The organism is Streptomyces sp. NPDC042102 (assembly GCF_055582305.1).
This window is the reverse complement of record NZ_JBVJDL010000003.1, coordinates 909,383-964,893: the sequence shown is the minus strand read 5'-3', so window position 1 is coordinate 964,893 and position 55,511 is coordinate 909,383. Positions and strand designations below refer to the sequence as shown.

Here is a 55,511-nt window from a genome sequence, read left to right as displayed (position 1 = left end):
GGCATGGGCCTGGACTCCCCCGAACTGGCGGCGGTGGGCCACCGGGTGGTGCACGGCGGGACCCGTTTCACCCGGCCGACCGTGATCGACGACGAGGTGCTCGCCGAGATCCGCGCGCTGGTGCCGCTGGCGCCGCTGCACAATCCGGCGAACATCACCGGGATCGAGGTGGCCCGCGCGCTGCGCGCGGACCTGCCGCAGGTGGCGGTCTTCGACACCGCCTTCCACGCGACGATCCCGGACTACGCCGCCCAGTACGCGATCGACGCGGAGACCGCCGCCCGGTACGCCATCCGGCGGTACGGCTTCCACGGCACCTCGCACGCGTACGTCTCCCGGGCGGCCGCGGAGCTGCTGGGCAAGGCGCCCGAGGACGTCAACGTGATCGTGCTGCACCTGGGCAACGGCGCGTCGGCCTCGGCGGTGCGCGGCGGGGTGTGCGTGGACACCTCGATGGGCCTGACCCCGCTGGAGGGCCTGGTCATGGGCACCCGCTCGGGCGACCTGGACCCGGCGGTCGTCTTCCACCTGGCGCGGGTGGGCGGCATGTCGGTGGACGAGATCGACTCGCTGCTGAACAAGAAGAGCGGTCTGCTGGGGCTGTGCGGCGACAACGACATGCGCGAGGTGCTGCGCCGGGCGGGCGAGGGCGACGAGGCGGCGCGGAACGCCTTCGCGACGTACGTCCACCGGCTGAAGAAGTACATCGGCGCGTACGCGGCGGTGCTCGGCCGGGTGGACGCGGTGGTGTTCACGGCCGGGGTGGGGGAGAACGCGGCCGCGGTGCGGGAGGCTGCGGTGGCGGGTCTGGAGGAGCTCGGTCTCGCGCTCGACCTGGAGGCGAACGCGGAGCGCTCGTCGCGGCCGCGGCTGATCTCGGCGGAGTACGCACGGGTGGCGGTGGCCGTGATCCCGACGGACGAGGAGCTGGAGATCGCCACCCAGGCCTACGAGCTCGTTACTCAGTAGTCACTTGGACTTTCCACCAGACGGAATATTCCGCTACGAAACAAACCGATAGGATCCGTCCATGCGCCGTTCCAAAATCGTCTGCACGCTGGGCCCCGCCGTCGACTCGCTCGAGCAGCTGAAAGCTCTCATCGAGGCCGGTATGAACGTGGCCCGATTCAACTTCAGCCACGGATCCCAGGCAGAACACCAGGAGCGGTACGACCGCGTCCGCCAGGCCTGCGAGGAGACCGGCCGCGCGGTCGGCGTCCTCGCCGACCTCCAGGGGCCGAAGATCCGCCTGGAGACCTTCGCCGAGGGTCCGGTCGAGCTGGTGCGCGGTGACGAGTTCACCATCACCGTCGAGGACGTCCCGGGCGACAAGTCCATCTGCGGCACCACCTACAAGGGCCTGCCGGGCGACGTCGCCGTGGGCGACCCGGTCCTGATCAACGACGGCAACGTCGAGCTGCGGGTCGTCGAGGTCGACGGCACCCGGGTCAAGACGGTCGTCGTCGAGGGCGGTGTCATCTCCGACCACAAGGGCATCAACCTGCCCGGCGCGGCGGTGAACGTCCCGGCCCTGTCCGAGAAGGACGTCGACGACCTCCGCTTCGCGCTCCGCATGGGCTGCGACATGGTCGCGCTGTCCTTCGTCCGCGACGCCAACGACGTCAAGGACGTCCACAAGGTCATGGACGAGGAGGGCCGCCGGGTCCCCGTCATCGCCAAGGTGGAGAAGCCGCAGGCCGTGGAGAACATGGCGGCCGTGGTCGACGCGTTCGACGCGGTCATGGTGGCCCGCGGCGACCTGGCCGTCGAGTACCCGCTCGAGAAGGTCCCGATGGTCCAGAAGCGGCTCATCGAGATGTGCCGCCGCAACGCCAAGCCGGTGATCGTCGCGACCCAGATGATGGAGTCGATGATCACCAACTCCCGGCCGACCCGCGCCGAGGCCTCCGACGTCGCCAACGCCATCCTGGACGGCGCGGACGCGGTCATGCTGTCGGCCGAGTCCTCGGTGGGCGCGTACCCGATCGAGACCGTGAAGACGATGTCGAAGATCGTCACCGCGGCCGAGGAGGAACTGCTCTCCAAGGGCCTGCAGCCGCTGGTCCCGGGCAAGAAGCCGCGCACCCAGGGCGGTTCCGTCGCGCGTGCGGCCTGCGAGATCGCCGACTTCCTGGGCGGCAAGGCGCTCATCGCCTTCACCCAGTCCGGCGACACCGCCCGCCGCCTCTCGCGCTACCGCGCGATCCAGCCGATCCTGGCCTTCACCACCGACCACAACACCCGCAACCAGCTCACGCTGAGCTGGGGCGTGGAGTCGTACATCGTCCCGCACGTGGACACCACCGACGCGATGGTCGACCTGGTGGACGGCGAGCTGCTGAAGCTCGGCCGCTACAACGACAACGACATCATGGTCATCACCGCCGGCTCGCCCCCCGGCGTCCCGGGCACGACCAACATGGTCCGCGTCCACCACCTCGGCGGCGGCGACCGCGACTGACGCCCCACACGCACCACCTGCCGCACAGCAGCGAGGGCGGTGTCCCGGCCCCCCGGAAGGGGACCGGGACACCGCCCTCGGGCGTTTCCCCTGCCGCGCCGGTCAGTTCTCCGGCGGACCGATGTAGTTCTTCAGGCCCGGGACGGTGAGTGTGCCGCCGAACTGGCCGGCCTGGACGACCTTGACGTCCGTGAAGAACGCGAAGGGGACGTTCAGGGGCGGCGGGCTGGTCGGGCTGAACTCGATGGGGATGATCCCGAAGAGGTTGCCCTTGAGCGACTCGGTGTACATCGTCACCGTGCCGCCGCGAATCTTGGACGTGGAGCCCGGGCGCGACTTCAGGTGGGCGATGTTCGAGCCCTTGCCGACGGTCTGGTAGAGGTCCTTGATGTCGAGCGAGTCCGCCGTGAACTTCAGGACCTTCTTGGTCTTGCCGCTACCCGTCTTCACCTCGACGATGCCCTCGTAGTCGAGGCCGTAGAGGGTCAGCAGGGAGCTGTCGAGGTACCAGGGCTCGTCCGGCAGGAGCGGGATGCCGGGTTCGAGCTGGGCGTCGGCGAGGGCCTGGGCGTCCAGGGTCGGGCACGGGAACGGCTGCTTGCCGTCGGTGGCCTTGTCCTTGTCCTTGTCCGCCTCGTCCGCCTTGTCGTCGGCGTCCTTGTCGTCCTTGGTGCCCGTCTCGTCCTTCGGGTTCTTGGCCGTGTCCTTGACGTCCTCGGACAGCTCCTCGACCTCGACGCCGGCCTTCTTGGCCGCCTCGCGGATGGCCTCGGCCGCCGGGTCCTTGGCCGCCGGCTTGGCCGGGTCCGCGGGCGTCGGCGGCTTGGCCGGCGGGGTCGCGGTGGACGTCGGCGCCGGGGTGGCCGGAGTCGTCGCGTCCTTCGGCTTGCCGAGATCGTCGAAGAAGTCCTTGATCTTGTCGCCGACACCCAGCGGGTCCAGCGGGTTCGCGGTCTTCGTCGGGGAGGGGCTCGTGGACGGAGCGGTCGTCGGGGTGCCCTGCTTCGCGGCGGCCGGCGGACCGGTCGGCTTGCTGCCGGGTGCCGTGGCCGACGGGGACACGCCGGGCTTCGGCGTGTTCGACGCGCCGGGCGAGGCACCCGGCGACGGCTTCGCATCCGGCGTCTTCGTCGGGGACGCCGACGCGGACGCGGACGGCGAGGGCGACGCCGACTGCGTGGGCTCGTCGGACCGCGTCACGCACGGTCCCGGCGCGAACGGGATCTCCTTGTCGTCCGCGACGGCCAGCTTGGGGGCCATGCCCATCCCGACGAACACCGCCGTCGGCATCGCGGCCAGCGCCATGGTCCTGCCGACGGGTATCTGGAACTTCGTCAGCAGCGACTTCCTGGGCGCCGCGTGGCGCGGGCCCCTCTTCTCACGGGACTCTCCGTCACGGGCCGCGGCCCGCTGCGTCTCGTCACCCCGCACTGTTCCTCCCGCCGTCGGCGTGGGCAGTCTTCTCTGTCGCGTAGCCGGTCTCCGTCTCCCGCGGTGCGGGAACGGCAGCGGTGGTCGCGAGGGGCTGTACGTCGGGCTCGGATGCCGCTTCGGGCACACCCGGCACCCAGGCCAGGGCGAGGCTGCCGCCGACCAGTGCGAAGATCAGGCCCAGGAACCAGCCGCCGAGGTTGGACAGCGGCAGGGAGACCAGGCCGAGCAGGATCGCGGCGACGCCGGCGAAGACCCGGACCCCCTGCTGGAACCAGAGCGTGAGCCCCAGGGTGATGAGCAGGATCCCGATGATCAGCGAGCCGGAGCCGGTCGTGGTGGCCAGCGTCACCGAGACGTTCGCCAGCCGGGTGTCGCCGAACGGGAAGTAGATGATCGGCGCGCCGGCCAGCATGGTGAACAGCCCGGCCCAGAACGGCCGCTTGCCCGTCCAGGTGTGGAAGCGGTAGTACACCACGGTGAGCCAGTGGTCGTCAGCGGCGTTGACCGGGGCCTGGGGGTTCATGGACAACAGCTCCCTGAAACGGTGGTACGAAGACTTCGGTGTCGCGCCCGGACGGGCGGACGGGACGACAGTGCCGCCCGCCCGGCCGGTCAAGCAACACGAGGACGGACTACTTCTCGTCCTGGTAGCACGGCTGGTCGCCGCTGAGCAGACGCAGCTTGAGGTCGGGCAGCGTGAAGGTGCCCGCCGTCGTCGCCCACGCCTTCTGGCGCACGTTCGTCAGCGTCGCCGTCTTGGCGCGCTGCGAGAACGCGAACGGGCTGGAGACCGTGCCCGGCTGCGGCTTGGTGGGGTTGGTCTGGTCGCCCACCGCGACACCGATGTCGAGCTGCTCGAACTTGGCGTCCGCGTCCAGCTCGGCGACGTCCAGGTAGATGTTCTGGGCGACCGCCGGACGGCCCTTGTGGCCCGTCTGCAGCTTCAGGGTGATGTTGCCGAGGCCGGGCACCGGGGTGACCAGCGACTGGCACATGTTGGTGATCTTGGCCTCGCGGAAGCCGGAGATGGTGACCGGGTGGTGCTGCGGGTCACCCTTGAGGCTGTGGCCCTCGGCGATGCCGCCGTACTGGATCAGGTCCTGACCGACGAGTTCGTCGGCGCGCACCTTGAAGTCCTGTCCGGAGACGCTGAAGGACGCCGCGAGAGCGCCCTGCGCCAGACCCACACCGACCGCGGCGGTGGCCGCGATGCTCGGGACCATGACGAGCGCGAAGCGCTTCCATCTGGTCCCGCCACGAACCTGGGAATTCATGTTGTTCCTCCTTCTCGGACGTACATCTCCGGTCCGGGCCCTGCCCGTTCCTGGGATGGGAGAAGTGCTACGTCCTCGGGAAGGAGCGCAGGCGCGCCGTGCCGCGGATCCGCGTCAGGTACACCGGCGATCACCCCCGAGCGACAACCACTGGGCCACGCGTCCGCGCAACCTGGAGGACAGGCCCTGCCGGGTACGGCAAGGACCCCCCTGTCCTTCGGCCGGTGCACTGCCACCGGCCGGCCCGGTGGGGACCCGTCTCCGCGGCTCCGGGTGAGCGGCTCTGCGGGACGGACCGAGCGTGGCCGATCGTGGTCCATTCGCGGCCGGGGCACAAGGGGGTTCGTTACTGGCGGGTAACGGCTGGATAACCGGGGTACGACCCAATGCGGTCCACCCGCGACGCTGGGTGCCACCGAGGGCCATGACAGATGCCCTGAATCGCGGAGGAACCGGGCAGATCCAGGGGTTCGATTTACTGCGAGTAACAGCGGCCGCGATTGCCAAGTTTTGGCAAAGTGCGGCCGCTGTTTGTCTCCGTGTCAACAAATCGCCGGGTGCCGGACGCCCTCACGGGGCCGGGCCGGCACCGGCCGGCGCGGCGCTAGAAGAGCACCCGCGCGAGCGCCGCACGGGCCGCCGTGACCCGGGGGTCGTCCGCCCCGATGACTTCGAACAGCTCCAGCAGCCGCACGCGCACGGCGTCCCGGTCCTCGCCCGCGGTGACGCGGACGGTGTCCACCAGCCGCCCGAAGGCGTCCTCGACGTGACCGCCGACCAGGTCCAGGTCCGCGGCGGCGATCTGGGCGGCCGGGTCCTTGGGGTCGGCGGCGGCCGCGGCCCGCACCTCCTGCGGGTTCATGCCCTGCACACGGCTCAGCAGCTCGGCCTGCGCGAGCCCCAGCCTGGCCTCCGGGTGACCCGGGTCCTCGGCGAGCACGTTCTTGTACGCCTGGACGGCTCCGCCCAGGTCACCGGCGTCGAGCGCGGACATCGCCGCTTCCAGCAGCGCGTCGTACGGGCCGGCCTGTACGGCCGCCGGCTCGCCCGGCGCACCCCCCTCGGCGGCGGGGTCGACGGTGATGCCGGTGAGCCCGAAGCGCTCCTCGGCGACCTGGATCAGCTGGGCGAGGGTCTCGCGGACCTGCGCTTCGGGCGCCGCGCCCTGGAACAGGGGCAGTGCCTGGCCGGCGACGACGGCGAAGACCGCCGGGATGCCCTGGATGCCGAACTGCTGCACGAGCATCTGGCTGGCGTCCACGTCGACCCGGGCCAGCACGAAGCGGCCGGCCGCCTCGGCGGCGAGCCGCTCCAGGAGCGCGCCGAGCTGCTGGGAGGCCTCGGAACGCTCCGCGCGGAAGTCGATGACCACCGCGACCTCGGTGGAGCGCTGGAGCACGTCGCGCTCGAAGCCGGCCTCGTCTACGTCGAAGACGAGCGCCGACGGCGGTACGGCACCGCCGCCACCGTGCCGGGCGGCCTCGGCGCGCGCCTGCTCGGCCTTGGCCTTGGCCTCGCCGGCCGCCTTCACCGCGGCGAGGTCGACGACGCCGCTCATGGACATGTTTCTGGGCTGCATGCGTACATCCTCCCCCGTGTGCGCGCGCCGACGAAAAAGATCGCCTGAAATGAACCGCCCGGAATGAACGGGGCGCCGGGTCCCCACCTGGCGCCGGTAGCTGGGCGTGGTTGTCGCTCTTACGCTACGAGCCGTAGCGTAACTCTCCCGGGCGTCCGGCGCCCCGTGATCTCAGACACAGCGTCAGGGGCCGGAACGGTTCCCCTACCGACCGGTATGGTCTCGGCCATGCGACACCCACGTTCCGGAACGACAGGTTCCGTCTCCGGGGGACGGACCGGACGGCCCCGCAGCGCCGAGGCGGACGCCGCGATCCTCGGGGCGACCCGGGACGCACTGTGCGAACTGGGCTGGTCCAAGCTGACGATGGGGGACGTCTCGGCGCGGGCCGGGGTCGCCAAGACCACCCTGTACCGGCGCTGGGCGGGCAAGAACGAGCTGGTCGTGGACGCCGTCGCGGAACTCTTCGACACCCTCGAGCTCCCCGACCGCGGCTCGCTGGAGGCCGACATCGAGTACGTCGTCCTGCAGTTCGCCGCGCTGCTGCGGCGGCCGGAGGCCCGTACCGCCCTGATGGCGGTCGTCGCCGAGTCCACCCGGGACGAGGCCCTGCGCGACCGGATCCGGTCGGCGATCGTGGACCGGCAGAAGCGCCTGGTCGTCCTGGGCCGCGAACGTGCCCAGGCCCGCGGTGAACTCCCCTACGAGGAGGACACCGCGCTCGCCGGGCGCACCACGGACCTGATCTTCGACGTGATCGCCGGAACCGTGGTCCACCGCGCCCTGGTCAGCTCCGAACCGGTGGACGAGCTGTGGGTGGCCACCTTCACGGCCCTGCTGATGCACGGCCTCCAGGGCGCCGCGGGCACCCCCTGACCCGCGCCGGGCCGCGCCGCGCCGTGCCGGGCCGCGCCGTGCCGTGCCGGAAAGGAAAATGCCGGCCGCGGCGCCACGGCAGGTGGCGCCACGGCAGGTGGCGCCACGACCGGCGGGGAAGAACCGCCCCGGCCCGGCCGGAAGCCGGGCCGGAAGCCCGGTCAGAAGCCCGGCGGCTCGGTGTAGGTGCCCCACTCCTCGCGCAGCACGTTGCAGATCTCGCCCAGGGTCGCCTCGGCCCGTACGGCGTCCAGCATGGCCGGGATCATGTTCGAGCCGTCGCGCGCGGCGGCCAGCATGGCGTCGAGCGAGGCCTTCACCTGCGCGTCGTCCCGCCGCTCCTTGCGCGCGCCCAGCAGGCGGACCTGCTCCCACTCCACCTCGTGGCTGACCCGCAGGATCTCCAGGTCGCCGGTGACCGAGCCGTGGTGCACGTTGACCCCGACGACCCGCTTGTCGCCCTTCTCCAGCGCCCGCTGGTACTGGAACGCTGACTCGGCGATCTCGCCGGTGAACCAGCCGTCCTCGATACCGCGCAGGATGCCCGAGGTGATCGGCCCGATCGGGTGCTTGCCGTCCGGGTGGGCGCGCAGGCCGCGCTCCTTGATCTGTTCGAAGATCTTCTCGGCGTCGGCCTCGATGCGGTCCGTGAGCTGCTCGACGTACCAGGAGCCGCCCAGCGGGTCGGCCACGTTGGCCACCCCGGTCTCCTCCATGAGCACCTGCTGGGTGCGCAGGGCGATCTCGGCGGCCTGCTCGCTGGGCAGGGCGAGGGTCTCGTCGAGGGCGTTGGTGTGCAGCGAGTTGGTCCCGCCGAGCACGGCGGCCAGCGCCTCCACGGCGGTGCGCACGACGTTGTTGTACGGCTGCTGCGCGGTCAGCGAGACACCGGCGGTCTGCGTGTGGAAGCGCAGCCACAGGGACTTCTCGTTCTGCGCCCCGTAGACCTCCTTCATCCAGCGCGCCCAGATCCGGCGGGCGGCGCGGAACTTGGCGATCTCCTCGAAGAAGTCGACGTGCGCGTCGAAGAAGAAGGACAGGCCGGAGGCGAAGTGGTCCACGTCCAGGCCGCGGGAGAGCCCGAGCTCCACGTACCCGAAGCCGTCGGCGAGGGTGTAGGCGAGCTCCTGCGCGGCCGTGGCCCCGGCCTCGCGGATGTGGTAGCCGGAGACGGACAGCGGCTTGTAGGCCGGGATGCCCTTCGCGCAGTACTCCATGAGGTCGCCGATGAGGCGCAGGTGCGGCTCGGGCTCGAAGAGCCACTCCTTCTGCGCGATGTACTCCTTGAAGATGTCGGTCTGGAGCGTGCCGTTGAGCACGGCCGGGTCGACCCCCTGGCGCTCGGCGGCGACCAGGTACATGCAGAAGGCGGGCACGGCGGGCCCGGAGATGGTCATGGAGGTGGTGACGTCGCCGAGCGGGATGTCCTTGAACAGGACCTCCATGTCGGCGGCGGAGTCGATGGCGACACCGCAGTGCCCGACCTCGCCGAGCGAGCGCGGGTCGTCGGAGTCCCGGCCCATGAGGGTCGGCATGTCGAAGGCGACGGAGAGCCCGCCGCCGCCGGCGGCCAGGATCATCTTGTAGCGCTCGTTGGTCTGCTCGGCGTTGCCGAACCCGGCGAACTGCCGGATGGTCCAGGTCCGGCCGCGGTAGCCGGTGGCGTGCAGGCCGCGGGTGTACGGGTACTCCCCCGGCCAGCCGATCCGCTCGAAGCCCTCGTACGTGTCGCCGGGCCGGGGTCCGTAGACCGGATCGACGGCATCGCCGGAGAGCGTGGTGAAGTCGGCGTCGCGCGTGCGAGCCCTGTCATAACGGGCCTGCCAGCGGCGGCGGCCCTCCTCGATGGCGTCAGCGTCCATACCCACGAATTTACTAGGACGTCCTAGTAAATGTCGATGGCCCACCCCGGGGAGTCCTCCCCTGGGTGGGCCGGAAAGCCCGGACGGACTACGCGTCCGCGGTCGCCAGACGGTCCGTGATCAGCGGCTCGACCTCGGAGCGGACCGTGCGCTCGACGAAGAAGGCGGCCAGCGGAATGGTGCCCGACAGCATGACCCAGATCATCTTCCCGAACGGCCACTTGGCCTTGGAGCTCAGGTCGAGGGCGAAGACCAGGTAGATCATGAACAGGACGCCGTGGACCTGGGAGACCACGAGCGTCAGGTCGGCACCCTTGTCGAAGCCGTACTTGAAGACCATGCACGTGCACAGCACGAGGAGCATGACGGCGGTGGCGAAGGCCATCACCCGGTACCGGGTCAGCACGCTGCGTTTCATGCCCTTGAGCGTAGCCGTCCGTTTTGCTCGATCTTGACGGGGGCTACCTCTCGTCGAAGTCCTCGGCGGCCACGCGCAGCGGCCGCAGCATCGCGAAGATCTCCGCGCACTCCTCCGCGTCGTACACGCCCAGCCCGAACTCCATCGCCATCAGCTCCCGGGTCGCCGCCTCCACCACCTCGCGGCCCTTGTCGGTGATCGAGGCGAGGGTGCCGCGCCCGTCGTTGGGATTGGGCCGCTTGGCCACCAGGCCGGACTTCACCAGGCGGTCCACCGTGTTCGTCACGGAAGTCGGGTGGACCATCAGCCGCTCGCCGATCTTCGACATGGGCAGCTCGCCGGCCTTCGAGAAGGTCAGCAGCACCAAAGCCTCGTAGCGCGCGAAGGTCAGGCCGTACGGCTTGACGACGGCGTCCACCTCGGCGAGGAGGATCTGGTGCGCCCGCATGATCGAGGTGATGGCGGCCATCGACGGCACGGGACCCCAGCGCTGCTGCCAGAGTTCGTCGGCGCGGGCGATGGGGTCGAAGGGAAGGCTGAGCGGCTTGGGCACGCCTCAGACCTTACCGGCCGGTCATTTGGTGGCCAGGCCCGTCTCATCCTTCGATCGCGCCGGCGCGGGCGCGGCCCCGGGAGCGGTGGCGCGCAGCTCACCGAGGAGCCACAGGACGCAGACCGTACCGAGGGCGCCCGCCCCGGCCACGACCACGTGCAGCGGCAGGAACTCGGCGGCCAGGCCGGCCAGCGCCATCCCGGCCCCCTGAAGGGTCATCAGCCCGGTGCTCAGCAGGGTCATGGCCCGGCCGCGCGCCTCCTCGGGGACCGTCTCGACGTACCACTGGTCGAGGCCGAGGGTGTACGCGTGGGCCAGACCCGCCAGCACCAGGACGGCGAGCAGGACCGGTACGCCCGGCCGCGCGAGGTAGCCGAGCAGCGGCAGCAGGCCCACGGCCGCCAGCGGGAAGACGATGCGGGAGCGGGTCCGGGCACTGAGCCGGGAGCCGGCCCACAGCTCGCCCGCGATCGTCCCGACGGGCAGCGCGCACATCAGCAGCCCGAGCGCGACGGTGCCCGCGCCCAGCCCGTCGACGTACGGGGCCATGAGGGCCTCGGGCACCACGACGAAGAACGAGGGCACCCAGAACATCAGGGTCAGCGCCCGCGTACGGCGCGCGCCCAGGACGGCGCGCACTCCGGCGAGCGGAGAGGTACGGGCGGCCCGGCCGGCGCGGGCGGGGCGGGCCCGGGTCCCGAACCGCAGCAGCAGCGCGGAGCCGGCGAAGCCGGCGGCGGTCAGGGCGATGGCGGCGCGCGGGGCGACGACGGCGAGGAGCAGGCCGCCCAGGCCGAAGCCGACGAGCTGCGCGCTCTGGGCGACCATGCGCAGCAGCGAGCGGCCGAGGACGAAGGCGTCGCCGGGCCCGAGGATGTCGGCGAGCGAGGCGTTGCGGGTGCCCTGGAAGAGGGGCGCGACGACGGCCATCGCGCACCGCAGCGCGAGCAGCACGGCGACGGGCGTCCCGGGCACCACCATCGCGGCGGCGCAGCCGGCGCACACGAGGTCGCAGACCACGAGCACCCGGCGGGCCGGGTACCGGTCGGCCACGGGGGCGAGCAGGGTGCCGCCGATCACGTAGGGCAGGAACCCGAGCGCGAAGGTCAGCGCACTCATGAGGGGCGACCCGGTGAGCCGGTAGACGAGGACGGTGAGCGAGATCTCGGCGACGACGACGCCGAGCACGCTGAGCAGATGGGCGGCGAAGACGGCCCGGAACTCGCGGACGCGGAAGACGGACCGGTATCCGGTGGAAGGGGAGGAGGTGGGCATGTCCCGAGCGTGGGGCGTGGGGTGCGCGGGACCGAGAGATTCGGCGGTGACCGAATGTCGGGGCGCACGGCCCCTTGTCCCCGGCCCGGCGCGCGGGGACAGTGAGAGCGACGCGACGACCCCGGTACCCCTCGGGCCCGACGGCCGGGGGGACGACCCCCTTTCGAGGACCATGCCGCTCCACCACCGCTTCACCCCCGCCGACCTGCTGCGGTGCCGGTTCGCCATCTCGCCGCTCTGGGAGACCCAGGAGGCCGTCCGCACTCTGCTGCGGCCCCATCGCCAGGCCTATCACCTGCCGTGGCTGCGCCGGATCCGGGCCGCCGCCGACCAGCTCGACCTCTCACCCCTGTGGCTGCTGATGCCCCGCAGCGGCCACAGCCCCGATCTGCTCAGCCCTCCCCCGCTCGGCCCCACCACCGCCTTCGAGGACGAGCTGGACCGGGTCCGCGCCACCGACCCCGCCCTGGCCCGCGAAGACCTCCGCAGGGCCCTCGCCTCGACGCCCGGCGCGCTGGACACCCCCACCGGCCGTCGGTTCCTCGCCGATCCCGCCCGGGCCGTGGAGACCATCGCCGACCTCATGGCCCGGGCCTGGTACGGCCTCATCGAGCCCCACTGGCCGCGCCTGCGGGCCCTGCTGGAGGCGGACATCCTCTTCCACTCGCGCCGGCTGGCGGAGGGCGGCCTGGAGGAGCTGTTCGACGGCCTGCACCCCGAAGTGCGCTGGCACGGCCCGACGAACACCCTCACCCTCGACCGCCGCTCCCACCACGACCGCGAACTCGGCGGTCAGGGCCTGCTCCTGATGCCCAGCGCCTTCATCTGGCCCAATGTCGCCGGCGGCTTCGACCCGCCCTGGCAGCCGACCGTCGTCTACCCCGCGCGCGGGATCGGCGCGCTGTGGACGCGGACGGCCGAGCGGACCCCCGACGCGCTGGCGCGGCTGCTGGGCCGCGCACGGGCCGACGTCCTGTGCGCGCTGCACGAGCCGGCGTCCACCACCGCCCTCGCCCACCGGCTGCGGCTCGCGCCCTCCACGGTGTCCGCGCACCTGAAGGCCCTGCACGGGGCCGGGCTGCTCCAGCCGCACCGCCGGGGTCACCAGGTGCTGTACGAGCGCACGCCGCTCGGCATCGCCCTGGCGGCCGGAGCCGCCCCGGGAGCCGACGCCCCCGTGGTGTCGTGAGGCTCCGTCACCTGTCCCCCATGTCACGATATGCGGGTGCCGGACCCCGCTCGCGGGCGCCTCGCGCCCCTCGCCCCGCTCCTGGCCCTGCTCCTGGCGGCCCTGACCGCCGCCTGTTCGTCGTCCTCCGGCCGGTCCGCCCCGCCCGCCCCCGCTCCCCCGGCCGGACCGGCCGCGTCCGCGCCGTCGGCCGACGCGGACGGGGACACGGACGCGGACACCGACGCCTCCCCCTTCTGGGTCGACCCCCGCAGCGCCGCCGCCCGTCAGGTGGCCGCGTGGGACGCCCGGGGGCGCAGTGGTGACGCCCAGGTGCTGCGCCGGATCTCCGAGCAGCCGATGGCCCTGTGGGGCGCGCCCCGTGATCCGGGCCGGGAGATCAGGCGGGCGGCGGGTCAGGCCCGGGCGGACGGGCGGACGCTGGTCCTCACGGCGCACCACCTGCCGTACCGTGCCTGCGGCTCGCGGGCGGCCGGTGGCGCCGCGCACGCACCGGCGTACCGGAAGTGGCTCGACGCCTTCGCCGCCGCCATCGGTGACGCGAAGGCGGTCGTCGTCCTGGAGCCGGACGCGGTGGTGCACCTGGTGGACGGCTGCACCGAGGGCGCGCGCCACGAGGAGCGCTACCGGCTGCTGTCGGAGGCCGTCGGCCGGCTCAAGAAGCAGCGCCACACGCGGGTGTACCTGGACGCGGGCGGACCGGCCTCGGTGCCCGACGCCGGCCGGCTCGCCCGGCCGCTCCTGAAGGCGGGCCTGGCGCGGGCGGACGGCTTCGCGGTGAACGTCGCGGGGTTCGGGTCCGTCACGGCCGCCCGGGCGTACGGCGCGCGGATCTCCGAGGAGACGGGCGGCGAGCACTTCGTGATCGACACCGGCCGGGCCGGTGACGGGCCGCCGCCCGGTGAGGGCCCCCGCGCGTGGTGCAACCCGCCCGGGCGCTCGCTGGGCCCGGCGCCGACCGACCGGACGGGCGACCCGCTGGTCGACGCGTACCTGTGGGTCAGGCGGCCCGGGGAGTCGGACGGCCCCTGCCGGGGCGGCCCGCCGGAGGGTGCGTGGTGGCCGGACTACGCGCTGGGCCTGGCCCGGCGCGCCCGCTGACGCCGGCGCCGGCCGCACCCGGTGACGGCGGCTCCGGCCACGCCCGCGCGCGAGGTGATCAGCCGGCGGCCAGGTGCCGTTCGACCGTCTCGACCTTGGAGTCGAGGCCGCCCGTCACGCCGGGGCGGATGTCGGCCTTCATGACGACGGAGACCCGGGGCGCCCGCTCCTCGACGGCGGCGACGGCGCGCTTGACCACGTCCATGACCTCGTCCCAGTCACCCTCGATGGAGGTGAACATGGCGTCGGTGCGGTGGGGCAGGCCGGACTCGCGCACGACGCGGACGGCGTCGGCGACGTACTCGCCGACCTCTTCGCCGACGCCCAGCGGGGTCACGGAGAAGGCGACGATCACGCGGTGGCGCCTTCCTTGCCGGCGGCGTCGCGGGCGCGGGCCGCGATCACGCTGTCGGCCTCGTCGCGCTTGAGCAGCTTGTCGCCGTAGAGCCCGCCGAAGGGGATCAGGGCGAGGACGAAGAAGAGGGCGACCTTCTTCACCGGCCACTTGGCGCGGTTCCACACGTCCAGCAGGAAGAGCGCGTAGAGGACGAACAGGATGCCGTGGATGATGCCGAGCGGCATCATCAGGAAGTCGATGTCGGAGACCCGGCTCAGCAGCGAGCCGAAGATCAGCAGGGCCGGGAACGACAGTGCCTCGGGCACGGAGATGAGGCGCAGCCGGTGCAGGGCGGAAGCGGTCTTGATGTCCACGGGGAACCTTCGGGAGGGCGGCCTGGGTCGGTTCCAGTGTGTCAGCCCTTTTTGCTGGATCTTGACCGGGGGCCCCGGCCCCGGCCCGGGCGCCCGGACCCGCTCCCGCCCACCGGCTCCGACGCGTGGCGATCGCGCCGGATGTCGGGCCATGGGGCCCTGTTCGGGTCCGCCCGCTGCCGATAACGTCTTCCCGTGGCTCAGTTCCGACTCCAAGGCAGCAAAGTGCTTGCCGTAGACCTCTCCGGCGATACCGTCAAGGCCAAGAACGGCTCGATGGTCGCCTACGACGGCCAGATGGCCTTCAAGAAGATGACCGGTGGTGGTGAGGGCCTGCGCGGCATGGTCACCCGCCGCCTGACCGGTGAACAGATGACCGTGATGGAGGTACAGGGGCACGGCACCTGCTACTTCGCCGACCGCGCCAGTGAGATCAATCTGGTCGCTCTCCGCGGCGAGAAGCTGTACGTCGAGTCCAGCAACCTGCTGTGCACGGACGGGGGGCTGCGCACCGGCACGACCTTCACCGGCCTGCGCGGCGCGACCTCGGGCAACGGCCTGTTCACCACGACCGTCGAGGGCACCGGCCAGGCGGCGATCATGTCGCACGGGCCGGCGGTGGTGATGCGCGTCAGCGCCCAGTACCCGCTCTCGGTCGACCCGGGGGCGTACATCGCGCACACCGGCAACCTCCAGCAGCACTTCCAGTCCGGGGTGAACTTCCGCACCTTCATCGGGGAGGGTTCGGGCGAGGCCTTCCAGATCCGCTTCGAGGGCGAGGGACTCGTCTACGTGCAGCCCAGCGAGCGCAACACCATCGGGGGCGACGTCTGATGCCGTTCCGCGAGATCAATTCGAAGATGGTCGAGGCCCAGGTCGTTCCGGGGCAGCGCATGTACAGCCAGCGCGGCGCGATGCTCGCCTACCGCGGCGACGTCTCCTTCACCCCGGACATCACCGGCGGCCAGGGCGGCGTCATGGGCATGATCGGGCGCCGGGTGGCGAACGAGCAGACCCCGCTGATGACGGTCGAGGGCAGCGGCACGGTGATGTTCGGCCACGGCGGCCACCACATCCAGGTGATCAACCTGACCGGCGAGACCCTCTACGTCGAGGCGGACCGGCTGCTGGCCTTCGACGGCACGCTCCAGCAGGGCACGATGTTCATGGGCTCGCAAGGCGGTGTCATGGGCATGGTGCGCGGCCAGGTGACCGGGCAGGGCCTGTTCACGACCACGCTCAAGGGCCACGGCGCGGCGGCGGTCATGGCGCACGGCGGGGTCATCGAGCTCCCGATCACGCCGAACCGCCCGGTCCACGTGGACCCGCAGGCGTACGTCGCCCACCATGGCGAGGTGCGCAACAAGCTCTCGGCGGCGCTGGGCTGGCGGGACATGGTGGGGCGCGGTTCGGGCGAGGCGTTCCAGCTGGAGCTGTCCGGCCAGGGCGCGGTGTACGTACAGGCCTCGGAGGAGAAGCTGTGAATTTCGGTCCCGTGATGGCCGGCCCCGGCGGCCCGACGGTCTTCGACCCGTACACCCTTCCTTCCGACGACAACGTCAACGCCTACACCTTCTGCGTGGAGCTCAAGGGGAGCCAGTGGTTCCTGCAGAAGGGCAAGATGATCGCCTACTACGGGCAGATCGAGTTCAACGGCATCGGCCACGGCCGCTTCGAGCGGCTGCTGCGCACGAGCTTCCACTCGCCGCTGCACGCGAGCGACTGGGTGGTGGCGGAGGGGCAGGGCAAGATGCTGCTGGCCGACCGCGCCTTCGACGTGAACTCCTTCGACCTGGACAACGGGAACCTGACGATCCGGTCGGGCAACCTGCTGGCGTACCAGCCGTCCCTGGCGCTCAAGCAGTCGATCGTCCCCGGTTTCCTGACCCTGATCGGAACCGGGAAGTTCGTGGCGGCGTCCAACGGTCCGGTGGTGTTCATGGAGCCGCCGCTGCGCGTGGACCCGCAGGCCCTGGTCGGCTGGGCGGACTGCCCGTCGCCGTGCCACCACTACGACCACGGCTACATGTCCGGGGTGATGGGCGGGCTGCGCCAGCTCACCGGGATCGGCGGCACGTCGGGCGAGGAGCACCAGTTCGAGTTCATGGGGGCGGGCACGGTCCTGCTCCAGTCCACGGAGCTGCTGATGGCCGAGCAGCCGGTGGGGGCGGTCGGCGCGGAGCCGGGCATCCCCGGCCAGGGCCACGGGCACGGCCAGCAGGGTCCCCTGGGGCAGCTGGGCGTCCCGCGGATGCCGGGCCAGCTGGGTGATCTCCAACGCCGCTTCGGCCTGTAATGTTTGTACGAAATTCAACTTTTTAGGTAGAGTTCATTCATGGAGACCATGGAGACCGAGACGGCCACCCTCCCCCAGACTCCGTCGGGAGGGACCCCTTGGCTGACCGACGCCGAGCAGTGCGCCTGGCGCACCCACCTGGACGTCAGCAGACTGCTGATGCACCAGCTGGAAAAGGATCTCCAGCCCTTCGGCCTCACCAACAACGACTACGAGATCCTCGTGAACCTCTCGGAGTCGCCGGAGCACCGGATGCGGATGAGCGACCTCGCGACCGCGACGCTGCAGTCCAAGAGCCGGCTGTCCCACCAGATCACCCGGATGGAGACCGCGGGCCTGGTGACCCGCGTGAACTGCGAGTCCGACCGGCGCGGGCTGTACGCCGTGCTGACGGACGAGGGCATGGAGACGATGCGCAAGGTCGCACCGCACCACGTGGCGTCGGTGCGCCGCCACTTCATCGACCTGCTGCCGCCGGAGGCGCTGGCGGCCCTGCACGCCTCGCTGCTCCCGGTCGCGGAGCACCTGCGCGACCACCGCGGCAAGCCGTAGGGGCCGGGGCTTCCCGGCGGGCGGCGGCCCGGGGCCGACCCTAGACTGGCCGTGCCACGAATGTCCCCCGACGAGGGAGATGCGCACGATGTCCAAGCGAGGGAACAAGCGCCGGGCCCGCAAGAAGAAGAGCGCGAACCACGGCAAGCGCCCCAACGCCTGACCGCCCGGCCGGGGCCGTACGGTCCCGGCCGCGCATGGAGGAAGGCCGGGCGGACCGCATCGAGCGGCCCGCCCGGCCTTCCGTCGTCCCGCGCGGGACGCGGGAGCCGTACGGAGCCGGACTAGGGCGTGTCCGTCAGCGTGGCCAGCAGGGCGTCCGAGGCCGCGTACGGGTCCAGCTCGCCGGCCGCGACCCGCGCCGCGAGCGCGCCGAGGTGGACGTCGCCGTGCAGGTCCGCGATCCGCGCCCGCAGGGCCGTGACGGCGATCGTCTCGACCTCGCGCGCCGCCCGCGCCGTACGCCGCTCGGCGAGCACCCCGTGCTCGTCCATCCACGCCCGGTGCTTCTCCAGCGCCTCGACCACCTCGTCGACGCCCTGGGCCCGCGCGGCGACCGTCTTGACGATCGGCGGCCGCCAGTCCCCCGGTCCCCGGGACTCCCCCAGGCCCAGCATGTGGTTCAGCTCCCGGGCCGTCGCGTCGGCGCCGTCCCGGTCGGCCTTGTTGACCACGTACACGTCGCCGATCTCCAGGATGCCCGCCTTGGCGGCCTGGATCCCGTCCCCCATGCCGGGGGCCAGCAGCACCACGCAGGTGTCCGCCTGGGCGGCGATCTCCACCTCCGACTGGCCGACGCCGACGGTCTCCACCAGGATCACGTCGCACCCCGCCGCGTCCAGCACGCGGATGGCCTGCGGAGCCGCCCACGACAGGCCGCCCAGGTGGCCGCGGGTGGCCATCGAGCGGATGTAGACGCCGGGATCGGAGGCGTGGTCGGACATCCGGACGCGGTCGCCGAGCAGCGCCCCGCCCGAGAAGGGCGAGGAGGGGTCCACGGCCAGGACCCCGACCCGCTTGCCGGCCCGCCGGTACGCCGACACCAGCGCCGACGTCGACGTCGACTTGCCGACGCCGGGCGAGCCGGTCAGGCCCACGACGTAGGCTCCGCCGGTCAGCGGGGCCAGCGCCGCCATCACCTCGCGCAGCTGCGGGGACGCCCCCTCCACCAGTGAGATCAGCCGGGCCACGGCCCGCGGCCTGCCCTCACGGGCCTGGGCCACCAGCGAGGGGACGTCCACCGTCGTCACGAGCAGCCCCTTACGCCTTCGCGGACGGGACGCGCACGATCAGGGCGTCGCCCTGGCCGCCGCCACCGCACAGCGCGGCCGCGCCGACCCCGCCGCCCCGGCGCTTGAGCTCCAGCGCCAGGTGCAGCACCAGGCGGGCGCCGGACATGCCGATCGGGTGGCCCAGGGCGATCGCGCCACCGTTGACGTTCACCTTTTCCGGGGTCACGCCCAGGTCCTTCATTGACTGGACGGCCACTGCGGCGAAGGCCTCGTTGATCTCGATGAGGTCCAGGTCGGAGACGGCCAGGCCCTCCTTGGTCAGGGCGTGGGCGATGGCGTTGGACGGCTGCGACTGCAGCGAGTTGTCCGGGCCGGCCACGTTGCCGTGCGCGCCGATCTCGGCGAGCCACTCCAGACCCAGCTCCTCGGCCTTGGCCCGGCTCATGACGACCACCGCGGCGGCGCCGTCGGAGATCTGCGAGGAGGTGCCGGCGGTGATGGTGCCGTCCTTGCTGAACGCGGGGCGCAGCTTGCCCAGCGACTCCACCGTGGTCTCGGGGCGGATGCCCTCGTCGGCGGCGAAGACGACCGGCTCGCCCTTGCGCTGCGGGATCTCCACGGGGGTGATCTCGGCCTCGAAGACACCGTTCTTCTGCGCGGCGGCGGCCCGCTGGTGCGACAGGGCGGCGAACTCGTCCTGCGGCGCGCGCTCGATGCCCAGGCGTCCGTTGTGCTTCTCGGTCGACTCGCCCATCGCGATGTTCTCGAAGGCGTCGGTCAGGCCGTCGTACGCCATCGCGTCGAGCATCTCGATCGCGCCGTACTTGTGGCCCTCACGGGACTTCGGCAGCAGGTGCGGGGCGTTGGTCATGGACTCCTGGCCGCCCGCGACCACGATGTCGAACTCGCCGGCGCGGATCAGCTGGTCGGCCAGCGCGATCGCGTCCAGACCGGACAGGCACACCTTGTTGATGGTCAGGGCGGGCACGCTCATGGGGATGCCGGCCTTGACCGCGGCCTGGCGTGCGGGGATCTGGCCGGCGCCGGCCTGGAGCACCTGCCCCATGATCACGTACTGCACCTGGTCGCCGGAGATCCCGGCCCGGTCCAGCGCGGACTTGATCGCGAAACCGCCGAGGTCGGCGCCCGAGAAGGACTTCAGCGAGCCCAGCAGCCGCCCCATGGGCGTGCGGGCACCAGCGACGATCACGGAAGTGGTGTTGTTCGTTCCGGACATGAGGCACAGCCCCTTGGATGAGGAGTGAACGAGGGTTTACGTCAATGTACTGAGCGGTACGGCGGCGGTCACCGGGCTGTCGGTGTGATCGCGCGCACGTTGCGTAACCACCCTCCTTGGCAGTGCACTGGACCCATGCTGACAAGAATCGACCACATCGGGATCGCCTGCTTCGACCTCGACAAGACTGTCGAGTTCTACCGTGCCACGTACGGCTTCGAGGTGTTCCACAGCGAGGTGAACGAGGAGCAGGGTGTCCGGGAGGCCATGCTCAAGATCAACGAGACCTCCGACGGCGGTGCCTCCTACCTCCAGCTGCTGGAGCCCACCCGCGAGGACTCCGCGGTCGGCAAGTGGCTGGCCAAGAACGGCGAGGGCGTCCACCACATCGCCTTCGGCACCGCCGACGTCGACGGCGACGCCGACGCCATCCGCGGCAAGGGCGTACGCGTCCTGTACGACGAGCCGCGACGGGGTTCGATGGGTTCGCGGATCACGTTCCTGCACCCCAAGGACTGCCACGGCGTCCTCACCGAACTGGTCACCTCCGCCCCCGCGGACCACGAGCACCCCGAGCACTGACCCCACCTATATCCCCGGCCGGTAGAGTGGCGTCTGGCTCGGCCGGGGTTCGGTGCGGAACGGGGTCGGGGCCTGTGACCCACGCCCCGGCGTCTGACACCATTCCCCGGGGGCGTCGTTCAGCGGGCGGACGGTGCTCATTTGGGAGTGAGCTTGCGACCAGGGGACGGATGGGACCGCGCTGTGCGGGGCTACGAAAGCCAGGAGACTCATCAGGCTGAGGCCGACCATCTCTCGCGCTTCGAGGCCGAGATGGAGCGGCTGAAGAAGGAGCGCGAGAAGGCCGTCCAGCACGCGGAAGACCTGGGATACCAGGTCGAGGTGCTGCGTGCCAAGCTCCACGAGGTGCGTCGCGCGCTCGCGTCCCGCCCTGCCTACGACAGCCAGGACCTCGGCTACCAGGCCGAGCAGCTGCTGCGCAATGCCCAGATCCAGGCCGACCAGATGCGTTCGGACGCCGAGCGCGAGCTGCGCGAGGCCCGGGCCCAGACCCAGCGCATCCTCCAGGAGCACGCCGAGCACCAGGCGCGCCTGCAGGCCGAGCTGCACGGCGAGGCCGTCAACCGCCGCCAGCGGCTGGACCAGGAGCTCAACGAGCGCCGCCAGACCGTCGAGGCGCACGTCAACGAGAACGTGGCGTGGGCCGAGCAGCTGCGGGCCCGTACGGAGGCCCAGGCCCGCCGGCTCATGGAGGAGTCCCGCGCCGAGGCCGAGCAGTCCCTGAACGCGGCGCGTGCCGAGGCCGCCCGGGTCGCCGAGGAGACCCGGCGCCGGATGGCCGCCGACGCGGAGACCGCCCGCAGCGAGGCCGAGGCGACGCTGCTGCGCGCCCGCAAGGAGGCCGAGCGGCTGCTGACCGCCGCCTCGTCGCAGGCCCAGGAGGCCACCGATCACGCGGAGCGGCTGCGTTCGACGACGTCCGCCGAGGCCGAGCAGACCCGGCAGCAGACCCTGGACCTCGGCCGGGTGGCCGAGCAGCGGGTGCAGGAGGCCGACGGGGCGCTGCGCGAGGCCCGCGCGGAGGCCGAGCGGCTGCTGGCGGACGCCAAGGAGAGCGCCGCCCGGCAGCTCGCCTCGGCCGAGTCGGTCAACGAGCAGCGCACCCGCACGGCCAAGGAGCAGGTCGCGCGGCTGGTCGGGGAGGCCACGAAGGAGGCCGAGTCCCTCAAGGCGGAGGCCGAGCAGCAGCTGGCCGATGCCCGTGCCGAGGCCGATCGGCTGAAGACCGAGGCCGGCGAGGTGGCCCGGACGGCGGCCGCCGAGGACACGGCCGCGCAGCTGGCGAAGGCCGCGCGGACCGCCGAGGAGGTGCTGAACAAGGCCTCCGAGGACGCCCGCGCCACCACCCGGGCCGCCTCCGAGGAGGCGGAGCGGATCCGCCGCGAGGCGGAGGCCGAGGCGGAACGGCTGCGGGCGCAGGCGGCGGACACCGCCGAGGAGCTCAAGGGCGCGGCGAAGGACGACACCGAGGAGTACCGGGCCCGGACCGTCGAACTCCAGGAGGAGGCGCGGCGGCTGCGCGGCGAGGCCGAGCAGCTGCGTGCGGAGGCCGTCGCCGAGGGCGAGCGGATCCGCGGCGAGGCACGCCGCGAGGCCGTCACGCAGATCGAGGAGGCGGCCAAGACCGCCGAGGAGCTGCTGAGCAAGGCCAAGGCGGACGCGGACGAACTGCGCGGCGGGGCGAGCGCCGAGAGCGAGCGGGTCCGGGCCGAGGCCATCGAGCGGGCCACGACCCTGCGCACCCAGGCCGAGGAGACGCTGGAACGCACCCGCGCCGAGGCCGAGCGGCTGCGCACGGAGGCCGAGGAGCGGGTGCAGGCCCTGCAGGCCGGGGCCGAGGCGGCCGTGCGCGAGCGGCGCGAGGAGACCGAGCGGGCGCTGACCGCGAAGCGGGCCGAGGCGGACACGGAGCTGACCCGGCTGCACCAGGAGGCCGAGACCCGGCTGACCACGGCCGAGCAGACGCTGCGCGACGCCCGCCTCGCGGCGGAGACCATCCGCCGCGAGGCGTCCGAGGAGGGCGACCGGCTGCGCGCCGGGTCGGCCGAGCGGATCCGTACCCTCCAGGCGCAGGCGGAGGCCGAGGCCGACCAGCTGCGCACCGACGCGGCCGAGGACGCCGGCCGCGCCCGGGCGGAGGCCGAGCAGGTCGCCGTACGGCTGACCGGCGAGGCGGAGGCGGAGGCCGAGCGGCTGCGCGTGGAGGCGCAGGAGACCGCGGACCGGCTGCGCGCGGAGGCGAAGGCGGCGGCCGAGCGGGTCGCGGCCGAGGCCGCCGAGGCACTGGCCGCCGCCCAGGAGGAGGCCGCGCGGCGCCGCCGGGAGGCGGACGAGACGCTGGCGTCGGCCCGTACGGACGCCGACAGCGAGCGGGCGCAGGCCCGTGAGCAGTCCGAGGAGCTGCTGGCCTCGGCCCGCAAGCGGTCGGAGGAGGCGCAGGCCGAGGCGGCGCGGCTGACCGAGGAGGCCGAGCGGCGGGCCGGCGAGCTGGTCGCGGCGGCCGAGGCGACGGCGCAGGCGGTGCGCGACTCCGTGTCCGGGCTGCGCGAGGAGGCCGAGGAGGAGATCTCCGGCCTGCGCAGCGCGGCCGAGCACGCGGCGGAGCGCACCCGCTCCGAGGCGCAGGAGGAGGCGGACCGGGTCCGCGCCGACGCGTACGCCGAGCGGGAGCGGGCCACCGAGGACGCCAACCGCATCCGCGGCGAGGCGCGCGAGGAGACGGACGCGGCGAAGGCGCTGGCGGAGCGCACGGTCGCGGAGGCGCTCGCCGAGTCCGAGCAGCTGCGCACCGACACGGCCGAGTACGCGCAGCGGGTACGGACCGAGGCGACGGACGCGCTGGCGGCGGCCGAGCGGGACGCTGCCCGGACCCGGGCGGACGCCCGCGGCGACGCCAACCGCATCCGCAGCGAGGCCGGCGAGACCCTGGAGGCGGCGCGCGCCGAGGGCGCGACGATCGTCGCGGACGCGACGGCGGAGGCGGAGCGGCACACGGCGCAGACCGAGCGGGCCGCGGACGCGGTGCGCGCGCGGGCCGAGGCGGACGCGGAGGCCACCCGCGCGGAGGCGGCCGGCACCCTGGACGAGGCGCGTGCCGAGGCCAACCGGATGCGGACCGAGGCCGCCGAGCAGGCGGACGCGCTGACCACGAAGGCGATCGCCGAGGCGGAGCGGCTCACCGAGGAGACCCGCGCGGCGAACGCGGCCACGGTCGGCGAGGCCGCCGAGGAGGCCGAGCGGCTGCGCACCGAGGCGGCGCGGACCCTGGACGACGCCCGCGCGGAGGGCGGCCGGATCATCGGCGAGGCCACGGCGGAGGCGGAGCGGGTCACGGCCGCGGCGAACGAGACGCTGGCGACCGCGGAGCGGGACGCCGAGCGGACGCTGGACGAGGCGCGCGCCGAGGGCAACCGGATGCGCAGCGAGGCCGCCGAGCAGGCGGACCGGTTGATCACGGAGACGGTGGCCGAGTCGGAGAAGCTCACCGAGCAGACCCGCAAGGACAACGAGCGCACGGTGGGCGAGGCGGCGGCGGACGCCGAGCGGCTGCGCGCGGAGGCGACCGAGGCACTGTCCACGGCGCAGGAGCGCGCCACCCGTACCCGTTCGGAGGCCGAGCGGGTCGAGGCGGAGGCGCAGGCAGAGGCCGAGCGCACCCGTACGCAGGCGCGCGAGGAGTCCGAGCGGCTCCTGGACGAGGCCCGCGAGAGCGCCAACAAGCGCCGTACGGAGGCCGCCGAGCAGGTCGACCGGCTCATCACCGAGGCCGCCGCGGAGTCGGAGAAGCTGACCGCCGACGCGCAGAAGCAGGCGCTGGCCGCCACCACCAAGGCGGAGGAGCAGGCCGACGCGATGGTCGACGCGGCGCGCAAGGAGGCCGCGCGGATCGCGTCGGAGGCGACCGTCGAGGGCAACTCGCTGGTCGAGAAGGCGCGTACGGACGCGAACGAGCTGCTGGTGGGGGCGCGTACGGACGCGGCCGCCATAAGGGAGCGGGCCGAGGAGCTGCGTGGCCGGGTCGAGTCCGAGGTGGAGGAGCTGCACGAGCGGGCCCGCCGGGAGTCGGCGGAGCAGATGAAGTCGGCCGGCGAGCGCGTGGACAAGCTGGTGAAGGCGGCGACCGAGCAGAGCACGGAGGCCGAGGCGAAGGCCAAGGCGCTGGTGTCCGATGCCAGCAGCGAGGCGTCCAAGGTCCGGATCGCGGCGGTCCGCAAGGCCGAGCAGCTGCTCAAGGAGGCCGAGCAGAAGAAGGCGGACCTGTCCCGGCAGGCCGAGAGCGTGCTGGCGGAGGCGAAGGCGGAGGCGGAGCGGCTGGTCGAGGAGGGCCGTCGTGAGCTGGAGGTTCTGGTGCGCAGGCGCGAGGACATCCAGGCGGAGATCTCCCGTGTCCAGGACGTTCTCGAGGCGTTGGAATCATTCGAGGCGCCGTCGGGTGGCGGAAAGCCGACGGTCGGCGGTCAGGGCGCGGGGGGCGTCAAGGCCGGTGCGACGGCGGGTTCCACCCGATCGGGTGGCAAGGCGTCAGAGGGGTAGTGGGGGCACCGGATGTGTGCTCCTGATGAAGGTTCAGGCGAACGAGTGACAAGCATTCCGTAGCCTTGCCACTCAAAAGGGGTGTCATTGTCCAGATCAAACCTGGATTGACTCGATGACACGCCGCTCCGGCGCCTAGGATTCCCCTTAACACCTCACGTAGCACCTCATCGGTCTCACTTCGACAGGAACCCCATGAGCGACACTTCCTCCCCCTTCGGCTTCGAGCTCGTGCGGCGTGGTTACGACCGCGGTCAGGTGGACGACCGCATTACCAAGCTCGTCGCCGACCGTGACAGCGCCCTGTCCCGCATCAACTCCCTGGAGAAGCGCATCGAGGAACTCCACCTCGAGACGCAGAACGCCCAGGCCCAGGTCAACGACGCCGAGCCGTCGTACGCCGGTCTCGGCGCCCGGGTCGAGAAGATCCTGCGGCTCGCCGAGGAGGAGGCGAAGGACCTGCGCGAGGAGGCGCGCCGGGCGGCCGAGCAGCACCGCGAGCTCGCCGAGTCGGCGGCCCAGCAGGTGCGCAACGACGCCGAGACGTTCGCCGCCGACCGCAAGACGAAGGCGGAGGACGAGGGCGTCCGGATCGTCGAGAAGGCCAAGGGCGACGCGCAGCAGCTGCGTGCCGAGGCCACCAAGGACGCGGCCTCCAAGCGCGAGGAGGCCGACGCGCTGTTCGAGGAGACCCGCGCCAAGGCCGCCCAGGCCGCCGCGGACTTCGAGACCAACCTGGCCAAGCGCCGCGAGCAGTCCGAGCGCGACCTGGCCTCGCGTCAGGCCAAGGCCGAGAAGCGCCTCGCCGAGATCGAGCACCGGGCGGAGCAGCTGCGCCTGGAGGCCGAGAAGCTGCGTACGGACGCCGAGCGCCGGGCCCGCCAGACGGTGGAGACCGCGCAGCGCCAGGCCGAGGACATCGTGGCCGACGCCAACGCCAAGGCGGACCGTATCCGCAGCGAGTCCGAGCGCGAGCTGGCGGCGCTCACCAACCGCCGCGACTCCATCAACGCGCAGCTGACCAACGTCCGCGAGATGCTGGCGACGCTGACCGGCGCGGCGGTGGCCGCGGCCACGCCCGTGATCGACGACGAGCCGGTCTCGCGCGGCGTCCCGGCGCAGCAGAGCCGCTGACCCGGCAGGCGCCCCGCGGCGCCCGCCCGCCGACCCGGCCGGCGTCCGCCGGCACCCCTTCAGGGCCTCCCGTCACTCCGGTGGCGGGGGGCCCTGGGTCGTTCTAGCGTGAAGCGCATGATCGAGCTGGCGGCCCTCACCAAGCGCTTCGGTACGAAGACCGCGGTCGACTCCCTCAGTTTCCGGGTCAGGCCGGGCGTGGTGACCGGGTTCCTCGGGCCCAACGGAGCGGGCAAGTCGACCACGATGCGGATGGTGCTCGACCTGGACCACCCGACCAGCGGAACGGTGCGGATCGACGGCCGGCACTACCGGGAGCTGGACGAGCCGCTGAGGCACATCGGGGCGCTGCTCGACGCGAAGGCGATGCACGGCGGGCGCAGCGCGTTCGACAACCTGCTGTGCCTGGCGCAGTCGAACCGGATCCCGCCGAGCCGGGTGGCCGACGTGCTGGACACGGTCGGACTGACGGCGGTGGCACGCAAGAAATCGAAAGGCTTTTCGCTCGGTATGGGGCAACGCCTGGGAATCGCCGCCGCCTTGCTGGGTGATCCGGAGATCCTGATGTTCGACGAGCCGGTCAATGGCCTGGACCCCGAGGGAATCCACTGGATCCGCAATCTGATGAAGGGGCTGGCCGCCGAAGGAAGGACGATCTTCGTATCCAGTCACTTGATGAGCGAAATGGCTCTGACCGCAGATCATTTGATCGTGATCGGACAAGGCCGGCTGCTGGCCGACACATCGATGGCGGATTTCATCCAGGCGAACTCCCGGAGCTATGTACGGGTGCGCTCGCCGCACCAGGAGCGCCTCAAGGACGTACTCGCGAGTAATGGAATTGCGGCAGTCGGGGTCGGCGCGGGCGCCCTGGAGATCGACGGCGTGAGCGCCGAGGCACTCGGCGACCTCGCCGCCGAGCACCAGATCGTGCTGCACGAGCTCAGCCCGCAGCGCGCCTCGCTGGAGGAGGCGTTCATGCGGATGACCGCCGGCGCGGTCGAGTACCACGCCCACACGCCGGGCGAGGACGCCGCCGGGCTGCCGCTCGGCGGACCCCGCTGGGGCGGCGGCGACGACACCGCGCTCGGAGGATCGTGACCATGGGCGCCCTCCCCGCCGTGCTGCGCTCCGAGTGGACCAAGATCCGCACCGTCTCCTCCACCGCCTGGACCCTGGCCACCGCGCTGGTGGTCACCGTGGCGCTGAGCGCCGCCGTCTCGGCGCTGGTGACGAGCCAGTTCCGCAACCTCTCCGAGATCGAGCGTGCCACCTTCGACCCGACGCTCACCAGCTTCTCGGGGATGGTGCTGGGCCAGCTGGCCATGGTCGTCTTCGGGGTCATGGTGGTCGGCACCGAGTACAGCACCGGCATGATCCGGACCTCGCTGGCCGCCGTGCCGCGGCGGACCGCCTTCCTGCTGAGCAAGATCACGGTGGCCGGGCTGCTGGCCCTGCTGGTGGGGCTGGCCACCAGCTTCCTGTCCTTCTTCATCGGCCAGGCACTGCTGGGCGGTCACCGCACGGGCGTCGGGGAGCCGAACGTGCTGCGCGCCGTCGTGGGGGCCGGCCTCTACATGGCGCTGATCGCCGTCTTCTCGATGGGCGTGACCGCGATGCTGCGCAGCACGGTGCTCTCGCTGGGCATCCTCGTCCCGTTCTTCTTCCTGATCTCGCAGATCCTGGTCGCGGTGCCGAAGGCCAAGGAGGTCGCCCGCTACTTCCCCGACCGGGCCGGGTCGAAGATCATGCAGGTCGTCCCGGACGCCATGGGCCGGGGCGAGGCGCCGTACGGGCCGTGGGGCGGGCTCGGGATCATGGTGCTGTGGGTGCTGGCCGCGGTGATCGGCGGCTGCCTCGTCCTGCGGCGCCGGGACGCGTAGGACCCGGGCCGGGATCCGTGCCGGGGCCGGTCCCCGGGGGATTCCCGGGTCGGTCTCAGGGTTCCCTCAGGGATCTGGAGCGGGTGGGAACCGCGGACCTCTCGTTATCCTCTTAAGCCTTACCCGGACGAATCCCGTCCGCCTGGCAAGGGACAGAGGATGATCGAAGCAGTCGGCCTGACCAAGCGCTACGGCGCCAAGACCGCGGTCGACCAGCTGTCCTTCCAGGTCAGGCCGGGTCAGGTGACCGGATTCCTGGGGCCCAACGGCTCCGGGAAGTCGACCACCATGCGCATGATCCTGGGCCTGGACCGGCCCACCGCCGGACGGGTCACGATCAACGGGCTGCCCTTCCGGGAGCTCCCCGACGCCCAGCGCAACGTCGGCGCGCTGCTCGACGCCCGCGCCGTGCACGGCGGCCGCCGGGCCCGCAAGCACCTGCTCGCCCTCGCCCAGCTCTCCGGGATCCCGGAGAAGCGCGTCGACGAGGTCCTGGGCGTGGTCGGGCTCCAGGACGTGGCCGGGCAGCGGGCCAAGGGCTTCTCCCTCGGCATGGGCCAGCGGCTCGGCATCGCGGCGGCGCTCCTGGGTGATCCGCAGGTGCTGCTGTTCGACGAGCCGGTCAACGGTCTCGACCCGGAGGGCATCCTCTGGGTGCGCACCCTCATGAAGCAGCTGGCCGCCGAGGGCCGGACCGTCTTCGTCTCCTCGCACCTGATGAGCGAGATGGCGCTGACCGCCGACCACCTGATCGTGATCGGCCGCGGGCGGCTGCTGGCCGATATGGGCGTGCAGGAGTTCATCGCGCACAACTCGGCCGGATTCGCCCGGGTGCGGGTGGCCGACACCGACCCGGACGGCTGGGAAACGCTGGGCGAGGTCCTGGTGAAGGCCGGCGGCCGGGTGCTGAAGGAGCCCGACGGCGCCCTGCGCGTGACCGGGCTGGACCTGCCGGGGATCTCCGACCTCGCGCACGGCGCGGGCGTACGCCTGTGGGAGCTGTCCCCGCACCGGGCCTCGCTGGAGGAGGCCTACATGCGCATGACCCAGAGCTCGGTCGAGTACACCTCCACCGACGACCCGCGCGCCGAGCTGGTCGCGCCCGCGCCGCTGACCGTGCCGGCCTGGGAGGACGAGGTGGCGCCGCAGGTGCCGGCCGAGACGGCGGCGAGCTTCTACGCTCCCCCGCCGCCCGGGGCGGGCGGCCGGCCCTTCCTGATGCCCAGCAGCCCCGGCGACCTGGCCCCCGCCGCGAACGAACCCGAGGATTCCCGATGACCGCGCCGACCGCGACGCCCGCGTACCGCTCGCCGCACTCCGGACCCCGGCCGAACCTGGCCCACGCCGTCGCCTCGGAGTGGACCAAGCTGATCTCGGTCCGCTCCACCCTGTGGACGCTGGGCTCGCTGATCGCCCTGGTCTGCGGCATCGGCACGCTCGCGATCACCCAGACCAGCGCCCGGGACTACGAGGGCATGCCCTTCACCGCGCCCGCCGTCTTCGGTCTGCTGGTCGGGCAGGTGCCGGTGATGGTGCTGGGCGTGCTGACGATGACCTCGGAGCACGGCACCGGACTGATCCGCACCACCTTCACCGCGGCCCCCGACCGCTTCCGCGTGCTGACCGCGAAGTACCTGGTCTTCACGGGTACCGCCTTCGGCGTCGTGGCGGGCTCGGTCGGCCTGGTGAGCCTGGCCACCGCCATCGTGCACGACGGGCCGGCGGCCGGCGTGCACCATCCCTCGGAGTGGGCCGGCGCGTTCTACGGCAGCGTGTACATCACCCTGCTCGGGGTGCTCGGCCTCGCGATCGGCGCGCTCGTACGGCACTCGGCGGGAGCGATCGCCGTGATGATCGGCATCATCACCCTGCCCCCGGTGATCGGCGCCATGCTCACCTCCTGGACGGTGCTCGCGCCGGTGGGCACGGCGGTCCTGCGCTACAACGCGCCGGTGGCGCTGATGCAGTTGTTCGGGCTGCCGAACGGCGACGGGGTCGGGGCCACGAGCGACGGAGCGCAGCTCACGCTGCTGCTCCTGGTGGCGGGCGCCGCGGTGGCCGGCTCGTACGCGGTGGTCGGCCGCCGGGACGTGTAGTCAGTAGCGGGGAGCGTTGCGGGACCGCTGCACCTTCGAGGTGCGGCGGTCCTTCGCGTTCCAGCACGCCTTGTGCCAGTGCCGCCGGTCGTCCACGCCGCCGTACTCCGGCCACGCCACCAGGTGCGGGGTGCCCGAGGGGATCTCCTGGTCGCAGCCCGGGCAGCGGTAGCGCTTGCCCGCCGCCGCGGCCCCGGCGACATGGCGGACCTTCCAGTCCTCGCCCTGCCACTCCTCGGTGCGCTCCAGGCCGTAGCGGTCCGTACCGCCACCGTCGCCGTCTGGACGCTCGGCCGGATTCTCGCCGCCCCTCGGGCGGTTGTGGCGCGGAGACACGTATACCTCACGGATCGGTGTACGGAAGGGACTTTCCCCCAGACTACGCGGCGCGAGGACGGGTACCCGCAGGGTGGCCGGGACGGCCGCCGGCGGATTCCCCGACAATCTCAATAACTTTCGTGTCAGGCCGTGCCTTTGGCACGTGTCAGACGTTGTTGCCAGCAGAAGACCCGACGATCGGACGACGGCGTCCGGTCCGGGGTGCCCGGTCCACCTGGGGAGGCCGCGTCAGCCGCGAGGAGGCTAAAGGCGATGCGCGTAGGAGCGTTTGTACTGGCGGCCCAGTTCCCGGGCCAGGGAGCCGGGGAGGCCCTGCACCGGGCGGTGCGGACCGCCGAGGTGGCCGAGGAGGCGGGACTCGACTCGGTCTGGCTGGCCGAGCACCACTTCGTGCCGTACGGGGTGTGCCCTTCGGCGGTCACCCTGGCGGCGCTGCTGCTGGGCCGGACCCGGCGGCTGCGGGTGGGCACGGCGGTGAGCGTGCTGCCCAACACCCACCCGGTGGTCCTGGGCGAGCAGGCCGCGCTGCTGCACCTGACGTCGGGGGGCCGGTTCACCGTGGGCGTGGGCCGCGGCGGGCCGTGGGTGGATCTGGAGGTGTTCGGGGGCGGGCTGGAGGCGTACGAGGAGTCCTTCCCCGAGGCGCTGGACCTGCTGCGCCGGTGGCTGACCGAGCCGCGGGTCCGGGCGGCCGGGGAGCGGTACGGCTTCCGTGAGGTGGCCGTCGTACCGCGCCCGTCGGAATCGCTGGACGCGGATACGACGAGTCCGGAAGTGATCGTCGCGTGCACCTCGCCGGCGTCGGTACGGCTGGCCGCCGAACGCGCGCTGCCGATGCTGCTGGGCATGCACTGCGGGGACGAGGAGAAGGCGGCGATGGTCGCGCTGTGGCGGGAGACGGCGCTGGCGGCGGGTCACGCGCCGGAGGCCGTGCTGGCCGCCGGCCACGTCTCGGCGGGCGTGTGCCAGCTGGCCGACCGGACGGCGGACGCGCGCGAGACCCTGATCAAGGCGATGCCCGGCTGGCTGAAGCAGGGCCTGGACGCCCACGTCACCGTCGACGGCCGGCACCGCGCGATGCGCGATCCCGTCGCGTACACGGAACTGCTGTGCGATCTGCACCCCGTGGGCAGCCCGCGGCTGGCGGCGGACCGGCTGGCGGCGACGGCCGAACGGACCGGGATCAGGCGGTTCGCGCTGCTGACGGAGGGCTCGGGGGACCTGGCGGCGACGGAGGAGAACCTGCGGCGCCTGGGCGGCGACGTCCTCCCGCGCCTGCTGTAGCCCGGCGTTCCCGGACGCTCGTGCTGTCGGCCCCCTGGTCCTGCCCCCGTCCCTGGCTGCCGCTCCGGTACCAGGCACGTCCCGCGGTACGGAGCGGCAGCGCAGAGCCGGGGACGGGAGCGTGCCCTCGTTACCGGAATCGTTCGGACATGTCTTCGGAAGGTTCTTCGGATATGTCTGCGGGAATGTCCGGGACGGGGTCTAGCAGTCCCGGAGTTCCGGGGACTGGTTGAGCAGCTGCCCCCGGATCGACGTGAACTTGGCGAGCCGGTCGTCGGCCGAGCCGTCCAGCGGGAACACCGCGACGCGGTGGCAGTTCTGGAAGGCGAGCCGCACCCCGAAGTGCCGCTGCAGCGCACCGCGTATCGCGTCACTCGCCAGCGCGCGCAGCAGCTGGCCGCGCGCCTGCTCGTCCGGCGGCGGCGTCTGGTTGTCGGCGAACTCGCCGCCGTCGACCTTCAGCTGGGCCACCAATGAGCTGATCATCTCCCAGGCGTACGGCAGGGAGGTCCGGACGCAGTCGACGAATGCGGCTTCGTCGACCTCGCCTCGCTCGGCCTGTTCGAGTAGGGCCGGTGAGACGTCGAGCGACATGGGTTCTCCTCTCGCGACCCCGGCCCATTGGGTGACCGGGGTCTTACGGGCAGGGAAGGAGGCAGCCGCCCTCGCATGGCGACGCAGTGTGCGCGTTCGACAACCTCCCGCTTACACGGTAGGCGTCCCATGGGGTGCGCACCAGGAGAATGCGCATACAACGCGCCATCCGCGAACGGGGCTTTCGGGGGCGAATCGCGTGGAGGGGTGTCGGTCGAGTAGCGTTGCCGACCATGCGTCTCGTCATCGCCCGCTGCTCCGTCGACTACGCGGGCCGCCTCACCGCCCATCTGCCCTCGGCACCCCGTCTGATCCTCGTGAAGGCCGACGGCAGTGTCTCGATCCACGCGGACGACCGGGCGTACAAACCGCTCAACTGGATGTCGCCGCCGTGCACCCTCAAGGAGGGGACGGGCGACGAGGCGGGCGTCTGGACGGTCGTCAACAAGGCGGGCGAGAAGCTCATCATCACGATGGAAGAAGTCCTGCACGACTCCTCCCACGAGCTCGGCGTCGACCCCGGTCTGATCAAGGACGGTGTGGAGGCGCACCTCCAGGAGCTCCTCGCCGACCGCATCGAGACGCTGGGCGAGGGCTACACCCTGATCCGCCGCGAGTACATGACGGCGATCGGGCCGGTGGACATCCTGTGCCGGGACGCCTCCGGCGCGACGGTGGCGGTCGAGATCAAGCGGCGCGGTGAGATCGACGGTGTCGAGCAGCTGACGCGCTACCTGGACCTGCTGAACCGCGACCCGCACCTGGCCCCGGTCCGGGGGGTCTTCGCGGCCCAGGAGATCAAGCCCCAGGCGAAGGTCCTGGCGGCCGACCGCGGCATGGACTGCGTGGTCCTGGACTACGACGCCCTGCGCGGCATCGAGGACGACAAGCTCCGCCTGTTCTGAGGGCCCCGCCCAGCCTGACCGCGCCCCGCCCCGTGCGGGGCGCGTCCGCGTCTCCGGGCACGGACGCGAACCCGCGGCGCCCCAGGGTGCCGAAGCCCGACGCACCGGCACCCCGTCCGGGTACGGACGGCACGCCCCGTCCGCGCCGGGCCACCCGCCGGAGACGGCAGCCGACCGGCCGCCCCTACGGGTGGGCACCCTGGCCCGTGCGCGGCACGCGGCACCCGCCCAGCGGGCCGCGCGGGGTCAGTTGCCCGCGCCGTCAGTTGCCCGCGCCCCCGGCGTCCGCGCCGGCCGTCGGGCCCCCTGCCGCACCCCCGTCGGCCCCCGCCGACGTACCGGTCGACGTGCCCGATGTCGCGCCTCCGTCCGCCCCGGTCGACGTACCGGTCGACGTCCCCGCCGTCGGCGTGCCCGACGTGCCGGCCGTCGGCGTGCCCGTGGTGCCGCTCGTCGGGGAGCCCGTGGTGCCCGGCGGCTTCGTCGTCACCGGCGGCCTGGTGTGCGGCGTCGTCGGCGGGGCCGACGGCTTCGTCCCCGGACGGCGGGTCGCCCCGCCCCCCGACGTACCCGCACCCGAGCTCGTGGCCGGGCCGGCGCCCGGCACCCCGGGGGCCGGGCCGGCGCCGCCGTCACCCTCGGTCGGGGACGCGGCGCCCGGTTCCGGGGACACCGGAGCCGGTGCAGGAACGTTCCCTCCGCCACCCGGGGTCGGCCGGTACGACGTCGGCGCCGGCGTGGTCGCCGGCGTCACGGTGTCCTCCGGGCCCAGCGCCAGCGCAGCGACCGTACCCAGCGCGACCACCGCGAGCGCGCCGCCCGCGGCCAGCAGCACCGGGCGCCGCCGCCACTGCGGCGTCCGCGGAGCGACCGGGGCGGGCGCGGCCGGGGCCGCGGGCCGCGGCTGCGGCACGGCCGCGGGGCCCGGCGGGAACGCGTCCTCGAAGACCTCGGACAGGGTCACCGGGTCCGGCGCCGGGCCCGCCGCGGCGGGCCGTGTGACCTTCGCGAGCGGGTCGGGCCGCAGCACCGGCGTCACCTGGGTGACCGCCTCCGCCGACCCGGCCGGACCAGCCGACCCGGCCGTTCCCGACCGCGTCGCCGTGCCGCCCGGCGCCTTCGGCACCGGAACCGGAACCGTGACCGCGGACGTGGACGAGGACGTGACCGCCGGCGCGGCGCCGGCCGCGGGCGCCTCCAGCCGCAGCGGCGGCGAGGCCGCCGCCCCGCCCTCCCGGTCCGTGACCAGCGCGAGCGCCCGCCGCCCCGCGACGGTGCCGTGCTTGTCGGCCAGCGCGCCGCGCAGCCCGATCGACGCCTCCAGCTCGGCCCGCGCCCGGTCCACGCGGCCGCCGCACAGGGCCAGCACACCCAGCTCGTGGTGGAAGTAGGCCTGTTCCGCGACCTCGCCCGCCGTCCGCGCGGCTTCGGCGCCGGCCCGCAGCACCCGCTCCCACGCGCCCCAGTCCAGCGACGCCGCGAACGCCGGCGCGGCGGTCCGCGCCAGCATCACGCCCGCCACCACGTCCGCGCCGGCCAGCGCGGCCAGCACCGCGTCCGCCTCCGCGGCCACCCGGGCCGGCGTCACCGAGGCGTGCCCGGTCCACCAGGCGTAGTGCCGGGCCGCCGTACGGGCCTCGTCGAGCACCTCGACGCCCGCCTCCGTCAGCTGCCGCGCGACGCCCTCCGCCAGCCGGTACCGGGTCCCGGAGGCGGTCAGCAGTCCGCACGCCAGGAGCTCCGCCACCGCCATGTCGGCGTGGGTGTCCCCGACCAGCGCCGGCAGGTGCGCGTGGTGCGGCATCTCGCCGCCCAGCGCGCAGGCGAACTTCAGGGCCGCCCGGGCCGGCTCGCTGAGCCGCGCGGCCAGGAGCTCCGCCGGTGCGGCGCCCTCGGCCAGCGTCGGCAGCGGCACCGTCGACCGGTCCTGGCGTTCCTCGAAGACGCCGGGCTCGTCACCGTCCGCGTCGGCGGCCTCGGCCACCCGCCGGTTCAGCTCGTCGCGCTGCCGCAGCAGCCCCCCCGCCTGGACGAAGCGCAGGGCGAGTCCTTCGGAGGCGAAGCGCAGGTCGCCCGCCCAGGCGGTCTCGTCCTCCGTCAGGGGCCGGCCGACGGCCTCCGCCAGCAGCTCCGCACAGGCCGCGCGCCCCAGCCCGCCGAGGAAGATCTCCTCCAGGTGGGAGTCGTCGGACGGGGCCGGGGTGTCGGGCGTGGCCGCCAGCAGCCAGGCGCATTCGGGGGTGGCGCGCAGCAGCTCGTCGAGCGCGACGCCACCGAGCTCCAGGTCGTCGAGGACGACGACGGCGCCGATGTCGCGTACGCGGTCGAGGAGTTCGGTGCGGTCGGGCCGCCGGTCGGGGGCGTCGTACACGGCGCCGTAGAGCGCGTACAGCAGCTCGGTGGGGTTCTGCCGGTGGCCGCACAGCCGTACGACGCCGTCGGGGGCGAGGTCGGCGCAGTCGCGGGCGACCGCGTCGAGCAGGGTGGAGCGGCCGGAGCCGGCGGGGCCGGTCAGCCGCACGGAGCGGCCCCGGCCGAGCAGCCGTACCAGCCGCTCGCGCTCCTCGGCGCGGTCCAGCAGCGGCAGCACGGGCAGGGCGGGGCCGGGCGGTACGGGCGGGCGGCCCGCGGCGGCGAGGGCGGCCCGGGAGGCGGCGTCGCGCTTGGCGGGGCGGTCGGCGGCGTCGTCGGGGCGGCGGGCCTCGATCTCGCTGCCGTCGACGGGGTTGACGGTGAGCCGGTAGTCCCCCGCGATCAGGTGCGCGACCCGGGCAGGTCCCTGTCCGGGACCGGAGGCAGAACCGGGACCGAGAGCAGAACCGGAAGCGGAAGCAGAACCGGAAGGCGAACCGGAGCCGGAACCCGAACCGGACGCGGGAGCGGGCCCGGACGTACGGACGCCGGGGCCCGTGGCCCGCGGCTGTCCCTCGGGCCGCCCCTCCGGTGCCGTGTGTCCCTGCGTACTGCGGTCCATGACCCAGTCCCCCGATCGCGTCTCGCGTCGCGCGTCGCCGTCGTCCTGTCCGGCCGTCGCACACGCCGCGGTCGCTCCTGGTCCGGTTTTCCGCCCGAACCCTAGACCGTGCCAGGTGGCGGGGGAAACGGCAGGGGGGCCATCACCACCAGACCGTTACCAGCCCCCCACGCCGGATACCGCCCCCGGACCCCGCCCCGACCTGCGTGAACCGCTGCCGCGGACCCGTACTCAGACGCGAGGAAGCGATTCCGCTTCGAGGCCGCCCTCGATGGCCAGGATCCGGTGCAACCGGGTGGCCACGAGCAGCCGCTGCATCTGCGCCGGCACCCCGCGCAGGACCAGACGCCGTCCGCTCCGGCCGGCCCGCCGGTGGGCGCCCATGATGACGCCGAGTCCGGTCGCGTCCCAGGAGTCGAGCCCGGTGAGGTCGAGCACGAGATCTCCGGCGCCGTCGTCGAGGGCGGTGTGGAGGGCCGTACGGGCGTCCGCCGCGCTGCGCACGTCGAGGCGGCCCCCGACTGCGAGTTCGGCGTGGTCGCCCCTGATGTGCATATGTGCTCCCCGGAAGTGCTGCTGCGTACGCGTGCGTATGGTCGGCAACTCTCACTGCAACTGACTGTGTCGCGGGCAGTGAAGTTGCCGACCGTGAGCGAACCGATACCTAAATCACCCCGGGGGGTGACGGCGTTCGAACGGTCCCGCCCGGTGCTTGCGGCCCCGGTGTGCTCAGTCTCAGTGCTTGTAGAAGCCCTGGCCGCTCTTGCGGCCGATGTCGCCGGCGTCCACCATCCGGCGCATCAGCTCCGGCGGGGCGAACTTCTCGTCCTGGGACTCGGTGTAGATGTTGCTGGTGGCGTGCAGGAGGATGTCGACGCCCGTCAGGTCGGCGGTCGCCAGCGGGCCCATCGCGTGCCCGAATCCCAGCTTGCACGCGATGTCGATGTCCTCGGCGGACGCCACGCCCGATTCGTACAGCTTTGCCGCCTCGACGACGAGCGCCGAGATCAGACGGGTCGTCACAAAACCGGCCACGTCGCGGTTGACGACGATGCAGGTCTTGCCGACCGACTCGGCGAACGCGCGGGTGGTGGCGAGGGTCTCGTCGCTGGTCTTGTAGCCGCGGACCAGCTCGCACAGCTGCATCATCGGGACGGGCGAGAAGAAGTGCGCGCCGACGACCCGCTCCGGACGCTCCGTCACGGCGGCGATCTTCGTGATCGGGATGGCGGAGGTGTTGGAGGCGAGGACCGCGTCCTCGCGCACGATCTTGTCGAGGGCGCGGAAGATCTCGTGCTTGATCTCGATCTTCTCGAAGGCGGCCTCGACGACGATGTCGACGTCGGCGACCGCGTCGAGGTCGGTGGTCGTGGTGATCCGGGCGAGCGCGGCCTCGGCGTCCTCGGCGGTGAGCTTGCCCTTGGAGACGAACTTGTCGTACGAGGCCTTGATCCCGTCGGTGCCCCGGGTCAGGGCGGCGTCGGTGACGTCCCGCAGGACGACGTCCCAGCCCGCCTGAGCGGAAACCTGAGCGATGCCGGAACCCATGAGTCCGGCACCGATGACGGCGAGCTTCCCAGCCACTGCACACCCCACGCTCTTGAATACGACCTAGTTTCGTAGCCTCTTCGGCGGAGACTAGCGCCCGGCGGCGGTGGTGTGACCCGGAAGTAACACGCGTCACGTCTCAGCTGACGGACATCACACCGGGACGGCCCAGCGCCCCCTCCACACCGCTCAGTTCACGCCGGTCCACGGTCCGGATCCCGCCCCTCGATCCCCCGCGACCGCGTGCGGTTCTCCGGGGTGGATCACTACGCTGGCGGCATGGTGAACCTCACGCGCATCTACACCCGCACCGGTGACAAGGGAACGACCGCACTCGGCGACATGAGCCGGACGGCCAAGACCGACCTGCGGATCTCGGCGTACGCCGACGCCAACGAGGCCAACGCGGCCATCGGGACGGCGATCGCGCTCGGCGCGCTGCCCGAGGAGGTCGTGAAGGTGCTGGTCCGGGTCCAGAACGACCTGTTCGACGTCGGCGCCGACCTGTGCACGCCGGTCGTCGAGAACCCCGAGTACCCGCCGCTGCGGGTGGAGCAGTTCTACGTCGACAAGCTGGAGGCGGACTGCGACCTCTTCAACGAGCAGCTGGAGAAGCTGCGCAGCTTCATCCTGCCCGGCGGCACCCCGGGCGCGGCCCTGCTCCACCAGGCCTGCACCGTGGTGCGGCGTGCCGAGCGGTCCACGTGGGCGGCGCTGGAGGTGCACGGCGAGTCGATGAACCCGCTCACCGCCACCTATCTCAACCGCCTGTCCGACCTGCTGTTCATCCTGGCCCGCGTGGCCAACAAGGAAGTCGGCGACGTGCTGTGGGTGCCGGGCGGCGAGCGCTGACGGCGCGGGGCCGGCCGAGCGGCGGGATCCGGCCACGACAGCGGCCGGCCGTCGTCCGGCGACAGCCTCGCGGCGGCCGGACGGCGACCGGCCCGGAGCGGGGCGCGGGCCGACCCCCGTCCGGCCCGCGCCCCGCTCAGGACTCGGTCTTGGTGAGGGACGCCGGGCGCTGGGCCCCGGTTCCCGCGACCGCGTCCGAGTCCGGTCCGGTGGTCGTGGTGGGCGGCAGAGCGTCCGCCGCGGCGGGCGCCGGCGCCTTCGTCGGCCAGATCGTGTAGCAGAGCGCGACGATGGCGTGGATGCCCATCGCCCGCAGGGCCCCGGACTGCGAGGCCTGCAGGGAGCTGACGTCGCCGGCGTCCCCGACGTACCAGATGGCGCCCTGGAGCAGGGCCAGCGCGACGGCGCCGGCGAGCAGGGTGCGCAGCCACAGCCGCCACTCGTAGGCGGCGCGGGCCTTGCCGTAGGGCAGTCCGGCCGGCTTGGGCCCGCCCGCGAAGCGGTACGCGGCGTGCCGGTCGAGCCAGTTGATCGTGAGCTTGCCGTACCCGACCGTGAAGCCGATATAGAGTGCGGCGAGCCCGTGCTTCCAGTCCGGATCGGCGCCGTTCTTCAGGTCGATGGTGGTGACCACCAGCAGCACGAGTTCCAGCAGCGGCTCGCAGAGCAGGAGCGCGGCGCCCAGCCGGGGCATTTTCGCCAGGTAGCGCAGCGCGAGGCCCGCCACCAGCAGGACCCAGAAGCCGACCTCGCAGGCGATGATCAGCGCGAAGATCACGGGAAGACTCCGTTCGGCTCGGTGTGTGTGCTTCCAGCTTCCCGGCGCCGGGCGGCGCGTACGTCGTCTGCGGCGACGATCTGTGACTGCACCCTTCGATGTACGGGGGAATCCGCTCCCGCGCCGAGGCCCCGGCAGCCCCCACCGTGTTGGATGGTGCCGTGAAGATCTTCCGCCCGCACCGTGACGACGTGCTCCTCGCCGCGGCCAGCGTGACCCTCGGGCTGATCCTGTGGAGCCTGGGCGTGCACTCCAACGGCGGCCGCCTCCTCCCGCCGTGGGCGACCCTGGTCCCGCTGCTGACACTGGGCGTGCTGGGGCTGCTGCGGCGCACCTACCCCGAGACGGCGATGCACCTCGGCACCGTCGCGATCATCGCGGACCAGTTCACGGTCGGCAATCTGGCCTCGATCCTGATCTTCACGGACCTGATGTACGCCGCAGTGGTCTACGGTCGTCCGGCCCTGGCCCGGCGGCTGCCGATCGCCACCGGCCTACTGACGGTGGCCGTCACCATCACGGCGGTCGCCTACTTCCGCACCCCGCAGTCCCTGCTGATCGGAATCGTGTTCGGCATCGTCAGCTTCGGCCCGGCCCTGACCGGCGCGACCCTGCGCAACCACCGCGAGGCGGCCGAGGCGGCCCGGCTGCGCGCCGAGCAGACCGCACTGCTGGCGGAGATCGACCGGGCCCAGGCGGTGGTCGCCGAGCGGGCCCGGATGGCGCGCGAGCTGCACGACATGGTGGCCAACCACCTGTCCGCCATCGCGATCCACTCCACCGCCGCGCTGTCCATCGACGCGCCGGAGACCAGCCGGGAGGCGCTCGGCGTGATCCGCGAGAACAGCGTGCAGGGGCTGGCCGAAATGCGTCGTCTGATCGGACTGCTCCGGGATGCCGGGGCCGAGCAGGAGCCGGTGGCGGTGCCCAGTCTGGACGGGCTGGAGAGCCTCCTGGCCCAGGCCCGGGTCAACGGGAAGGCCAGTGGTCTGGACTTCCGACTGGAGGACCTGCGGCGACCGGGCGAGGCCCTGCCGACGCCGGTCGAGCTGGCGGCGTACCGGATCGTGCAGGAATCCCTGACCAACGCGATCAAGCACGCGGCGCCCGGTACGGTCACGGTCCGGGTGGAGCGCACGGACACGGAGGTGAGGGTGTCGGTGGATTCGCCGTACGGGGACCGGCCGGGGCCGCGGGCGCCGGGCTCGGGTGCGGGCCTGGTGGGCATGCGGGAGCGTACGGAGCTGCTCGGCGGGGAGTTCGAGGCGGCGCGCGCGGGCGCGCGGTGGCAGGTGCGGGCGGTGCTGCCCGCCGAGGAGAAGGTGGTGAGCGCATGACGATCCGGGTACTGGTCGCGGAGGACCAGAAGGCGGTACGGGCGGGCCTGGTGCTGATCCTGCGCAGCGCGGGCGACATCGAGGTCGCGGGCGAGGCGTCGGACGGCGAGGAGGCGGTGCGGCTGGCCCGTGAGCTGCGGCCGGACCTGGTCCTCATGGACGTGCAGATGCCCCGGCTCGACGGGGTCTCGGCCACCCGCCAGGTGGTGGCCGAGGGTCTGGCGGACGTGCTGGTGCTGACCACCTTCGACCTGGACGAGTACGTCTTCGGGGCGCTGCGGGCGGGGGCGGCCGGCTTCCTGCTGAAGAACGCGGAGGCGCACGAGCTGATCGAGGCGGTGCGTACGGTGGCGCGCGGCGAGGGGCTGATCTCGCCGGCGGTGACCCGCCGGCTGATCGCGGAGTTCGCCGCCCCGGCCGCGGTGCGCGCGCCGGCCCCGTCCCCGGAGCGGGCGGCCGCCCTGGAGAGCCTGACCCGGCGGGAGCGCGAGGTGCTGTCGTGCCTGGGCGAGGGCCTGTCGAACGCGGAGATCGCGCGGCGGCTGGAGATGGCGGAGGCGACGGTGAAGACCCATGTGAGCCGGCTGCTGGGCAAGCTGGAGCTGCGCAGCCGGGTCCAAGCGGCGGTCCTGGCCCAGGAGTTGGGCGTCTAGCGCCGCGACCGGGCAGTGAGGTCTGGACCTCTTGACGGTTGGTCCAGACCTTTCTACGCTCGCCACCATACTGTGGTGAGCGTGCCATGACAAAGCGTGCTCACGGGCGGCGCAGGTCCCACCCCCATGTCGACGTCGTCCCCGCGGCTGCGACGGACCTACGGAGGAGCACCCTTGAGCACAGCACTCCCGCTACGCACCCGATTCCTCAGAAGACTGGCGGCCACCGTGGCCGCCCTCTCCCTCCCCGTCGCCGGACTCGTGGCCCTGGCCGGCCCCGCCGAGGCCGCCGCCTCCGCCTCCGCGACGTACACCAAGGTCTCCGACTGGGGCTCCGGCTTCGAGGGCAAGTGGACGATCAAGAACACCGGGACCACCACCCTCACCAGCTGGACCGTCGAGTGGGACTACCCCTCGGGCACGCGGGTGACCTCGGCCTGGGACGCCACCGTCACCAACTCCGGCAACCACTGGACCGGTAGGAACGTCGGCTGGAACGGCACCCTAGCACCGGGCGCCACCATCAGCTTCGGCTTCAACGGCGCCGGCCCCGGCGCCCCCACCGGCTGCAAGATCAACGGAGCGTCCTGCGACGGCAGCCAGCCCGGCGACGCACCCCCCTCCGCCCCCGGCGCCCCCCAGGCCTCCGGCATCACCGAGACCTCTCTGACCCTGAGCTGGGCCGCCGCCACCGACGACAAGGGCGTCAAGAACTACGACGTCTACCGCAACGGCGCCAAGGTCGCCACGGTCACCGGCACCACGCACCACGAGACCGGCCTGACCAAGGGCACCACGTACGACTACAACGTGATCGCCCGTGACACCGCCGACCAGACCGGCGCCTCGTCCGTCCACGTGTCCGTCACCACCTCCGGCGGCGTCAATCCCCCGGACCCGGGCGGCAAGGTCAAGCTCGGCTACTTCACCGAGTGGGGCGTCTACGGGCGCAACTACCACGTGAAGAACCTGGTCACCTCCGGCTCCGCCGCGAAGATCACCCACATCAACTACGCCTTCGGCAACGTCCAGGGCGGCCGGTGCACCATCGGTGACGCCTACGCCGACTACGACAAGGCCTACACCGCCGACCAGAGCGTCGACGGCGTCGCCGACACCTGGGACCAGCCGCTGCGCGGCAACTTCAACCAGCTGCGCAAGCTGAAGAAGCAGTACCCGGGCATCAAGGTGCTGTGGTCCTTCGGCGGCTGGACCTGGTCCGGCGGCTTCGGCCAGGCCGCGCAGAACCCCGCCGCCTTCGCCCAGTCCTGCTACGACCTGGTCGAGGACCCGCGCTGGGCCGACGTCTTCGACGGGATCGACCTGGACTGGGAGTACCCGAACGCCTGCGGCCTGTCCTGCGACACCAGCGGCCCCGCCGCCCTGAAGAACATGATGCAGGCCATGCGCGCCAAGTTCGGCGCGAACAACCTGGTCACCGCAGCCATCTCCGCCGACGGCTCCAACGGAGGCAAGCTCGACGCGGCCGACTACGCGGGCGCGGCCCAGTACGTCGACTTCTACAACGTCATGACGTACGACTTCTTCGGCGGCTGGGCGGCCCAGGGCCCGACGGCCCCGCACTCCCCGCTCACGGCGTACGCCGGCATCCCGCAGGACGGCTTCAACTCCGAGGCCGCGATCACCAAGCTCAAGGGCAAGGGCATCCCCGGCTCCAAGCTCAACCTCGGCATCGGCTTCTACGGCCGCGGCTGGACCGGCGTCACCCAGGCCGCCCCCGGCGGCACCGCCACCGGCCCGGCCCCGGGCACGTACGAGCAGGGCATCGAGGACTACAAGGTCCTGAAGAACAGCTGCCCGGCGACCGGCACCGTCGCCGGCACCGCCTACGCCAAGTGCGGCAGCAACTGGTGGAGCTACGACACCCCCGCCACCATCGCCGGGAAGATGACCTGGGCCAAGAACCAGGGCCTCAAGGGGGCTTTCTTCTGGGAGTTCAGCGGCGACACCGCCAACGGTGAGCTCGCCAACGCGATCCACACCGGTCTCCAGTAACCCCACGTACGCGCGAGCACCGGCGAAAGACCGAAGCCGGGGTGACGGGTCCGCCCCCCTCACCCCGGCTTCTCCACGTCCACGTCAACGGCCGCACGTCGCGGCCCTAGGCGACGTTCACCCTCCCCCAGACTTCGTCCGGGGGGACCCCCATACAACGGGCAAGGAAATCAGGCCACATTCACCCGTTGTCCAGGAGGCGCCGCCTCCAGCCAGGCCAGGAAACCGGTCAGCGCGTCCTCGCTCATCGCCAGCTCCAGGCGCGTCCCGCGGTGGAGACAGCCGAGCACGACGGCGTCGGACAGCAGCGCCAGCTCCTCCTCGCCCTCCGGGGCACGGCGGGCCAGCACCTCGATCGAGCTCCGCTCCAGCAGCCGGCGCGGGCGCGGCGAGTAGCTGAAGACCCGGAACCACTCGATCCGGTCACCGCTGTAGCGGGCCACCCCGTAGACCCAGCCCTTGCCGGACAGGTCGGGCGCCTCGGCGACCCCCCAGCGCAGGGAGCAGTCAAAGGTGCCGCCGGATCGCTGGATGAGCCGCCGGCGCAGTCCGAACACGAAGAGCCCGATCACCACCAGGGCGACGACCAGGCCGCTCACAAGCAGAGCGAGGAGCATCTTCACCGACCTCCTCGCTCATCCAAGTCACAGCAACGAATACAGCATCAAGCAAACCCGCACCTGCATCGCCTCAGCCGCGACCCGCCCCGGAAAATTCCGGCGCGGACCGCGGCTGAGGGGTAAAGCTCTCGTCGGCTACGGGGCTCAGTGCCCCGCGACCGCGCGCAGCCGGACTTCGGCGCGCCGCTCGGCGGCCGCGTCCGTCTCCGTCTTGGCGCGCTCCAGTGCCCGCTCCGCGCGCTGGACGTCGATCTCGTCCGCGAGCTCGGCGATCTCGGCCAGCAGGGACAGCTTGTTGTCCGCGAACGAGATGAAACCGCCGTGCACCGCGGCGACGACCGTGTTGCCCTCGCTGGTACGGATGGTCACCGGGCCCGATTCCAGCACACCGAGAAGCGGCTGGTGACCGGGCATGACGCCGATGTCGCCGGACGTGGTGCGCGCGACAACGAGCGTGGCCTCGCCGGACCAGACGCTCCGGTCCGCCGCCACCAGCTCGACGTGCAGCTCAGCAGCCAAGGTTGGCTCCTCGGGTCACCACCCGGCACATCCGCCGGGTGTTGGGTCAAATTCTAATGGGCGTGGGGAGAGGGACGGGACGCACCCGTCCCTCTCCCGACAACGTCGATACGGCATGCACTCCCGTGGGGGAGCGCGCCGGATCAGGAGACGCCCAGCTCCTTGGCGTTGGCCTTCAGGTCCTCGATGCCACCGCACATGAAGAACGCCTGCTCGGGGAAGTGGTCGTACTCACCGTCGCAGATCGCGTTGAACGCGGCGATCGACTCGTCGAGCGGAACGTCCGAACCGTCCACGCCGGTGAACTGCTTGGCGACGTGGGTGTTCTGCGACAGGAAGCGCTCGACACGACGGGCACGGTGGACAACGAGCTTGTCCTCCTCGCCCAGCTCGTCGATACCGAGGATCGCGATGATGTCCTGGAGGTCCTTGTACTTCTGCAGGATCCCCTTGACGCGCATCGCGGCCGAGTAGTGGTCCGCGGCGATGTAGCGCGGGTCCAGGATCCGGGACGTGGAGTCCAGCGGGTCCACGGCCGGGTAGATGCCCTTCTCGGAGATCGGACGGGAGAGAACCGTCGTCGCGTCGAGGTGGGCGAAGGTGGTCGCCGGCGCCGGGTCGGTCAGGTCGTCCGCGGGGACGTAGATCGCCTGCATCGAGGTGATCGAGTGACCACGGGTCGAGGTGATGCGCTCCTGGAGGAGACCCATCTCGTCGGCCAGGTTCGGCTGGTAACCCACCGCGGAGGGCATACGGCCGAGCAGGGTCGACACCTCGGAACCGGCCTGGGTGTACCGGAAGATGTTGTCGATGAAGAAGAGGACGTCCTGCTTCTGCACATCGCGGAAGTACTCCGCCATGGTCAGACCGGCCAGGGCGACGCGCAGACGGGTGCCCGGGGGCTCGTCCATCTGGCCGAAGACCAGCGCGGTCTTGTCCAGAACGCCGGAGTCCGACATCTCCTCGATGAGGTCGTTGCCCTCACGGGTACGCTCACCGACACCCGCGAACACCGACACACCGTCGTGGTTGTTGGCGACGCGGTAGATCATTTCCTGGATCAGAACGGTCTTGCCGACACCGGCACCACCGAACAGACCGATCTTTCCACCCTTGACGTACGGGGTGAGGAGGTCGATGACCTTGACGCCGGTCTCGAACATCTCGGTCTTCGACTCGAGCTCGTCGAAGTTCGGGGCCTTGCGGTGGATCGCCCAGCGCTCGGTGACCTCGGAGTTGGCCTCCGGGTAGTTGAGCACCTCACCCAGGGTGTTGAACACCTTGCCCTTGGTGAAGTCGCCGACCGGGACGGTGATGCCCGCGCCCGTGTCGGTCACCGGGGCCTGGCGGACCAGACCGTCGGTGGGCTGCATGGAGATCGTGCGGACCATGCCGTCGCCCAGGTGCTGGGCGACCTCGAGGGTCAGCGTCTTGAGCGCGCCGTCCTCGGCCGGGTCGGCCACCTGCACGGTCAGCGCGTTGTAGATGTCGGGCATCGCGTCGACGGGGAACTCCACGTCGACGACCGGGCCGATGACCCGGGCGACGCGGCCCGTGGCGGCGGCCGTCTCAACAGAGGTCGTCATTACTTGTCACTCCCCGCGGTCGCGTCGGCCATGGCGCTCGCGCCACCGACGATCTCGCTGATTTCCTGGGTGATTTCGGCCTGGCGGGCCGCGTTGGCAAGCCGGGAGAGGCTCTTGATGAGGTCTCCGGCGTTGTCGGTCGCCGACTTCATCGCGCGGCGGCGGGCGGCGTGCTCGGAAGCAGCCGACTGCAGCAGTGCGTTGTAGACACGGCTCTCGACGTAGCGCGGCAGCAGGGCGTCGAGGACGTCCTCCGCCGACGGCTCGAAGTCGAACAGCGGAAGGATCTCGCCCTTCTTGCTGGTCTCCTCCGCGGCCTTGTCGAGGCTGAGCGGCAGCATCCGGCCGTCGACCGCGTTCTGCGTCATCATCGACACGAATTCCGTGAAGACGATGTGCAGCTCGTCGACGCCACCCTCGGCCGTGTCGGCAGAGATGGCCTCGATCAGCGGCGCCGCGACGCGCTTGGCGTCGGCGTAGTCCGGGCTGTCGGTGAAGCCGGTCCACGAGTCCGCGACCTTGCGCTCGCGGAAGCCGTAGTAGGCGACACCCTTGCGGCCGACGATGTACGTGTCGACTTCCTTGCCCTCAGCGCGCAGCCGCTCGGTGAGCCGGTCGGCCTGCTTGATGGCGTTCGAGGAGTAGCCGCCGGCCAGACCGCGGTCGCTCGTGATGAGCAGGACCGCGGCGCGGGTCGGGGTGTCGGCCTCGGTGGTCAGGGCGTGCTTGGTGTTCGAACCGGTCGCCACCGCGGTCACCGCACGGGTGAGCTCGGTCGCGTACGGCATCGACGCCGCCACCTTGCGCTGCGCCTTGACGATGCGCGAGGCGGCGATCATCTCCATCGCCTTGGTGATCTTCTTGGTCGCCGTGACGGCACGGATGCGACGCTTGTAGACCCGGAGCTGCGCTCCCATGAGTCAGGTCCCTTCCGTCGTCACTTGGAGACGTTGACGGCCGGCGCGTCCTCGCCCAGGAGCTTGCCGTCCGAGGTCTCGAACTGCCGCTTGAAGCCGGCGACGGCGTCACCGATCGCGGTGATGGTGTCGTCCGACATCTTCGCGCCCTCGCGGATGGAGGTCAGGAGGTCCTTGCGCTCGCGGCGCAGGTGCTCCAGCAGCTCCGACTCGAAGCGGCGGATGTCGTTGACCGGGACGTCGTCCATCTTGCCGGTGGTGCCGGCCCAGACGGAGACGACCTGCTCCTCGACGGGCATGGGCTGGTACTGGCCCTGCTTGAGCAGCTCGACCATGCGCTTGCCGCGCTCCAGCGCGGACTTCGACGCGGCGTCCAGGTCGGAACCGAAGGCGGCGAACGCCTCCAGCTCGCGGTACTGGGCCAGGTCGACACGCAGACGGCCGGACACCTGGCGCATCGCCTTGTGCTGGGCCGAGCCACCGACGCGGGAGACCGAGATACCGACGTTCAGCGCCGGGCGCTGGCCCGCGTTGAACAGGTCGGACTCCAGGAAGCACTGGCCGTCGGTGATGGAGATGACGTTGGTCGGGATGAACGCCGAGACGTCGTTGGCCTTGGTCTCGACGATCGGCAGACCGGTCATCGAACCGGCGCCCATGTCGTCGGAGAGCTTGGCGCAGCGCTCCAGCAGACGCGAGTGCAGGTAGAAGACGTCACCCGGGTAGGCCTCACGGCCCGGCGGGCGCCGCAGCAGCAGCGACACGGCGCGGTAGGCGTCGGCCTGCTTCGACAGGTCGTCGAAGATGATCAGGACGTGCTTGCCGGCGTACATCCAGTGCTGGCCGATGGCGGAACCGGTGTAGGGCGCCAGGTACTTGAAGCCGGCCGGGTCGGACGCCGGGGCGGCGACGATCGTCGTGTACTCGAGCGCGCCGGCCTCTTCCAGGGCGCCACGCACGGAGGCGATGGTCGAGCCCTTCTGGCCGATGGCGACGTAGATGCAGCGGACCTGCTTGTTCACGTCGCCCGAGCGCCAGTTGTCGCGCTGGTTGATGATCGTGTCGACGGCCAGAGCGGTCTTGCCGGTCTGACGGTCACCAATGATCAGCTGACGCTGGCCGCGGCCGATCGGCACCATGGCGTCGACGGCCTTGTAGCCGGTCTGCATGGGCTCGTGCACCGACTTACGGACCATGACGCCCGGGGCCTGCAGCTCGAGGGCGCGGCGGCCCTCGGTCGCGATCTCACCGAGACCGTCGATCGGGTTGCCGAGCGGGTCGACAACGCGGCCGAGGTAGCCCTCGCCGACGCCGACGGAGAGAACCTCACCGGTGCGCTGCACCGGCTGGCCCTCCTCGATGCCGCTGAACTCGCCGAGGACGATCGCACCGATCTCGCGCTCCTCGAGGTTGAGGGCGAGACCGAGGGTGCCGTCCTCGAACTTCAGCAGCTCGTTCGCCATGGCGGAGGGCAGGCCCTCCACCTTCGCGATGCCGTCGCCGGCAACGCTGACCGTACCGACCTCCTCGCGCGAGGCCGCGTCCGGCTTGTACGACTGGACAAAGGTCTCCAGCGCGTCCCGGATCTCCTCCGGCCGGATCGTGAGCTCCGCCATCTGGGTTCCCTGCTCTCCTTGTTGGGCCTGAAGCTTCTTAGGGGTCTGGGGGCGACCCCCAGGAATCTTCTGCAAGTTCTGCACGGCCCAACCGGGCCGCTGGAAATGCTTCTTTACGTTGTGGCTCGGTCAGCCGGCCATGCGACGGGCTGCCTCGGTCAGACGGTCCGCGATGGTCCCGTCGATGACCTCGTCGCCGACCCGCACCAGGATCCCGCCGAGGACCTCGGGGTCCACGTCGAGGTTCAGGTGCATCGGGCGGCCGTACAGCTTGGCCAGCACCGCGCCGAGACGCTGCTTCTGCGCGTCGCTGAGCGGCACCGAGGTGATCACCGTGGCGACCATGCGGTTGCGACGCTCGGCGGCGAGCTTGGAGAGGGACTCGAGTCCCCCCTCCAGGCTACGTCCACGCGGGTGCGTGACGAGCCGGACGACCAGCCGGGCGGTGACCGCGTCGGCCTTGCCGCCGAGCAGGCTGCGCAGCAGCTCGCCCTTGGCGGCGGCGGAGGCCGCCTTGTCGGTCAGCGCGGAACGCAGCTCGGTGTGCGAGGCGAGGATCCGGCCGAACCGGAACAGCTCGTCCTCGACGTCGTCGAGCGTGTCGCCCTGCTGGGCCGCGGAGAGGTCGGCGAGGTTCGCCAGCTCCTCCAGCGAGTCCACCAGGTCGCGCGACTGCGACCAGCGGGACCGCACCATGCCGGACACCAGGTCGAGGGTTTCCCCGCTGACCTGGCCGTTCAGCAGGCGGGCGACCAGCTCGGCCCTGGCCTCGCCGGCCTGCGCCGGGTCGGTGAGGACCCGACGCAGCGAGACCTCGCGGTCGAGCAGCGCGGTGACGGAAGCCAGCTCGCCGGCGAGCTTCGCCGCGTCGACGGACGTGTTGTCCGTCAGCGCGTCGAGACGCTCGCGCGCGGCGGCCAGCGCCTCGCGGCTCGCTCCGTTCATCGGGCAGCCTCGGCCTTCGCCTCGAGCTCGTCGAGGAACCGGTCGATCGTGCGGCTCTGGCGGGCGGAGTCCTCGAGGGACTCGCCGACCAGCTTGCCGGCCAGGTCGACGGCGAGCTTGCCGACGTCCTGACGCAGCGCCTGCGAGGCGGCCTTGCGGTCGGCCTCGATCTGGGCGTGGCCGGCAGCGATGATCTCCTCGCGCTGCCGCTGGCCCTCTGCGCGCAGTTCTTCCTTGAGCGCAGTGCCCTGCTCCAGCGCGTCCTGGCGCAGGCGAGCGGCCTCGTGACGGGCCTCGGCGAGCTGGGCCTTGTACTGCTCCAGCACGCTCTGGGCCTCGGTCTGAGCCGCTTCGGCCTTCTCGATACCGCCTTCGATGGCCTCGCGACGCTCGTCCAGAACCTTGTTGATGTTCGGGAGGAGCTTCTTGGCGAGGACGCCGAAGACGATGACGAAGGCGATCAGACCGATGACCAGCTCGGGAATCGGCGGGATGAGGGGGCTCTGAGCCTCCTCGGCCGCAAGCTGAACCAGAGGGTTCACATCAGTGCCTTCCGTCTAAAAGGTTTCGCTACCGCGATCAGGAGGTCGGGTAGACGAACGGCATGACCAGACCGATGAGGGCGAGCGCCTCACAGAAGGCGAAGCCGAGGATCTGGTTGGCGCGGATCAGGCCGGCAGCCTCGGGCTGGCGGGCCAGGGCCTGGGTGCCGTTACCGAAGATGATGCCGACGCCGACGCCGGGGCCGATGGCCGCGAGGCCGTAACCGATGGAGCCGAGGTTGCCCTTGATTTCGACGCCAGCAGCGAGGGTCTGGAGAGCGGACATGCCGGTTCTTCCTTCTCTTTCATGGACCGATGGGGGTTGGCCACCGGACGACACTTGGTTTGGAGGTGGGCGGTCAGTGGTGCTCGGCGACGGCGCCCTGGAGGAAGCTGCAGGCCAGCAGCACGAAGACGTAGGCCTGGACAGCCTGGATGAAGAGCTCGAAAGCGGTCATCACGATGACCATCACGAACGAGACGCCCGCGTAGGCGATGCCGATCCCGTTCAGGAGGTACCAGCTGGCGATCGTGAAGAGCAGCAGCAGGGTGTGACCGGCGAACATGTTCGCGAACAGTCGGACCGCGTGGGTGAAGGGGCGGACGATCACGTTCGAGAAGAACTCGATCAGCATGACCAGCGGAAGGATCCCGCCGAGCGACTTGTCGTAGCCCGTGAGGTTCTTCAGGCCGCCGACGAAGCCGTGGCGCTTGAAGGTGACCGACATCCACATGACGTAGATGATCAGGGCGAGGCCGGCCGGGTACGCGATGACCGAGGTCACCGGGAACTGGGCGATCGGGATGATCGACCACAGGTTCAGGATCCAGACGAAGAAGAACGTCGCGACCATGAAGGGGACGTACTTCTCGCCCTCCTTCTTGCCCAGCGTCTCGTAGACGATGCCGCGGCGGACGAAGTCGTAGCCGGCCTCGGCGACCATCTGGAGCTTTCCGGGCACCATCTTCGGCTTGCGGAAAGCCGCCCAGAAGAAGCCGACGATGATGACGGTCCCGAGCAGGGCGAGCAGCATCGTCTTGTTGAAGTAGACGTTGCTGTTCGCGTCGCCGAAGATCGGCTCGAACAGGAACGAGTGCAGGCCAGGAGCCGGGAAGCCACAGCCGTCGAAGATGTGGCAATCGGTCTCGAAGGCGAGCACCTGCGTCGGGTCAGCACTCACCGCGGGCTCCTTCAGCGTGGCGCATAGGTACGGCAACCTCGTTGTGTCGGCGCGGCGCACAGCCGCGGTTCGGCACGGGACTGGTCTTACGGATGTGGGGGCGGCTTGCAGGCATTGAGCCTCGCGATGGGGCAGGCGTCAGCTCAGATGCCCGCGCCCGCGATGCCGCAGTTGGCACCGGACGATAGCAGGATCTCGAACGAGCACTTATTCCGCCCCTACCGTTCACGACGAGGACCCCGTGTTTTTGGGCTTCTCACCCTTGTCACGCTGGGCGGACTCGGGTTCGACGTAAAGGGTCTTGGCCTTCATGTGCGCGCGCGTCTGCGCGGCGATCCAGGCGAGGGTCGCCGCGACGATGGTGATCGCGAATGCTCGTGGGTTGAACAGCGTCGTGTTCTTGAACACGGCGACGAAGACGAAGAGCAGGAGGATCTGGGTCGTGTAGAGCGCCAGACCCATCATCTGGAACAGATTCGGAAGCGATCGCGCCGTGCGCTGCAGGATGACGAAGCCGATCCCCATGAACACGATCACGACGAGCGTCGCCACGACCGCCCCGATGGCACCCTTCCCGCCCGCGACGACACCACACACGACCGCGGCCACGAGGCCGACGGCAGCGGTGGGTACCGCGGTATGCAGAAGGGACCGGGCGTCATCAGACAGCATGGCGCATTGCTCCGCGTGATGGTGGGGGTCTACGGGACTCGTCGGGACGAGCGTAAGCCCGGTACGAGGTGTCGCCTCGGGCCAATGGACCGTCGCACTACGGTCCTTCGGCTCTGTCGCCGGGTTTAGTGAACGGTATCACAAAGTATTTGATGAGAGCTTTACCTGGCAGGTGTGCTGACTGTCACACATGAGGGCTAACCCGCCCGTGTGTGCACGACACGCCACCGGTTTGTCTGCTAATGAGGCCCGGCGTCCGAATCGTCAGCGCGCCGATTCGGCCTTCCGTCGGTCGGGGAAGCGCGAACGGGCGCCCAGGGCGGTCGCGCCGTTGACGCCGTGCACCCCGACCGCACCCGTGCCGGCCGGGGTGCCCGCGGCCCCAGGGGCCCCTGTGGCGCCCGTGACGGCGGCCGTGCGGGGCTCCGGCTCCCTGCCCGAGGTGTCCTGGGCGGCGGCCTCCGCGGCGGCCTCCGCGGCCCGCCGGGCGTACCGGTAGCGCGGCGGCACCAGGCCCTGGGCCCAGTGCGGGACGCGGGGGGTGAAGCGCGGCAGCAGGAGCAGGAGCAGGCCCACGGCGCTGAGGGCGACGATCGCGAGCACCATCCACATCGAGGCCGAGTTCACCGAGTACGCCACCGCGCCGAAGGCGATCAGCGCCGACCAGAAGTACATGATCAGGACGGCCCGGCTGTGCGAGTGGCCGATCTCCAGCAGCCGGTGGTGCAGGTGCCCGCGGTCGGCCGCGAAGGGCGACTGTCCCTTCCAGGTGCGCCGGACGATGGCCAGGACCAGGTCGGCGACCGGGATGGCGATGATGGTCAGCGGCAGCAGCAGCGGGATGAAGACCGGGAACATCGCGTGCGTGGCGTTGCGCTCGCCGCCCGCGAAGAGGGCCAGCGCGTCCGGGTCCACCTGACCGGTGATGGAGATGGCGGAGGCGGCCAGCACCAGGCCGATGAGCATCGAGCCGGAGTCGCCCATGAAGATCCGGGCGGGATGCATGTTGTGCGGCAGGAAGCCCAGGCACATGCCCATCAGGATCGCGGCGAAGAGGGTGGCCGGGGCGGCGGCCTCGATCGCGTAGCCGTACCAGATCCGGTACGAGTACATGAAGAACGCGGCGGCGGCGATGCAGACCAGGCCGGCGGCGAGCCCGTCGAGGCCGTCGACGAAGTTGACCGCGTTGATGGTGATGACGACCAGGGCGACGGTGAGCAGGGTGCCCTGCCACTGGGTGAGCGAGACGGTGCCGATGCCGGGGATCGGGATGAACAGGATCGTCAGGCCCTGCATGACCATCACGCCGGCGGCGATCATCTGGGCGCCGAGCTTGATGAGGGCGTCGATCTCGAACTTGTCGTCGAGCACGCCCACGAGCCAGATCAGCGCCGCGCCCGAGATCAGCGCGCGCGGCTCGTTGAGCGCGAAGACGCCGTTGAGGTTGTCCAGGTGGTCGGCGACCAGCAGGCCGGCGCACAGGCCGCCGAACATGGCGATGCCCCCGAGCCGCGGAGTGGGCTCGCGGTGCACGTCGCGGGCGCGGATCTCCGGCATCGCACCGGCCGCGATGGCGAACTTGCGCACCGGTCCGGTCAGCAGATAGGTCACCGCGGCCGTGACGCAGAGCGTCAGCAGGTATTCACGCACGGGCTGCCCCAGATGTATCGCCGGCCATCTCAGCCCCACACATTAGCTGCGATGTCCCCCTGGGCGAGGACGCGAGGAGGCCTCCACCCGGTTCCTGAACGCCCCTCTTGACCTGATTACACCCCGTACGGGGGAAATTCCTGGGCGAGCTCGGCCACCTCCTTACGGGTCTGGGCCGCGTCCTTGCGCAGGGCCGCGGTGAACAGGGCGGCGATCCTGGCCATCTCCTGCTCGCCCATGCCCTGGGTGGTGACGGCGGCCGTCCCCAGGCGGATGCCGCGCTGCTCGCCGTACGGCAGGGCGCAGGTGTCCAGGACCAGCCCGGCGGCGGCGAGCCGGCCGCGGGCGGTGGGGCCGTCGACGCCCAGCGGCGCCGTGTCGGCGGTGATGAGGTGGGTGTCGGTACCGCCGGTGGTGATGGCGAAACCGCGGTCGGCGAGCGCATCGGCGAGGGTGCGCGCGTTGGCGACGACGCGGTGCGCGTACGTCGCGAACGCGGGCCGGGCCGCCTCGCCGAACGCGACGGCCTTGGCGGCGATGGTGTGCATCTGGGCGCCGCCCTGGGTGAAGGGGAACACCGCGCGGTCCACGCGCTCGGCGAGCTCGGCGCCGCACAGGACCATGCCGCCGCGGGGCCCGCGCAGCACCTTGTGGGTCGTGGCGCACACGACGTCCGCGTACGGCAGCGGGCTGGGCGCCGCACCGCCGGCGACGAGACCGATGGGGTGGGCGGCGTCGGCGATGAGATAGGCGCCGACCTCGTCGGCGATCTCCCGGAAAGCGGAATACTCCAGGTGGCGCGGATAGCAGATCGAGCCGCACACGATGGCCTTCGGACGGTGGGTGTGCGCCAGCTGCTGGACCTGCTGGTAGTCGATGAGCCCGGTCTCGGCGTCCACCCCGTAGCCCACGAAATCGAACCAGCGGCCGGAGAAATTGGCGGGCGAGCCGTGGGTGAGGTGGCCGCCGTAGGGCAGCCCCATGGCCAGGACGGTGTCCCCGGGCTTGAGCAGGGCCGCGTACGCCGCGAGGACGGCGGCGGAACCGGAATGCGGCTGCACGTTGGCGTGCTCGGCTCCGAACAGCGCGCACGCCCGCTCGACGGCGGTGCGCTCGGCGAGGTCGGCGTACTCGCAGCCGCCGTGGTGGCGGGCGCCGGGGTAGCCCTCGGCGTACTTGTTGGCGAGCACGGAACCGAGGGCGGCGAGGACGGCCCGGGAGGTGAAGTTCTCGGCGGCGATCAGCTGCAGGGAGCTCGCCTGCCGCTCGGCCTCCCCCGCGAGCACGTCGGCCATCTGCGGATCCTGCCGCCTGAGCAGCTCCGCCGGCTCGCTGACAACGGTCATGGCGCGACTCCCGGTCCGGGGGTTACGGGGGTACGCCCACTGTAGGCCCGTGCCCCGCGCTCCGCCCGACGGGATGCGAGCGGCTCAGCGCGGGGCCGTGACGCCCGTCAGGGCCGTGACCACCGGGTCCAGGGCCTGGTTGAGCCCCTCCCCCACGTACCCCTCGCACCACTCGGCCCCCAGGGGGCCTCCCGGGCATCGGCGCACTGCGCCGGCCTCCGGCCGTCGGACGGGGCGGATCCGGACGGGGCCCCTGACACCCGTCAGCGCGGGGCCGTGACGCCCGTCAGGGCCGTGACCACCGGGTCCAGGGCCTGGTTGAGCCCCTCCCCCACGTACCCCTCGCACCACTCGGCCCC

General features: G+C 71.8%; 53 protein-coding genes (1 of these 53 cut by a window edge). 23 read left to right on the top strand and 30 right to left on the bottom strand.

Features of this window, described 5'->3' with window-relative positions; genetic code table 11:
* On the top strand, positions 1-969 hold the 3' portion of the coding sequence (locus ACZ6KO_RS17735; protein WP_469305011.1) for an acetate kinase. It extends 231 nt beyond the left edge of the window; only the last 969 of its 1,200 coding nucleotides appear in the window; the start codon falls outside the window, past its left edge; it ends in the stop codon at positions 967-969.
* Positions 970-1,030: 61 nt separating this feature from the next.
* The gene (gene pyk / locus ACZ6KO_RS17730) at positions 1,031-2,461 is read left to right on the top strand and encodes a pyruvate kinase (RefSeq protein WP_469304850.1); all 1,431 of its coding nucleotides are present in this window, start codon (positions 1,031-1,033) and stop codon (positions 2,459-2,461) included.
* Between the two features lie 102 nt (positions 2,462-2,563).
* Here pyk and ACZ6KO_RS17725 read toward each other — a convergent pair whose 3' ends face one another.
* The 4 genes from ACZ6KO_RS17725 to ACZ6KO_RS17710 all read right to left on the bottom strand — a co-directional run bounded on the left by ACZ6KO_RS17725 (position 2,564) and on the right by ACZ6KO_RS17710 (position 6,748).
* Complete coding sequence (locus ACZ6KO_RS17725; protein ID WP_469304849.1) at positions 2,564-3,892, bottom strand: hypothetical protein; 1,329 nt, start codon at positions 3,890-3,892, stop codon at positions 2,564-2,566.
* Complete coding sequence (locus tag ACZ6KO_RS17720; RefSeq protein ID WP_469304848.1) at positions 3,882-4,418, bottom strand: DUF6114 domain-containing protein; 537 nt, start codon at positions 4,416-4,418, stop codon at positions 3,882-3,884. Before ACZ6KO_RS17720 ends, ACZ6KO_RS17725 begins: the two co-directional genes overlap by 11 nt.
* Positions 4,419-4,527: 109 nt before the next feature.
* Positions 4,528-5,169 (bottom strand): DUF6230 family protein, encoded by a 642-nt coding sequence (locus ACZ6KO_RS17715; protein WP_469304847.1) that lies wholly within the window; start codon positions 5,167-5,169, stop codon positions 4,528-4,530.
* 604 nt (positions 5,170-5,773) lie between these two features.
* A complete protein-coding gene (locus tag ACZ6KO_RS17710; RefSeq protein ID WP_469304846.1) occupies positions 5,774-6,748 on the bottom strand; it encodes a tetratricopeptide repeat protein in 975 nt (324 codons plus the stop codon).
* 228 nt (positions 6,749-6,976) lie between these two features.
* Here ACZ6KO_RS17710 and ACZ6KO_RS17705 point away from each other — a divergent pair, with 228 nt between their 5' ends.
* A complete protein-coding gene (locus ACZ6KO_RS17705; RefSeq protein ID WP_469304845.1) occupies positions 6,977-7,624 on the top strand; it encodes a TetR/AcrR family transcriptional regulator in 648 nt (215 codons plus the stop codon).
* Positions 7,625-7,785: 161 nt separating this feature from the next.
* Here ACZ6KO_RS17705 and ACZ6KO_RS17700 read toward each other — a convergent pair whose 3' ends face one another.
* The 4 genes from ACZ6KO_RS17700 to ACZ6KO_RS17685 all read right to left on the bottom strand — a co-directional run bounded on the left by ACZ6KO_RS17700 (position 7,786) and on the right by ACZ6KO_RS17685 (position 11,732).
* Positions 7,786-9,486: an acyl-CoA mutase large subunit family protein gene (locus tag ACZ6KO_RS17700; protein ID WP_469304844.1), complete on the bottom strand. Its 1,701-nt coding sequence runs from the start codon at positions 9,484-9,486 to the stop codon at positions 7,786-7,788.
* A gap of 88 nt (positions 9,487-9,574) precedes the next feature.
* Positions 9,575-9,904, bottom strand: coding sequence for a DUF3817 domain-containing protein (locus ACZ6KO_RS17695; RefSeq protein WP_469304843.1), 330 nt, complete (start codon positions 9,902-9,904; stop codon positions 9,575-9,577).
* A gap of 43 nt (positions 9,905-9,947) precedes the next feature.
* Complete coding sequence (locus ACZ6KO_RS17690) at positions 9,948-10,457, bottom strand: MarR family winged helix-turn-helix transcriptional regulator (RefSeq protein ID WP_469304842.1); 510 nt, start codon at positions 10,455-10,457, stop codon at positions 9,948-9,950.
* Between the two features lie 21 nt (positions 10,458-10,478).
* Positions 10,479-11,732: an MFS transporter gene (locus tag ACZ6KO_RS17685; RefSeq protein ID WP_469304841.1), complete on the bottom strand. Its 1,254-nt coding sequence runs from the start codon at positions 11,730-11,732 to the stop codon at positions 10,479-10,481.
* A 172-nt stretch (positions 11,733-11,904) separates the two neighbouring features.
* On the opposite strand from ACZ6KO_RS17685, the gene ACZ6KO_RS17680 reads away from it, so the two are divergent.
* The gene (locus ACZ6KO_RS17680) at positions 11,905-12,921 is read left to right on the top strand and encodes an ArsR/SmtB family transcription factor (protein ID WP_469304840.1); all 1,017 of its coding nucleotides are present in this window, start codon (positions 11,905-11,907) and stop codon (positions 12,919-12,921) included.
* 30 nt (positions 12,922-12,951) lie between these two features.
* The gene (locus ACZ6KO_RS17675; RefSeq protein ID WP_469304839.1) at positions 12,952-14,022 is read left to right on the top strand and encodes a glycoside hydrolase family 6 protein; all 1,071 of its coding nucleotides are present in this window, start codon (positions 12,952-12,954) and stop codon (positions 14,020-14,022) included.
* Positions 14,023-14,080: 58 nt separating this feature from the next.
* Here the strand turns inward: ACZ6KO_RS17675 and ACZ6KO_RS17670 are convergent, their stop codons facing one another.
* Both ACZ6KO_RS17670 and ACZ6KO_RS17665 read right to left on the bottom strand, forming a co-directional pair.
* A complete protein-coding gene (locus ACZ6KO_RS17670) occupies positions 14,081-14,377 on the bottom strand; it encodes an MTH1187 family thiamine-binding protein (RefSeq protein ID WP_469304838.1) in 297 nt (98 codons plus the stop codon).
* Positions 14,374-14,733, bottom strand: coding sequence for a DUF3817 domain-containing protein (locus tag ACZ6KO_RS17665; RefSeq protein WP_469304837.1), 360 nt, complete (start codon positions 14,731-14,733; stop codon positions 14,374-14,376). The genes ACZ6KO_RS17670 and ACZ6KO_RS17665 overlap by 4 nt, the downstream gene beginning before the upstream one ends.
* 195 nt (positions 14,734-14,928) lie before the next feature.
* Between ACZ6KO_RS17665 and ACZ6KO_RS17660 the strand changes: the two genes are divergently transcribed.
* The 5 genes from ACZ6KO_RS17660 (at position 14,929) to ACZ6KO_RS17640 (ending at position 17,744) form a co-directional block, all read left to right on the top strand.
* A complete protein-coding gene (locus tag ACZ6KO_RS17660) occupies positions 14,929-15,567 on the top strand; it encodes an AIM24 family protein (RefSeq protein ID WP_469304836.1) in 639 nt (212 codons plus the stop codon).
* Positions 15,567-16,217 carry an AIM24 family protein gene (locus ACZ6KO_RS17655; protein ID WP_469304835.1) on the top strand — a complete coding sequence of 217 codons (651 nt, stop codon included), beginning with the start codon at positions 15,567-15,569 and terminating at the stop codon, positions 16,215-16,217. The genes ACZ6KO_RS17660 and ACZ6KO_RS17655 overlap by 1 nt, the downstream gene beginning before the upstream one ends.
* Before the next feature lie 14 nt (positions 16,218-16,231).
* Positions 16,232-17,029: an AIM24 family protein gene (locus ACZ6KO_RS17650; protein ID WP_469305010.1), complete on the top strand. Its 798-nt coding sequence runs from the start codon at positions 16,232-16,234 to the stop codon at positions 17,027-17,029.
* Positions 17,030-17,077: 48 nt separating this feature from the next.
* Positions 17,078-17,581 (top strand): MarR family winged helix-turn-helix transcriptional regulator, encoded by a 504-nt coding sequence (locus ACZ6KO_RS17645; protein WP_469305009.1) that lies wholly within the window; start codon positions 17,078-17,080, stop codon positions 17,579-17,581.
* 88 nt (positions 17,582-17,669) lie between these two features.
* Positions 17,670-17,744 (top strand): 50S ribosomal protein bL37, encoded by a 75-nt coding sequence (locus tag ACZ6KO_RS17640; RefSeq protein ID WP_374211945.1) that lies wholly within the window; start codon positions 17,670-17,672, stop codon positions 17,742-17,744.
* A 121-nt stretch (positions 17,745-17,865) separates the two neighbouring features.
* Here ACZ6KO_RS17640 and meaB read toward each other — a convergent pair whose 3' ends face one another.
* Together meaB and ACZ6KO_RS17630 are read right to left on the bottom strand one after the other, a co-directional pair.
* Positions 17,866-18,822, bottom strand: coding sequence for a methylmalonyl Co-A mutase-associated GTPase MeaB (meaB, locus tag ACZ6KO_RS17635; protein WP_469305008.1), 957 nt, complete (start codon positions 18,820-18,822; stop codon positions 17,866-17,868).
* Positions 18,823-18,841: 19 nt separating this feature from the next.
* The gene (locus ACZ6KO_RS17630) at positions 18,842-20,050 is read right to left on the bottom strand and encodes an acetyl-CoA C-acetyltransferase (protein WP_469304834.1); all 1,209 of its coding nucleotides are present in this window, start codon (positions 20,048-20,050) and stop codon (positions 18,842-18,844) included.
* A 135-nt stretch (positions 20,051-20,185) separates the two neighbouring features.
* Between ACZ6KO_RS17630 and mce the strand changes: the two genes are divergently transcribed.
* The 7 genes from mce to ACZ6KO_RS17595 all read left to right on the top strand — a co-directional run bounded on the left by mce (position 20,186) and on the right by ACZ6KO_RS17595 (position 30,278).
* On the top strand, positions 20,186-20,632 hold the full coding sequence (gene mce / locus ACZ6KO_RS17625; protein ID WP_469304833.1) for a methylmalonyl-CoA epimerase: 447 nt from the start codon (positions 20,186-20,188) through the stop codon (positions 20,630-20,632).
* Between the two features lie 183 nt (positions 20,633-20,815).
* Entirely contained in the window at positions 20,816-25,165 is a 4,350-nt protein-coding gene (scy, locus tag ACZ6KO_RS17620) for a polarized growth protein Scy (protein WP_469304832.1), read from the top strand.
* A 195-nt stretch (positions 25,166-25,360) separates the two neighbouring features.
* Positions 25,361-26,299 carry a cellulose-binding protein gene (locus ACZ6KO_RS17615; RefSeq protein ID WP_469304831.1) on the top strand — a complete coding sequence of 313 codons (939 nt, stop codon included), beginning with the start codon at positions 25,361-25,363 and terminating at the stop codon, positions 26,297-26,299.
* 117 nt (positions 26,300-26,416) lie between these two features.
* Complete coding sequence (locus ACZ6KO_RS17610; RefSeq protein WP_469304830.1) at positions 26,417-27,400, top strand: ATP-binding cassette domain-containing protein; 984 nt, start codon at positions 26,417-26,419, stop codon at positions 27,398-27,400.
* Positions 27,401-27,402: 2 nt separating this feature from the next.
* Positions 27,403-28,182, top strand: coding sequence for an ABC transporter permease (locus ACZ6KO_RS17605; protein WP_469304829.1), 780 nt, complete (start codon positions 27,403-27,405; stop codon positions 28,180-28,182).
* A 159-nt stretch (positions 28,183-28,341) separates the two neighbouring features.
* Positions 28,342-29,460 (top strand): ABC transporter ATP-binding protein, encoded by a 1,119-nt coding sequence (locus ACZ6KO_RS17600; RefSeq protein WP_469304828.1) that lies wholly within the window; start codon positions 28,342-28,344, stop codon positions 29,458-29,460.
* On the top strand, positions 29,457-30,278 hold the full coding sequence (locus ACZ6KO_RS17595; RefSeq protein WP_469304827.1) for an ABC transporter permease: 822 nt from the start codon (positions 29,457-29,459) through the stop codon (positions 30,276-30,278). Before ACZ6KO_RS17600 ends, ACZ6KO_RS17595 begins: the two co-directional genes overlap by 4 nt.
* Here ACZ6KO_RS17595 and ACZ6KO_RS17590 read toward each other — a convergent pair whose 3' ends face one another.
* Positions 30,279-30,614: an ATP/GTP-binding protein gene (locus ACZ6KO_RS17590; RefSeq protein ID WP_469304826.1), complete on the bottom strand. Its 336-nt coding sequence runs from the start codon at positions 30,612-30,614 to the stop codon at positions 30,279-30,281.
* Positions 30,615-30,869: 255 nt separating this feature from the next.
* On the opposite strand from ACZ6KO_RS17590, the gene ACZ6KO_RS17585 reads away from it, so the two are divergent.
* A complete protein-coding gene (locus tag ACZ6KO_RS17585) occupies positions 30,870-31,901 on the top strand; it encodes an LLM class flavin-dependent oxidoreductase (protein ID WP_469304825.1) in 1,032 nt (343 codons plus the stop codon).
* A gap of 201 nt (positions 31,902-32,102) precedes the next feature.
* Here ACZ6KO_RS17585 and ACZ6KO_RS17580 read toward each other — a convergent pair whose 3' ends face one another.
* Entirely contained in the window at positions 32,103-32,495 is a 393-nt protein-coding gene (locus ACZ6KO_RS17580; RefSeq protein WP_398120657.1) for an SCO5389 family protein, read from the bottom strand.
* 233 nt (positions 32,496-32,728) lie between these two features.
* On the opposite strand from ACZ6KO_RS17580, the gene nucS reads away from it, so the two are divergent.
* Positions 32,729-33,400 carry an endonuclease NucS gene (gene nucS / locus ACZ6KO_RS17575; protein ID WP_469304824.1) on the top strand — a complete coding sequence of 224 codons (672 nt, stop codon included), beginning with the start codon at positions 32,729-32,731 and terminating at the stop codon, positions 33,398-33,400.
* 262 nt (positions 33,401-33,662) lie between these two features.
* On the opposite strand, the gene ACZ6KO_RS17570 is transcribed toward nucS, so the two are convergent.
* The 3 genes from ACZ6KO_RS17570 to ACZ6KO_RS17560 form a co-directional block, all read right to left on the bottom strand.
* Positions 33,663-36,374, bottom strand: coding sequence for an ATP-binding protein (locus tag ACZ6KO_RS17570; protein ID WP_469304823.1), 2,712 nt, complete (start codon positions 36,372-36,374; stop codon positions 33,663-33,665).
* A gap of 231 nt (positions 36,375-36,605) precedes the next feature.
* Complete coding sequence (locus ACZ6KO_RS17565; RefSeq protein ID WP_401452519.1) at positions 36,606-36,929, bottom strand: STAS domain-containing protein; 324 nt, start codon at positions 36,927-36,929, stop codon at positions 36,606-36,608.
* A gap of 180 nt (positions 36,930-37,109) precedes the next feature.
* Positions 37,110-37,958, bottom strand: coding sequence for a 3-hydroxyacyl-CoA dehydrogenase family protein (locus ACZ6KO_RS17560; RefSeq protein ID WP_037927951.1), 849 nt, complete (start codon positions 37,956-37,958; stop codon positions 37,110-37,112).
* Positions 37,959-38,201: 243 nt separating this feature from the next.
* On the opposite strand from ACZ6KO_RS17560, the gene ACZ6KO_RS17555 reads away from it, so the two are divergent.
* Positions 38,202-38,774, top strand: coding sequence for a cob(I)yrinic acid a,c-diamide adenosyltransferase (locus ACZ6KO_RS17555; protein ID WP_401452516.1), 573 nt, complete (start codon positions 38,202-38,204; stop codon positions 38,772-38,774).
* A gap of 136 nt (positions 38,775-38,910) precedes the next feature.
* Here ACZ6KO_RS17555 and ACZ6KO_RS17550 read toward each other — a convergent pair whose 3' ends face one another.
* Entirely contained in the window at positions 38,911-39,552 is a 642-nt protein-coding gene (locus ACZ6KO_RS17550; protein ID WP_469304822.1) for a hypothetical protein, read from the bottom strand.
* Between the two features lie 149 nt (positions 39,553-39,701).
* On the opposite strand from ACZ6KO_RS17550, the gene ACZ6KO_RS17545 reads away from it, so the two are divergent.
* The 3 genes from ACZ6KO_RS17545 to ACZ6KO_RS17535 all read left to right on the top strand — a co-directional run bounded on the left by ACZ6KO_RS17545 (position 39,702) and on the right by ACZ6KO_RS17535 (position 43,558).
* Positions 39,702-40,889: a sensor histidine kinase gene (locus ACZ6KO_RS17545; protein WP_469305007.1), complete on the top strand. Its 1,188-nt coding sequence runs from the start codon at positions 39,702-39,704 to the stop codon at positions 40,887-40,889.
* Positions 40,886-41,542, top strand: coding sequence for a response regulator (locus tag ACZ6KO_RS17540; protein ID WP_469304821.1), 657 nt, complete (start codon positions 40,886-40,888; stop codon positions 41,540-41,542). Before ACZ6KO_RS17545 ends, ACZ6KO_RS17540 begins: the two co-directional genes overlap by 4 nt.
* 126 nt (positions 41,543-41,668) lie before the next feature.
* Entirely contained in the window at positions 41,669-43,558 is a 1,890-nt protein-coding gene (locus tag ACZ6KO_RS17535; protein ID WP_469304820.1) for a glycosyl hydrolase family 18 protein, read from the top strand.
* Positions 43,559-43,728: 170 nt separating this feature from the next.
* Here the strand turns inward: ACZ6KO_RS17535 and ACZ6KO_RS17530 are convergent, their stop codons facing one another.
* The 12 genes from ACZ6KO_RS17530 to ACZ6KO_RS17475 all read right to left on the bottom strand — a co-directional run bounded on the left by ACZ6KO_RS17530 (position 43,729) and on the right by ACZ6KO_RS17475 (position 55,152).
* Complete coding sequence (locus ACZ6KO_RS17530; protein WP_401454125.1) at positions 43,729-44,175, bottom strand: DUF2550 domain-containing protein; 447 nt, start codon at positions 44,173-44,175, stop codon at positions 43,729-43,731.
* A gap of 147 nt (positions 44,176-44,322) precedes the next feature.
* On the bottom strand, positions 44,323-44,697 hold the full coding sequence (locus ACZ6KO_RS17525; protein WP_401454127.1) for a F0F1 ATP synthase subunit epsilon: 375 nt from the start codon (positions 44,695-44,697) through the stop codon (positions 44,323-44,325).
* A gap of 143 nt (positions 44,698-44,840) precedes the next feature.
* Complete coding sequence (gene atpD, locus ACZ6KO_RS17520; RefSeq protein ID WP_469304819.1) at positions 44,841-46,283, bottom strand: F0F1 ATP synthase subunit beta; 1,443 nt, start codon at positions 46,281-46,283, stop codon at positions 44,841-44,843.
* Positions 46,283-47,200: a F0F1 ATP synthase subunit gamma gene (locus ACZ6KO_RS17515; RefSeq protein WP_469304818.1), complete on the bottom strand. Its 918-nt coding sequence runs from the start codon at positions 47,198-47,200 to the stop codon at positions 46,283-46,285. The genes atpD and ACZ6KO_RS17515 overlap by 1 nt, the downstream gene beginning before the upstream one ends.
* Before the next feature lie 20 nt (positions 47,201-47,220).
* A complete protein-coding gene (gene atpA / locus ACZ6KO_RS17510) occupies positions 47,221-48,816 on the bottom strand; it encodes a F0F1 ATP synthase subunit alpha (protein ID WP_469304817.1) in 1,596 nt (531 codons plus the stop codon).
* A 129-nt stretch (positions 48,817-48,945) separates the two neighbouring features.
* Positions 48,946-49,761, bottom strand: a complete 816-nt coding sequence (locus ACZ6KO_RS17505; protein WP_469304816.1) for a F0F1 ATP synthase subunit delta — start codon at positions 49,759-49,761, stop codon at positions 48,946-48,948.
* Entirely contained in the window at positions 49,758-50,303 is a 546-nt protein-coding gene (locus tag ACZ6KO_RS17500; protein ID WP_469304815.1) for a F0F1 ATP synthase subunit B, read from the bottom strand. The genes ACZ6KO_RS17505 and ACZ6KO_RS17500 overlap by 4 nt, the downstream gene beginning before the upstream one ends.
* Before the next feature lie 37 nt (positions 50,304-50,340).
* Positions 50,341-50,589: an ATP synthase subunit c family protein gene (locus ACZ6KO_RS17495; protein WP_030008695.1), complete on the bottom strand. Its 249-nt coding sequence runs from the start codon at positions 50,587-50,589 to the stop codon at positions 50,341-50,343.
* A 73-nt stretch (positions 50,590-50,662) separates the two neighbouring features.
* Positions 50,663-51,499, bottom strand: coding sequence for a F0F1 ATP synthase subunit A (atpB, locus tag ACZ6KO_RS17490; RefSeq protein ID WP_469305006.1), 837 nt, complete (start codon positions 51,497-51,499; stop codon positions 50,663-50,665).
* A 210-nt stretch (positions 51,500-51,709) separates the two neighbouring features.
* Entirely contained in the window at positions 51,710-52,156 is a 447-nt protein-coding gene (locus tag ACZ6KO_RS17485) for a hypothetical protein (RefSeq protein ID WP_401454138.1), read from the bottom strand.
* A 264-nt stretch (positions 52,157-52,420) separates the two neighbouring features.
* Entirely contained in the window at positions 52,421-53,806 is a 1,386-nt protein-coding gene (locus ACZ6KO_RS17480) for an MraY family glycosyltransferase (protein WP_469304814.1), read from the bottom strand.
* Positions 53,807-53,922: 116 nt separating this feature from the next.
* Positions 53,923-55,152, bottom strand: a complete 1,230-nt coding sequence (locus tag ACZ6KO_RS17475; protein WP_469304813.1) for a serine hydroxymethyltransferase — start codon at positions 55,150-55,152, stop codon at positions 53,923-53,925.
* Positions 55,153-55,511: the final 359 nt, after the last annotated feature.

Excerpts from the sequence above, each read along its gene's own strand:
- atpA (WP_469304817.1), bottom strand. The coding sequence starts at position 48,816 with ATGGCGGAGCTCACGATCCGGCCGGAGGAGATCCGGGACGCGCTGGAG.
- ACZ6KO_RS17685 (WP_469304841.1), bottom strand. The coding sequence starts at position 11,732 with ATGCCCACCTCCTCCCCTTCCACCGGATACCGGTCCGTCTTCCGCGTC.
- ACZ6KO_RS17710 (WP_469304846.1), bottom strand. The coding sequence starts at position 6,748 with ATGCAGCCCAGAAACATGTCCATGAGCGGCGTCGTCGACCTCGCCGCG.
- ACZ6KO_RS17630 (WP_469304834.1), bottom strand. The coding sequence starts at position 20,050 with ATGTCCGGAACGAACAACACCACTTCCGTGATCGTCGCTGGTGCCCGC.
- ACZ6KO_RS17570 (WP_469304823.1), bottom strand. The coding sequence starts at position 36,374 with ATGGACCGCAGTACGCAGGGACACACGGCACCGGAGGGGCGGCCCGAG.
- ACZ6KO_RS17655 (WP_469304835.1), top strand. The coding sequence starts at position 15,567 with ATGCCGTTCCGCGAGATCAATTCGAAGATGGTCGAGGCCCAGGTCGTT.
- ACZ6KO_RS17565 (WP_401452519.1), bottom strand. The coding sequence starts at position 36,929 with ATGCACATCAGGGGCGACCACGCCGAACTCGCAGTCGGGGGCCGCCTC.
- atpD (WP_469304819.1), bottom strand. The coding sequence starts at position 46,283 with ATGACGACCTCTGTTGAGACGGCCGCCGCCACGGGCCGCGTCGCCCGG.
- nucS (WP_469304824.1), top strand. The coding sequence starts at position 32,729 with ATGCGTCTCGTCATCGCCCGCTGCTCCGTCGACTACGCGGGCCGCCTC.
- ACZ6KO_RS17705 (WP_469304845.1), top strand. The coding sequence starts at position 6,977 with ATGCGACACCCACGTTCCGGAACGACAGGTTCCGTCTCCGGGGGACGG.
- ACZ6KO_RS17675 (WP_469304839.1), top strand. The coding sequence starts at position 12,952 with ATGCGGGTGCCGGACCCCGCTCGCGGGCGCCTCGCGCCCCTCGCCCCG.
- pyk (WP_469304850.1), top strand. The coding sequence starts at position 1,031 with ATGCGCCGTTCCAAAATCGTCTGCACGCTGGGCCCCGCCGTCGACTCG.
- mce (WP_469304833.1), top strand. The coding sequence starts at position 20,186 with ATGCTGACAAGAATCGACCACATCGGGATCGCCTGCTTCGACCTCGAC.
- ACZ6KO_RS17615 (WP_469304831.1), top strand. The coding sequence starts at position 25,361 with ATGAGCGACACTTCCTCCCCCTTCGGCTTCGAGCTCGTGCGGCGTGGT.
- ACZ6KO_RS17650 (WP_469305010.1), top strand. The coding sequence starts at position 16,232 with ATGGCCGGCCCCGGCGGCCCGACGGTCTTCGACCCGTACACCCTTCCT.
- ACZ6KO_RS17605 (WP_469304829.1), top strand. The coding sequence starts at position 27,403 with ATGGGCGCCCTCCCCGCCGTGCTGCGCTCCGAGTGGACCAAGATCCGC.
- ACZ6KO_RS17720 (WP_469304848.1), bottom strand. The coding sequence starts at position 4,418 with ATGAACCCCCAGGCCCCGGTCAACGCCGCTGACGACCACTGGCTCACC.
- ACZ6KO_RS17505 (WP_469304816.1), bottom strand. The coding sequence starts at position 49,761 with ATGAACGGAGCGAGCCGCGAGGCGCTGGCCGCCGCGCGCGAGCGTCTC.
- ACZ6KO_RS17495 (WP_030008695.1), bottom strand. The coding sequence starts at position 50,589 with ATGTCCGCTCTCCAGACCCTCGCTGCTGGCGTCGAAATCAAGGGCAAC.
- ACZ6KO_RS17695 (WP_469304843.1), bottom strand. The coding sequence starts at position 9,904 with ATGAAACGCAGCGTGCTGACCCGGTACCGGGTGATGGCCTTCGCCACC.
- ACZ6KO_RS17595 (WP_469304827.1), top strand. The coding sequence starts at position 29,457 with ATGACCGCGCCGACCGCGACGCCCGCGTACCGCTCGCCGCACTCCGGA.
- ACZ6KO_RS17610 (WP_469304830.1), top strand. The coding sequence starts at position 26,417 with ATGATCGAGCTGGCGGCCCTCACCAAGCGCTTCGGTACGAAGACCGCG.
- ACZ6KO_RS17555 (WP_401452516.1), top strand. The coding sequence starts at position 38,202 with ATGGTGAACCTCACGCGCATCTACACCCGCACCGGTGACAAGGGAACG.
- ACZ6KO_RS17585 (WP_469304825.1), top strand. The coding sequence starts at position 30,870 with ATGCGCGTAGGAGCGTTTGTACTGGCGGCCCAGTTCCCGGGCCAGGGA.
- ACZ6KO_RS17515 (WP_469304818.1), bottom strand. The coding sequence starts at position 47,200 with ATGGGAGCGCAGCTCCGGGTCTACAAGCGTCGCATCCGTGCCGTCACG.
- ACZ6KO_RS17645 (WP_469305009.1), top strand. The coding sequence starts at position 17,078 with ATGGAGACCGAGACGGCCACCCTCCCCCAGACTCCGTCGGGAGGGACC.
- ACZ6KO_RS17475 (WP_469304813.1), bottom strand. The coding sequence starts at position 55,152 with ATGACCGTTGTCAGCGAGCCGGCGGAGCTGCTCAGGCGGCAGGATCCG.
- ACZ6KO_RS17540 (WP_469304821.1), top strand. The coding sequence starts at position 40,886 with ATGACGATCCGGGTACTGGTCGCGGAGGACCAGAAGGCGGTACGGGCG.
- ACZ6KO_RS17535 (WP_469304820.1), top strand. The coding sequence starts at position 41,669 with ATGTCGACGTCGTCCCCGCGGCTGCGACGGACCTACGGAGGAGCACCC.
- ACZ6KO_RS17600 (WP_469304828.1), top strand. The coding sequence starts at position 28,342 with ATGATCGAAGCAGTCGGCCTGACCAAGCGCTACGGCGCCAAGACCGCG.
- ACZ6KO_RS17580 (WP_398120657.1), bottom strand. The coding sequence starts at position 32,495 with ATGTCGCTCGACGTCTCACCGGCCCTACTCGAACAGGCCGAGCGAGGC.
- ACZ6KO_RS17680 (WP_469304840.1), top strand. The coding sequence starts at position 11,905 with ATGCCGCTCCACCACCGCTTCACCCCCGCCGACCTGCTGCGGTGCCGG.
- ACZ6KO_RS17715 (WP_469304847.1), bottom strand. The coding sequence starts at position 5,169 with ATGAATTCCCAGGTTCGTGGCGGGACCAGATGGAAGCGCTTCGCGCTC.
- ACZ6KO_RS17530 (WP_401454125.1), bottom strand. The coding sequence starts at position 44,175 with ATGCTCCTCGCTCTGCTTGTGAGCGGCCTGGTCGTCGCCCTGGTGGTG.
- ACZ6KO_RS17485 (WP_401454138.1), bottom strand. The coding sequence starts at position 52,156 with ATGCTGTCTGATGACGCCCGGTCCCTTCTGCATACCGCGGTACCCACC.
- ACZ6KO_RS17700 (WP_469304844.1), bottom strand. The coding sequence starts at position 9,486 with ATGGACGCTGACGCCATCGAGGAGGGCCGCCGCCGCTGGCAGGCCCGT.